Genomic DNA, 56548 nt, shown 5'->3' with positions numbered 1-56548 from the left:
GACTACCTGCTGCGGCTCGCCGCGCTCGGCGGCACGCGCCCGGTCTGGGTCGAGAAGATCCTCGAGGGCGACGAACGAATCCCGCAGTGGCCGATCGCGGGAACCACCGGATACGACGCACTCGGCATCGTCGACAGAGTCTTCGTCGACCCGGCCGGTGAAGAACCGCTGACAGCACTCGCCGAGGAGCACGATGGACGCGAAGAGAGCCGCGACTGGGCCGGGCTGGTGCACCGTCGCAAACGGGCCGTCGCCGATGGCATCCTGCGCTCGGAGGTGCAGCGGGTGGCTCGGGAGGTTCGGGCTTCGGCCGCGGGCGATGCGCGGGGCGACGCACTGAGCGACGACGACATCACGGACGCCATCGCGGAGCTCGCCGCGGCCTTCCCCGTCTATCGGAGCTACCTCCCGTTCGGCGGGGACCACCTCGCGGCAGCGCACGAGAGAGCGGCGACGGCCCGTCCCGACCTCGCCGAGACGCTCGCCCACCTCGTCGACGAGTTCGTCCCCGACGACGACGGGCGGTTGTCGGCGGCGTCCGCGCGCTTCCAGCAGACGAGCGGCGCGATCATGGCCAAAGGCGTCGAAGACAACGCCTTCTACCGGTACACGCGGCTGACCTCCCTCACCGAGGTCGGCGGGGACCCGTCCGAGTTCGCCCTTTCCGTGGCCGACTTCCACCGCCTCCAGCAGCAACGCTTCACCGACCTCCCGCGGTCGCTCACCGCGCTCAGCACCCACGACACCAAACGCAGCGAGGACACGCGGGCGAGGATCACCGTGCTGGCGGAGGTCCCCGACCGCTGGGCACAGTTCCTAGGCGCTGTGCGCGCACGGGTCGAGCTGGGCGACGGCACGCTTGAGAACCTGCTGTGGCAGTCGATCGTCGGAGCGTGGCCGGCGTCCCGAGACCGACTGCACAGCTACGCGCTCAAAGCCGCACGGGAGGCCGGGGCGAGTACCGGCTGGAGCGATCCCGACGCCGTGTTCGAGGGTGCCCTCGCCGACCTCGTCGACGCCGCGTTCGACGACCCGCGCGTCGCGGCGGAGGTGGCGGCGATCGCGGCCGTGGTGGAGGCGCCGGGAGCGAGCAACGGTCTCGGAGCAAAGCTCCTCCAGCTGCTGGCTCCGGGGGTTCCCGACGTCTACCAGGGCTCGGAGCGCTGGGAACGTTCGCTCGTCGACCCGGACAACCGCCGACCCGTCGAGTTCGACGCGGCCGCCGGCCTGCTCGCGCATCTCGACGAGGGCAGGCTGCCCGCGATCGACTCCTCCGGCGCAGCGAAGCTACTCGTCACCTCGCGTGCCCTGCGCCTGCGGCGCGACCGCCCCGAGCTGTTCTCCGGCTATCGACCTCTGCTCGCGGAGGGACCGAGCGCCGACCACCTGGTGGCGTTCGACCGGGGCGGGGCACTCGCCCTCGCGACGCGGCTGCCGGTCGCACTGGCACGCGCGGGAGGTTGGGGCGACACTGCCGTGGACGTCGGGGCTTCACCCTTGCGCGACGAGCTGACCGGGCGCACGGTGAGCGGACGGGTCCGGCTGGAGCAGCTCTTCGAGCGCTATCCCGTCGCGCTGCTGGCGGTGACGCGATGACGGCGGACGACGGCGGTATGGCGCGCACGTTCGCGGCGCGGACGTTCCCGGCGCGGACCTTCCCGGTCTGGGCTCCTGACGCCGAGTCCGTGTCCGTCGAGATCGGCGGGCGGGGGCGGCACGCGCTGCACCGCGTCGATGGCGGCTGGTGGCGCCTCCCGACCCCGGTCGAGGCCGGAGCGGATGCCCTCGACTACGGTTTCGTCGTCGACGGCGCCGGTCCGTACCCCGACCCGCGTTCACGTCGGCAGCCCGACGGGGTGCACTCCCTCAGCCGCGAGTGGAGCCCCACCGACTACGCGTGGCGCGACGACGGCTGGCGCTCCGACTCGCTCGTCGGACGGGTGATCTACGAACTGCACATCGGCACCTTCACACCGGAGGGGACGCTCGATTCCGCAAGAGAACGTCTCGACCATCTCGTCGACCTCGGAGTCGACGCTGTCGAGCTGCTTCCCGTCAACGCGTTCAACGGGACCCACGGCTGGGGTTACGACGGTGTGCTCTGGTTCGCCGTCCACGAGCCGTACGGCGGCCCGGCCGCGTACCAGCGGTTCGTCGATGCGTGCCATGCGCGCGGCATCGCCGTGATCCAAGACGTCGTGTACAACCATCTCGGCCCGAGCGGCAACTACCTTCCGGTGTACGGGCCGTACGTGAGCGACGGACGCACCACCTGGGGCGCATCCGTCAACCTCGACGGGCCCCGGTCGGACGAGGTGCGTCGGCTCATCCTCGACGACGCGGCGTTCTGGCTGGACGACATGCACGTCGACGGGCTGCGGCTCGACGCCGTGCACGCGCTGCACGACACCAGTGCAGAGCACATCCTGGAGGCGCTGGCCCGGCAATCGGCCGGCATCCGGGAACGCACCGGCCGGGCGGCGACCCTCATCGCCGAGAGCGACCTCAACGACCCGCGGCTGATCCGCGAACGTCGCAGGCACGGCTACGGCATCGACGCCCAGTGGGACGACGACGTGCACCACGCCGTGCACGTCAACCTCACCGGCGAGACCAGCGGCTACTACGCGGACTTCGCAGGGCCGGAGTCGCTCGTCGCGGTCTTCGAGCGCGGCTTCTTCCACGACGGCCGATACTCCAGCTTCCGGGAGCGTCACCACGGGCGGCCGCTCGATGCCGAGATGCCGTTCACGCGGCTGGTCGCGTTCAGCCAAGACCACGACCAGATCGGCAACCGGGCGAAGGGCGACCGCCTGACGGCGACGCTCGACGACGGCGCGCTCGCGGTGGCAGCGACCCTCGTCCTCCTCGGGCCGTTCACGCCGATGCTGTTCATGGGCGAAGAGTGGGGGGCGACCACGCCGTGGCCCTTCTTCAGCTCGCACCCGGAGCCCGAGCTCGCGGAAGCCACCAGAACCGGGCGGATCGCCGAGTTCGCGCGCATGGGCTGGGACCCGGCCGTGGTGCCGGACCCACAAGACCCCGCCACGTTCGAGAGCGCTCGGCTGCGGTGGGCCGAGCGCGACGAGCCCGGCCACGCACGGCTCCTCTCCTGGTACCGCCGCCTGATCGAGCTGCGCGGCGAGATCCCCGCCGAGGCCAGGGCGACCGCTGTGTCCTGCGTCGACGGGGTCTTCCGCTTCACGCGTGGCGGCCTGCGGGTGGAGGCTGCGCTGGGCAGTGACGGGCTGGCTGCGGCGGTGTCGAGCGGTTCCCGGACGGCGGCGAGCGCGCGTGCCGGGGCCGGGTCGGAGGCGGAGGCCGGGTCGGAGGCGGAGGCGCAGCCGCCCGGGGTCGTGGTCGCGGCGTTCGGGGATGCCGTCCGGGTCAGCCGATGACCGGTCGGCTCACACCCCGGCGGCCAGCCACACGAGTGCCCCGGCGCCGAGCCCCGCCAGCGCGCAGAGCGCCACCGCCACGATCTGGATCCGGCCGAACATCACCGCGACGGCGGCGAACTCCCGCAGCGTCGCCGACGGGACGAAGTAGCGCGCGGTCCTCGCGCCCGTCGCCGCAGCGGCCAGCCCGACGCGACGTGCGAGCATCGCGGCGCGCAGCACGTGGTAGTCGCTGGTCACGATCAGGACGCGCGAACCAGGGCGGTGGGCGTCCGCGATCGCCCGCGAGAACAGCAGATTCTGCTCGGTGTTCTCCGCCTCGGTCTCCGCCAGCACCCGGTCGGCCGGCACGCCGGCGTCGCGGAGGTACTCGGCCATGGCCTCGCCCTCCGAGCGCGGCTCATCGCTTCCGCGGCCTCCCGACGGGATCAGCACGCAGTCCGGGCCTCGCGAGACTCGAGCGGAGTACAGCGCGATTCCGCGGTCGAGCCGCGAGCCCAGCAGCGGCGGCACTCGGCCGTCGACGAGACCGGCGCCGAGCACGACGATCGCGTCGTAGTCACCGACGCGCGCACGCCGGTAGACCACCCCGTATCCCAGGAAGAGCACGAAGAAGGAGGCGGCATAGGTTGATACGAGACCGACCACGACGATGAACGCGACGAGGGCGGCGCGCAGCACGACCTGGTCATCGTGCGCCGAGAGCACCGCCGACAGCGCGAGGACCGCCACCACCGGGACCGCGAGGAGCGCGATCCCCGCGATCAGAGAGAGCCCGTTGGCGAGAGTCCTGCTCTCGGTGCGGAGCATCCGGACACCGTTGGCGATCAGGTAGCCCGCCAACACCAGGATCCCGAGCGGCAACAGCGTAAGCGGGATCGTGAAGACGAGGGCGAGCGGGAGGGCACCGTCCAGCGCGACCACCACGGAATCGATCGCGAAGTACCCTCCGGCCGCAGCGATCGCGCCGATGCTGAGGCCTCGGTTGTCCACCCGCCACATCCGCACGGCGACGGCGAGGAGGACGAGCGCCGCAGGCACGGTGAAGAGCAGGGCCATCAGTGCCCCCTAACGCAGCGACGTTTAGCGGTCCGCCTGCCGTCTGTCAACGGCTTCCCGGGGCCGCCGCCTCCCGAGTAGCCTGACGGTCTATCGATCGGAGGCACCGTGTCCGAACCCTGCCCCCAGCCCCACGAACCGCGCACGCGCCACAGCCAGCACCATCCGCGGACGCGCACGTGAGCGGCGACGGATCGCTCCCGTACCCGCTCGGCCTCACCCTCGTCGAGGGAGGCGCGAACGTCGCTGTCTACAGCGAGAACGCCGACGCCGTCTTCGTCTCGCTCTTCGACGCACGCGGACGCGAGACGCGCACCGAGCTGCGGCAGCGGACCGGGCACGTCTTCCACGGTTTCGTCGCCGGCCTCGTCCCCGGCACGCGCTACGGCCTCCGCGTCGCCGGCCCCTGGGATCCCGCGAACGGCCTCCGCTTCTCCGCGGCCAAGGTGCTGCTGCCCCCGCACACGCGCGCCGTCACCGGGTCGTGGGACAACTCGCAAGCCGTGTTCGGTCACCAGCTCGGCCGCCCTCGGCGACGCAGCGACACCAACGGCGCGCGTCACGTCGCCCTCGGCATCGCCGTCGACCGCCAGGAGTTCGACTGGGGCGACCACGCCCGGCCGCGCATCCCGCTCAGCGAGACCGTGATCTACGAGACGCACGTCAAGGGCTTCACCAAGCTCATCGAGTGGGTGCCGGAGGAGTTCCGCGGCACCTACGCGGGCCTGGCCCACCCCGCCGCCGTCGACTACCTCAAGAACCTCGGCGTGACCGCCGTCGAACTGCTGCCCGTACACCAGTTCGTGCAGGACGCGCACCTCCTCGAGAAGGGCCTCCGCAACTACTGGGGCTACAACTCCATCGGCTTCTTCGCCCCGCACAACGAGTACGCGGCGACGGGCGACACCGGCCACCAGGTCGACGAGTTCAAGGGCATGGTGAAAGCCCTTCACGCCGCCGGCCTGGAGGTCATCCTCGACGTGGTCTACAACCACACCGCGGAGGGCAACGACCTCGGCCCGACCTACAGCCTCAAAGGGATCGACAACCCCTCCTACTACCGGCTCGTCGAGGGCGACCGCGCCCACTACTTCGACACGACGGGAACCGGCAACAGCGTCAACGTCAGCCACCCGGCTGCCCTGCAGCTGATCATGGACTCCCTGCGGTACTGGGTCGAGGACTACCACATCGACGGTTTCCGGTTCGATCTGGCCACGACCCTCACCCGCCAGGGCGGCGACGCGAGTCTGCACAGCGCCTTCCTCACCCTCATCCAGCAGGACCCGACGCTCGCCGAGGTCAAGCTGATCGCCGAGCCCTGGGACGTCGCCGGCTACCAGCTCGGCGGCTTCCCCGCCGACTGGTCGGAGTGGAACGGCACGTTCCGCGACGACGTCCGCGACTACTGGCGCGGCACCCCGGGTGTGCTCGCGACGCTCTCGCAGCGCGTCCTCGGCAGTCCCGACATCTACGAGGACTCGCGCCGCGCGCCGCTCTCGAGCGTCAACTTCGTCACGGCCCACGACGGTTTCACGCTCGCCGACCTCACCAGCTACACCGAGAAGCACAACGAGGCGAACGGCGAGGACAACCGCGACGGCGAATCCGACAACCGCTCAGACAACTACGGCGTGGAGGGGCCGACCGACGACGAGGGCATCCTCGCGTTCCGTACCCGTCAGCGCAAGAACTTCCTGGCCACCGTGCTGCTGTCGGCCGGCGTCCCGATGATCCTCGGCGGCGATGAGATCGGCCGCACCCAGCAAGGCAACAACAACGCGTACTGCCAGGACAACGAGATCTCCTGGTACGACTGGCAGAACGCCGACTGGGAGTTGCACGAGTTCACGTCGGCTCTCATCCGGCTGCGCCGGGCGGAGCCGGCCCTGCGGCCGGAGTGGTACCGCCACGCTCCCGACGTCGGTGGACCCGACACCGTGCTCATCGTGCGTGCGGACGGTGAGCCCTTCGCCGACGCCGACTGGTCCGACATCGAGGCGCGCTCGATCGCGTTCGTGCTCATGCACGAGGGCGCCGACGCGTTCCTCCTGATGCTGAACGCCGCCAGGAACGGCGTCGAGTTCGTCCTCCCCGACCCGCCGGGAGCCCACTGGGCGCTCGAGTTGAGCAGCGATCCAGACCTCGCGCTGAACGACGGCGAGAGCGTGATCGTCGGCGAGTCCGCCTTCGCACTCTTCCGATCGGCGGTTGCTTCGTGAGCGAGCACGAGATCCCCGCGCTGCTGGGCCGTTACCGCCCGCAGACGCTCATCGGTCGCGGCGGCGAGGCGAGCATCTTCAAGGCGACGGACGAGATCCTCGACAGGGAGGTCGCGATCAAGCTCTACCGCTCCGGCGGGGAGGAGGAGATGGCGCAGTACCGCACGGAGCAGACGGCTCTCGCGCGGCTGAGCCACCACGGCATCGTGTCGCTCATCGACGCCGGCGTCGATTACTCGGCACCGAAGGATCCTCGGCCGTTCCTCGTCATGGAGCTGGTGTCGGGCAGCGACCTCGCCACGACCCTCGGCCAGCGCGCACTGACCGTCGAGGAGATCGCCGAGGTCGCCTACGACCTCGCCGAAGCGCTGGAATACGTGCACGCGAACGGGGTCGTGCACCGCGACATCAAGCCGTCCAACGTGATGCTGGTCACCTACGGCACCACCACGTTCCGGGCACGGGCGCGGCTGACCGACTTCGGCATCGCGGGCGGTGTCCTGGCCTCCGAGCACACCGAGGTGGAGGGCAAAACCACCACCGGAACGGCCGCCTACCTGAGCCCGGAGCAGGCATCGCTCAGGACGGCGACCCCCGCCAGCGACATCTACTCGCTCGGCCTGGTGCTGCTGGAGTGCTTCACTCACGAGGTCACCTTCCCGGGCGATGCCGTCGAGTCGGCGCTCGCCCGGCTGAGCGTCGACCCGCCCGTTCCCGATGACCTCCCCGGCGAGTGGACGAGGCTGCTGCGGGCGATGACCGCCCGCGACCCGGCCGATCGGCCGACCTCCGCTCAGCTCACCCCCGCCTTCCGCGAGGAGATCATGGCCGCCGCCTCCTCCTGACGACACACGGCTCAGAGTCGACGGAGGCGGAGGGCGGGGTCGCGGTCGCGGGCGGCGGTGGCCTCTGCAGGGTCGACGTCGGCGACCAGGACGGCGGGCGTGCCCGCGGCCTCGACGTGCACGTCGCCGTGCGGGTCGGCGAGCAGGCTGTGGCCCACGGAGATCGGCTCGGCCTGGGACACGGCCGCAGTGAAGCAGCCGTTCTCGATCGCCCGCGCCATCGCCAGGGTGCGCCACTGATCCACTTTGGACGGGCCGGGCACCCACGACGAGCAGACCGCGAGCAGGTCGGCGCCGGCATCGACGAGCGCGCGACCGAGCTCGGGGAACCGGAGGTCGTAGCAGGTCATCAGGCCGACGGTCATCCCAGCGGCCTCGAAAACCACGGGCACCGGCTCCGGCGCCGGCGCGATCCACTCCGATTCGCGGAATCCGAACGAGTCGAACAGGTGGATCTTGCGGTAGCGGGCGAGCAGCCCGCCGTCCGCCCCGAAGACCGCGAGCGTGTTGAACGGCCGCGGGTCGTCGGCGCGGTCCGAGCGCTCGACCATCCCCGCCACGACCGTCACACCGTGGGAGGCCGCCAGCTCGGATACCGCGCTTCCGAAGCGGCCGTCGAGCGGCTCTGCGACACCGGCGAAGCTGGCGTCGACCATCTTCTTCTCGTACATCGCGTACTCCGGCAGCAGCACCAGCTCCGCTCCCTGGTCCGCCGCGCGCGCGACGGCGTCGCCGACAGCCCGGAGGTTGCCTGCGACGTCGTCGTCGGACGCGAGTTGGGCGAGGGCGAGCCGCATCCCTACTCCGGAGCCGGGGCGGAGGCCGGAGTGGATGCCGCGGTCTGCCCGGCGGGCGCGGTCGCCCGGTCGACCGCCGGGGCCGGCGCGACCTCCCCGTCGGCCTCGTCGTAGGCGATCTCGGGTGGCAGCTGCCGGAAACCCTTCGTCACGATCGCCAGCACGATGATGCCGAGCACGAGCCAGCTGAGGCCCAGGACGATGGCGTTGATGTCGAGCCGGGTCAGCAGATAGCCGGTGATGATCGCCCCGACCGCCGGGAGCACCACGTACAGGACGACGTTGTGCCGGTGACCCGCCTTGCGCTGCCGGAAGTAGTACACGATCACCGAGACGTTCACCATCGTGAAGGCGACGAACGCGCCGAAGTTGATGAACGAGGTGGAGGTCGCGACGTCGAGGAACATCGCCACCAACCCGACCACGCCGATGATCACCAGGTTGAAGACGGGCGACCGGAACCGGCGGCTGAGCTCGCCGAAGACCTTGCGGGGAAGCGCCCCGTCGCGTCCCATCGCGAACATCAGGCGGGCGGCGGAGGCCTGCGCGGCCAGCCCGGAGGCGAACTGCGCGACGACGAGACCCGCGATGAAGATCGAGCCGAAGATGTTGCCGCCGATGGTGATGGCGATGTCGAACGCGGCAGACGACGCGTCGTGGAACTGGCCTCCCGGGTGCACGAGCTGGGTGGTGTACGAGACCAGGATGAAGATGACGCCGCCGATCAGTGCGATCAGGAGGATGGCGCGCGGGACCGTCTTGCGCGGCTCGATCGTCTCCTCGGTGAACGTGGTCACGGCGTCGAAGCCGAGGAACGAGTAGGCCGCGATAGCTGCGCCTGCCGTCACGCCCTGGAACGTCGCGGTCGAGTTCAGGAACGGCCCGGCCGAGAACAGCCCGCCGGCGCCCTGGTGGGCGACGACCGACCCGATCGACAGGCCGACGAACACGACGATGACCAGCACCTGGAACGCCATCAGGATGTAGTTCGTGCGATCGGCCACCTTGATCCCGAGGATGTTCAGCAGCGTGGTGACGATGATGAAGCCGAGGATCCACACCCAGCCGGGCACCGCAGGGAACTGCGCCTCCAGGTAGGCGGCGCCGATCAGCCAGATCACCATCGGCAGGAACAGGTAGTCGAGCAGCACCGCCCAGCCGACGAGGAAGCCGACGCGCGGGTCGATCGTGCGGCGCACGTAGGTGTAGGCCGAGCCCGCGACGGGGTAGGCGGCCGCCATCCGACCGTAGCTGGAGGCGGTGAACAGCATCGCGACCAGCGCGACGAGGTAGGCGGAGGCGCTCGCTCCACCGGTGGTCTCGGCCACCACGCCGAAGATGCCGAGGACGATCAGCGGCGTCATGTACGCCAGGCCGAAGAGGACGAGGGACGGGAGGCGGAGGGTGCGGGCCAGCGACGGCTGGCCGGGGGCGGGCGCGGAGGCGGGGGTGTGAGCAGTGGACATGCCGGGATCCTTCACAGGAGAGGCTGACGGGAGGGGGTGGTGCTCGTGGGGGTGGTGAGGGGCGTTCCTGTCGAGTCGGCCGGCAGGGTGGCCTGGACCCGCCAGGTCGCCGGGTCGATCGCGCCGCCGTAGAGCGGGAGCGGGATCACCGCGTCCCCCGGACGGAACTGGGACCACATCCGGTTGACGCCGGCGGTGCCGTGCTCGCGCACGCGGGCGACGTGGTCGAGGTCGAGCGGCAGGGCGAGGACGGTCTCTTCGTCCCCGGCCGACTCCGCGAGGACGGCGCCCTCGGGGTCGACGACGATGGAGCGTCCGCGGCCGACCGGGCCGGCCGTGTTGACGCTCACGGTGAAGACCTGGTTGGCGATGGAGTTCGCCCGAGCGAGCACGACCTCCTGTTCGCGGTCGGGCGTCGTCGTCTTCACGACGTTCACGATCACCTCGGCCCCGAGCCAGGCGAGCTGTCTGCTGACTTCGGGGAACCAGGCGTCGTAGCAGATGTCGAGCCCGACGGTGCTGCCGTCGAGGCCGAAGACCACGAACCGGTCGCCGGGCACGTATGGCTCGTAGGGGCGCCACGGGAAGATCTTGCGGTAGCTCGCGGCGAGCTCCCCGGTCGGCGCGAACGCCAACGCGGTGTTGAAGAGCTCGCCCTGCGGGCCGCGCTCGCAGATGCTCCCGGGCACCAGCCAGACGCCCGCGTCCGCGGCGATCGCGCCAAGCCGACGGACCAGCTCGCCGTCGAGCGGCACGGCCGACGCGTCGAGCGCGCGGTTGCGCTCGTGCTCGGGCAGGTGGTCGGCGCCGAACAGGTGGAGCTCGGGGTAGACGACGAGCTGTGCGCCGTCGGCGGCGTGCCGCGCGACGTCCGCCGCGAAGGGCGCGAGGTCGGCGCCGATCGTGCGGGGTGCGGCCTGGACGCCGGCGACGGTCAGATGACCCGGCATGTCGGACCTCCATTGGTCGGGGACGGGGGTGCGGAAGTACTGGGAAACAAAATAGATCAATATGATCGGATTTGTCCAGCCCCGGCCCGCGTCCCTATGCTGGAGGCCATGACCGGCGACGCCTCCGGCACGCTCAAGCACACGGCCGTGCCCGCACTGACGGGTCCCGCCGTGGCCGGGATCACGCGGCTGTCCGCGGTCGACACCGTGCGCGCGCGCATCGCGCTCGCGGTCGAACTGCGGCTGCTCGCTCCCGGGGAGCAGCTGCCGAGCGACGCCGATGTCGCCGCAGCCCTCGATGTCAGCGAGATCACCGCGCGCCGGGCGATCAAGAGCCTCGCCGAGGACGGCCTCCTGCGGCGGGTGCGCGGTCGCTCGGGAGGGACGTTCGTGGCGGAGGACGCTCCCACCGCGGTCCCGGGCGCCGGGTCAGCGGTGCAGGCGTACCGCGCGGACGCGAGCGAGGTGCACCGGCTCATCGACCAGCGCCTGCTCGACGAGACGAGCCTGACCCACCTGGCCGCGGTCTCGGCGACCGACGCCGACCTCGCCGAGCTGGATGCCGCGGTCGCCGCCGCGGCGTCCGCCCAGAACTGGACGGACTACCACGCAGCCGACGAGCGGTTCCACCTGGCGGTGGCGCGCGCTGCCGGCCGGCCTGCACTGGTGGAGGTGTACGAGGCGACGCTGCGTCGGCTGTACGCGTACTTCATCCCGTATCCGATCGCCTACCTCCACGAGGTCAACGAGGAGCACGCAGCGCTCGCGGCCGCCATCCGCCGCCGCGACCCCGTCGCGGCCGTTGCCCTGGCCGAACGCCACGTGGCCGTCCTCCACGACACCATGTTCGTCGGCCTCGAGCACTGAGCCCTCCCTCCTCCCACCACCGAGGGGCTCGTTGTTGTCCCTTTCGAGCGTCGAAAGGGACAACAACGTGCCCTTCGGCGGGGGTCAGCGTGGGTCGGCGGGGGTCGGCGGGGGTCAGCGGGGGTCGGCGGCGAGGGTGGCGGCGATGCGGTCGGGGACGGTGTCGTCCTGGAGGGACGTGGTGTCGCCCAGGGGGCGACGCTCGAAGAGGTCCACGAGCAGGCGGCGCATGATCTTGCCGGAGCGGGTTTTCGGGAGGTCGTCGACCACCACGAGATGGCGCGGCTTCGCGATCGCGCCGATGGCCGTGGCGACCTGGTCGCGCAGCTCTGCGACCTCCGGAGCAGCGCCGGCCGGGATCACGAACGCGGCGACCGCCTGCCCGGTCGTCGCGTCGCCGACGCCGACCACGGCGGCTTCCGCCACCGAGGGATGCGCGACCAGCGCCGACTCGATCTCGATGGTCGAGAGTCGGTGGCCCGACACGTTGATGACGTCGTCCAGCCTCCCCAGCAGCCAGAGGTAGCCGTCGTCGTCCACCGCGGCGCCGTCGCCGGCGAGGAAGTAGCCGCGGTCGGCGAACCGCCGCCAGTAGGAGTCGCGATAGCGCTCCGGATCGCCCCAGACTGTGCGCGACATGGCGGGCCAGGTGCCGTCGATGACGATGGAGCCGCCCGACCCGCGCGCGACGTCCTCGCCGCGATCGTCGACGACGCGCACGGTCACGCCCGGCACGGCCAGCGTCGCCGAGCCCGGCTTCAGCGCGGTCACGCCCGGCAGCGGGGCGACGATCGCCGCACCCGACTCCGACTGCCACCAGGTGTCGACGACCGGCGCTCTACCGGCGCCGAGCTGCTCGCGGAACCAGACCCACACCTCCGGGTTGATGGCCTCCCCCACCGTCCCGAGCAGCCGGATGCTGGAGAGGTCCCAGTCGCCGGCGGCGGCCAGGCCCTCGGGGAACCAGCTCATGAAGGTCCGGATAAGCGTGGGGGCGGTGTAGTAGGTGGTCACGCCGTAGCGCTCGATGATCTCGAAGTGCCGGCCGGTCGACGGTGTGTTCGGGGTGCCCTCGTAGAGGACGGAGGTCGTGCCGTTGGAGAGCGGGCCGTAGAGCACGTAGGTGTGCGCGGTCACCCAGGCGAGGTCGGCTGTGCACCAGTAGACGTCGTCCGGCTTGGCGTCGAACAGCGCCCAGTGGCTCCAGGAGGCCTGGGTGAGGTAGCCGCCCGTCGTGTGCACGACGCCCTTCGGCCGGCCGGTCGTGCCCGAGGTGTAGATGATGAAGAGCGGCGTCTCCGCGTCGAAGAACTCCGGATCGTGCGTGCTCGAGGCGGTGTCCACCGCGTCGTGCCACCAGACGTCGCGGCCCGGCCTCCACGGGATGTCGGGCGTCAGCTCCCCGGTGCGGCGCACCACGAGAACGTGTTCGATCGCGTTGTCGCCGGCGACCGCGGCGTCGGCCTGCGCCTTCACCGGCACCGCGACCCCGCGGCGGAACTGGCCGTCGGAGGTGACCAGCAGCTTCGCCCCGGTGTCCTCCACCCGGAAGCGCAGCGCCTCCGCCGAGAACCCCCCGAAGACGAGCGAGTGGATGGCGCCGATGCGGGCGATCGCGAGCGTGATGACGACCGTCTCCGGGATGACCGGGAGGTACACCACGACGCGGTCGCCCTTCCCCACGCCGAGCGCGGTGAGCGCGTTGGCGGCGCGGGCGACACGGCGCTGGAGGTCGGCGTACGTGATCGCCTCCCTGTCGCCCGGCTCGCCCTCGAAGTACAGGGCGATGCGGTCGCCGTTGCCGGCGTCGACGTGCCGGTCGACGCAGTTGACCGCGGCGTTCAACCGGCCGCCCGCGAACCACTCGGCGCGGGGGATGCTGAGCTCGCCGTCCTCCCCCGGCGTCGCCGGCTCCCAGGTGTGCGCGGTGTGCCACGGCTCCGCCCAGTCGAGGCGGGCCGCCTGCTGTTCCCAGAAGGCGACGGGATCGGCGGCCTGGTCGAACACCTCCCGGCCGACGTTCGCCTGCGCCGCGAACTCCGGGCTCGGCTCGTACAGGCGCGTCTCGCGGCCCAGGTTCTCGATCGCGCTGCTCACCTCACCGACGCTACCGGCGCCCGCCGCCGCGCCCGCCCCCTTGCGTAACCCCTCGTAACGCCATCGCTTCCTCACTTCCTCCCGCGACGCGCCGCTCCGAAGCGGGAGAAAGTGAGGAAGCGATGGTTGCGCGCGTGGTGGTGGTGGGAGCATGAGGGGCATGGATCCGGTCGCAGCCCTCAACGAGATCGCCTTCTGGCTCGAGCGCGAGCTCGCCCCCTCCTTCAAAGTGCAGGCGTTCCGCAAGGCCGCCGCCATCATCGCTCCACTCGGCGCGGACGAGGTCGCTGCGCGCGTCGCCGACGGGCGGCTGAAGCGCACCAAGGGGATCGGCGACCGCACGTTCCAGGTGATCTCGCAGGCCGTCGACGGCGAGGTCCCCGACTACCTCGCCGACCTGCGCGCGCGCAACGCCGAGCCGCTGGATGCGGAAGGCGCCGACCTGCGCGCGCAGCTGCGCGGCGACCTCCACAGCCACACCGAGTGGTCGGACGGCACCGTCCCGATCGAGGTGATGGCGGCCGCCGCGGCCACGCTGGGCCGCGAGTACCAGGCGATCACCGACCACTCCCCCACGCTCACCGTCGCGAGCGGGCTGAGCGCCGAGCGACTGACCGAGCAGCTCGACGTCATCGCCGGCCTCGACACGGGCAGCGTCACCCTCCTCACCGGCATCGAAGTCGACATCCTCGAAGACGGCACGCTCGACCAGACGCCGGAACTGCTCGACCGGCTCGACGTGGTCGTCGCGAGCGTGCACTCCAAACTGCGCGCCGACAGCCGCACGATGACCGCGCGGATGCTCGGCGGCATCCGCGCTCCGCACACGAACGTGCTCGGCCACGTCACCGGCCGGCTCGTGCAGGGCTCGCGCGGCACCCGTCCTCCGAGCGAGTTCGACGCCGACGCGGTGTTCGCCGCCTGCGCCGAGAACGGCGTGGCCGTCGAGATCAACTCGCGGCCCGAGCGGCAGGACCCGCCGGACGACCTCATCCAGCGCGCGCTCGACGCGGGCTGCCTGTTCTCGATCGACACCGACGCGCACGCGCCGGGGCAGCTCGACTTCCTCGCCTACGGGGCGGCTCGCGCGGCCGCGAACGGCGTGCCGGCCGAGCGGATCGTGACGACCTGGCCGCTGCCGAAGCTGCGGGAGTGGCTCGCGAAGGCCTGATCCAGCAAACTATCGATTTCGGCACTCGACGCGCCGAAACACCGCGCATTCCGCGGCGAATATCGCCGATCTGCTATGAGATCAGTCGTTCTCGATTCGGAATTCGTCGCGAGTCGGCCTACTATGGCGGGCGTCCCCGACTGCAGCGAAGGAGCTCGCGTGTCCTCCAACCCCGCCCCCACCGCACTGCGACGATCCCTCGGCCTCTGGGCGATCGTCGGCCTCGGCCTCGGCTACATGACCCCGATGACGGTGTTCGACACCTTCGGGATCGTCACAGGCCAGACCGACGGTGTCGTGCCGTCGGCGTACCTGTTCGCGCTCATCGCGATGGTGTTCACGGCGATCAGCTACGGGCGGATGACACGCGTGTTCCCGTCAGCCGGTTCGGCCTACACCTACGCGTCAGAGACCATCCACCCGAACGTCGGCTTCCTGGTCGGCTGGTCATCGCTGCTGGACTACCTGCTGCTGCCGCTGGTGAACGCGCTGATCGTGCGCCTGTACCTGGAGTCGTTCTTCCCGCAGGTGCCCGGCTGGATCTGGGTCGTCGCCTACGTCGCCGCGATCACGGCGATGAACCTGTTCAGCATGTCGTCCACCTCGCGGGTCAACGGCATCCTGGTGGCGTTCCAGATCGTCCTCATCGCGGTGTTCGTCGCGCTGACCTGGACGGCGCTCAACGCCGGCGAGGGCAACGGGACCGCTTTCAGCCTGGCCCCGCTGTTCCACTCGGGCGTGCACCTGGGCGCGGTGATCGGGGGCGCGACGGTCGTCTGCTTCTCGTTCATCGGGTTCGACGCGATCACGATGTACACCGAGGAGGCGAAGGACACCAAGACGGTGCCCAAGGCCATCGTCCTGGCGCTCATGATCGGCGGCGCGATCTTCTTCGTCGCCGCCTGGTTCGCGCAGTCGCGGTTCCCGACGCTCGCCGGGTTCAGCTTCACCGACGACACCCTGCCCGAGATCGCCCTCAAGACCGGTGGCCTGTTCTTCCAGATCCTGTTCATCTCGGCGGCGGTCGCAGCGGCGGTGGCCTCCAGCCTCGCCTCGCACGCCAGCGTCTCGCGCATGATCTACGTCATGGCCCGCAACGGCCGGGGGCGCATCTCGCGCTCGCTCTCGTATGTTCACCCGAAGTTCCGCACGCCGGCCACCGCCGTGCTGCTCGTCGGCGCGGTGTCGCTGCTCGCAGCGGCGTTCACGCTGGAGTTCGTGTCGTCGATGATCAACTTCGGTGCGCTGATCGCGTTCACGGTGGTCAATGCGACGGTCATCATCCACTTCGCAATCCGGCACAAGCAGTACCGCGGCGCCAAGCAGGTCGTGCGCAACATCGTGCTCCCGGCCATCGGGATGCTGCTGACCGGCGTGCTGTGGGCCAACCTCCACTTCGACGCGCTGACCTACGGCCTCATCTGGCTGACGATCGGGATCATCACGCTGCTCGTGCTGACGCGCGCGTTCCGCCGCCGTCTCGGCGTCACGCTCGACGACGACGGCGCGGGCGACCCGGCGGTCATCACCCGCGAGGGCGCGCCGGTCGACTCCACCCGCTGACCCGCTTCATCGAGAGGCACGTTGTTGTCCCCTTCGCGCGTCGAAGGGGACAACAACGTGCCCTTCGGCGTTCTTGGAGCGGCTCAGTAGCCCCAGGCGGAGGCGGGGGCCTGCACGATCTGCACCGGGGCGGTGCTCCAGTGGGCGCCGTTGGCGTAGTGGCTGGTCGCCCACGGGGAGGCCCAGATCGCCGAGGCAGTGGCGTCGGCGCTCGTTCCGGCGTTCAGGCCGGCGACGATGCCCGGGTACCCGCGCTGCAGGTTCTCCGCGCAGTACTTCGCGGCCGTCACGAGGTCGGGGTAGCTGCCGAGACCGGCGCCACCGCCCGAGCCGTAGCCATTGTTGAGAGGATTGTTACGATTCCACCAGTCCGGCGGACCGTTCTCCTGCCGCATCCAGCGCAACATCACGGTCACATTGGCGTCCGTCGTCTGCCAGCCGCCGAACATGAGCACGAGCTTGGCCCACGATTCGTTGGTGCCGATGCGTGCGAGGCCCTGGATGCTGTCCGTCGCACCGAGTGTGTCCCTGTCGACCACCGGCGCGCCGATCGTCGCATCCACATAGATGCGCTGGGCGGGCGGCGACGCGGGCGCGAGCTCGGCCTCCGGGACCCTGAAGACCGTGGCCGCCAGGGCGGCATCGGTCGGGACGATCGAGAACCCGCAGACCAGCGCGATCACCGCCAGGGAGACGCCCAGGCGGTGGTGCAGCGGCGGCCGTAGCACCGGCTTCGGCCGCGACGGCACGGCGGCGCGGCGGCCCGCCGAGCGGCGGCCGCGTGCGCGAGGGGGGACGGATGCGGACGGCATACCCGACCGAGAGTACCAGCGCCCCGGCCGAGCGGAAGCTGGAGATCTCGCGCCGAGGGGCTCGTCGTCGTGCCCATGGCGGCCCGAAAGGGACGACGACGTGCCCTTCGGCGAGCGCATCACGCGGCGGGCGAGCCCTCGGGAACGGAGGCGCGCGCGGGGTCTGCCGGGTCGCCGGGGCGGCGCGCGGTCATCACGATCACGCAGACCACGATCCCGGCGAACAGCGCCAGGCTGACCGGGCCGGGGCCGAGATCCAGGCCGCCGCGCGCGTGCGAGACCGCGAGCCAGTCGGAGATCGACGCGCCGAACGGGCGGGTCAGAACGTACGAGGTCCAGAAGGCGGCGGTCGCCCCCATCCCCCACCACCGGTACGCGGCCCCCGGGATCGCGAACAGCACCCCGAACAGGATGCCGGACGCCAGATAGCCGAGCCCGAACGTCGTCGCGGTGAGGTCGCCGACGGCGGTGCCCAGCGCGAAGGTCGCGAGCACGGCGCACCAGTAGAAGAACTCCCGCGCCCGCGTGTCGATGTGGTGCACGGAGAGCGTGCGCTGCGAGCGGTACCAGACGAGGAACACCGCGGCGAGGACGATCGCGAAGAACACCGTCGACACGTAGTACGGCACGCCGATGACGATGTGGATGACGTCCGCGACCATGGTCCCGAAGACGGCGACCATCAGCACGGTCAGCCAGTACACCCACGGGATGTACCGGCGAACGGCGAACTGCAGCGCGAGGGCGGCGGCGAAGACGACGAAGGCCGCGATCACGGCGATCACGGGATCGTAGTTCTTGACCAGGTAGTCGGAGGTCGTCTCCCCCATCGCCGTGGTGAGCAGCTTCGTGACCCAGAACAGGGCGGTGACCGCCGGGACCTTGTTGCGGAGCATCCCGACAGCATCGCGCGCCTCCTCTCAGAATCCTCTGAGAGGTCGGGGGCGAGAGGCGGTGACCGCGCGCATCCTTAGCGGCATCTGGGGAGGCGCGGCGCACTGTGGGAGGTCGAGGAGAGGACAGCCATGACCGCCACCCTGAACCGCCGGCCCGGAACGCCGGGCAGGCCCGGCACGCCCGGCGCCGCGAACGCGACAGCGCGCGCGATCGTCCTCCCGCTGTGCGCCATCCTCCTGCTGGTGCTGGCCGGTCTCGCGATCGCGGCGTCACCGGCCGTCACCGCTGGCGACCTCGCCGTCATCCAGGCGATCGAAACTGCCCGCACCCCGCTCCTCGACGCGGTCGCTCTCACCGACTCCGTCGTCTTCGCTCCCGTCGGTGCGCTCGTCATCGTGGCGGCCGTCTCGGCGTTCGCATGGTTCGGGCTGCGGAGGCCGGGCGCAGCCTTCGCGTTCGCCGCGCTCGCCCTGCTCCCCTGGCTCGGCAGCACAGTCGTCAAGGACATCGTGCGCCGCCCCCGCCCACTGTCGGCCGCCCTCCCGCATCACGTGCTCACCGACACCGGCTTCAGCTTTCCGAGCGGCCACACCAGCTTCGCCGTCGCCCTCGGGCTCGCGCTGCTGATCGTGTTCGGGCGCGGGCGGTTGCGACGACCGCTGCTCGCGTTCGCCGTCGTGGTGCCTCTGCTGACGGCGTTCTCGCGGGTGTACCTGGGTGTGCACAATCCGAGCGACGTGCTCGCCTCCCTGGTCTACGCCACCGCGGCCGTGCTGCTCGTGCTCGCGCTGCTGCGGCGGTTCGCGCCGGCGCCGGTCGCAGCGGCCGTCGCGGTGCGGGCGTCCCGAACGGGCGGGAGCTAGGGTGAGCGATATGGAGGCCACCCGACTGCGCGTACTGCTGGTCGAGGACGACCCGCGCCTCGGCCCGCTCATCGAGCAGGTGCTCTCGGAGACCTACGACGTGACGCTCGTCGCCGACGGCGAGAGCGGGCTGCTGCAGGGCCTCGACGGCCGCTTCGACGCGCTGATCGTCGACCGCCGTCTCCCCGGGATCGACGGCGCGACGCTCGTCGGCAAGCTGCGCGACGGCCGCGTCGTCGCCCCCATCATCATGCTGACCGCGCTCGGCGCCGTTCGCGACCGGGTCGAGGGGCTGGATGCCGGGGCCAACGACTACCTGGTCAAACCGTTCGAGTTCGACGAGCTGCTGGCGCGGTTGCGCGCGCTGACCCGCACCTTCAGCGGGGAGGGCAGGGAGCTGCCGGTCGGCGAATGGCGGTTCTACCCGGAGAGCCGCAGCATCTATTCGCCCTACGAGGGCCGCATCCAGCTGACCGCGCGGGAGTCGGACCTGCTGCGGCTGCTGGCCGAGAGCCCGCTGCGCACGTTCTCGCGCGCGCACATCCTGGAGGCCGTGTTCGAGGCGGACGAGCAGCCGGGCACGGTCGACACCTATGTGCACTACCTGCGCCGCAAGACCGACCCCGACCTCATCGCGACGGTGCGGGGCGAGGGCTACCGGCTGGGGCAGCTGTGAGCAGGGGTGCGGTCGTGAGCGGGGTGCGGTCGTGAGCAGGGAGCGCGACGTCGACTCGCTGGAGGTGCGCCGCGCCTCCCGCACGGTCGGCCTCCAGCTCACCATCGCCTCCGGCGCGCTCGTCGTCGCCGCGATCGGCGTCGCCTTCTTCTTCGTGCTCGATCAGCTGCAGCCCTCCGAGCTGCAGGAGGCGCCCCGCCCCGGCGAGCACAAGATCTACATCGACACCGTCGACGCGATGCTGGCCTTCGTCATCGTTGGAGTGCTGGCGGTCATCGTCGCCGGTGTGCTGTCCGTGATCGTCACCCGCCGAGCGGTCCGGCCGCTCGGCGAGGCGCTGCGCCGTCAGCGGGACTTCGTCGCGGACGCCAGCCACGAGCTGCGGACGCCGCTTGCCGTTCTGGACGCGCGGCTGCAGGTGCTGCAGCGCGGTCTCCCGCCCGGAGACCCATCGACGGCGACCGTCGCCGAGCTGCGGGACGACACCCGCACGCTCATCGACGTGGTCAACGATCTGCTGTTGGCGGCCGACCCCGAACGCGAGCGCGCCGCGGCCACCGAAGGGCCCGTCCCGTTCTCCGCACCGGTGCGGCGCGCGGTCGAGTCGCTGCAGGTTCTGGCTCAGGAGGCGGGAGTGGAGGTGCGGCTCGTGGAACGCGACGACGTCGCGAGCGACGTCCCGGCCACAACGCTGCAGCGCTGCGCGACGGCGCTGCTCGACAACGCGGTCGCGCACTCGCCGTCGGGCGGTGTCGTGACGGCGACGATCCGGCGGGACGGCCGCGCGGCCTCCCTGACCGTCGCCGACCAGGGGCCAGGCATCCAGGGCATCGACCCCGCGCGGATCTTCGACCGCTTCGCGCGAGCCGAGCCCGCCGCCGCCGGCCGCTCCCGCTCGGGATTCGGAATCGGCCTCGCGCTCGTGCGCGAGGTCGCCGTGCGGCACGGCGGCGAGGTCAGCGTCGCCTCCACCGGCCCCACCGGCACCGCCCTCGAACTGCGCCTCCCCGCCCGCTAGCAGCCATCGCTTCCTCACTTTCTCCCGCATCCACTCGGCGTGTTGCGGGAGAAAGTGAGGAAGCGGTTGCTGGGCTCGCGGGTCAGCGGGCGGAGGTGGGGGTGGTCTCGTTGAGGCGGGCGAGGAGTGAGGCGAGGCGCGCGACGTCGTCGGCCCCCCACTGGCGCAGGCTGCGGTAGAGCAGCACCTGGTCGGCGGCGCGGGCCTCGTTCACGCGCTCGATCGCTGCCGGCGTCGCGACCAGAAAGCTGGCGCGACGGTCGGCCGGGTCGGTCCTCCGCTCGACGAAGCCGAGCTCCTCGAGGATGCGCACCTGCCGGCTGACGACGCTCTTGTCGGTCGCCAGCTCACCGGCCAGCGCGCCCGCGTGCACCGGACCGGTGCGCACCAGCGTGTTGAGCAGCTTGAAGCCGACCGGCTGGAGGTCGGGATGCACGCGCGCGGACCGCTCGCGCATCCCGGCGCTCACCCGGTTGAAGAGGATCGTGAACTGCTCCTCCACGGCGGCGATGGCCACGTCGGTCCGGTCGAGCTCGGTCCGGTCGAGCTCGGTCCGGTCGAGGTCCGCCCGGTCCGTGTTGTCCATGGCCGCGATCATAACGCGTCCCCTCAGCGCCCTTCCTGAGTGCTCGACGGCCGCGCCTGCTGGGCGGCGATCGACCCCGTCGGGGCTCCGATCAACGCTTCAGCGACCTCCACGACCGTCTCCTCCGCCTGCTCGGCGGGGGTCTCGGTCGCGGCGTCGCCCGTCGCGTTCTCCTCGAGCTGCTGAATCGCCGTCTTGGTGCCGAGCTTGGAGTTCGGCAGCAGGAGGATCGCGATGATCGTGACGATCGCCAGCGGCACGGCCACCAGGAAGATGTCCGCGACCGCCTGGCCGTAGACCGCCTCGATGATCGTCCGGATACCGACCGGGAGCTTGCTCACCTCGGGGAGGGTGCCGCTCTGCAGCGACTGGGCGATCTCCGCGCCCTTCTGGCCGAGCTTGGCGATGGCGACCTGGAGGTCGTGCTGGCGGTCGGCCATCAGGTCGGTGACCTTCGTGCCGAGGATGCTGCCCATCACCGAGACGCCGATGGTGCCGCCGAGGCTGCGGAAGAACGCCACGTTGGAGCTGGCAGCGCCGAGCTGCTCGGGCCGCACCGTGTTCTGCACGATCAGCACAAGGTTCTGCATCACCATGCCGACGCCGGCGCCGAGGATCAGCATGTACAGCGAGACCAGCACGTAGTTCGTGTCGTACTCGATGGTGCTCATCAGGTAGAGGCCGACGGTCAGCAGCACGGAGCCGGCGACCATGAACGCCTTCCACTTGCCGAACCGGCTGATCAGGTTACCGACGATCGTGGAGGAGAGCAGCAGGCCGATGATCATCGGCAGCGTCAGCAGACCCGATTGGGTCGGCGTCGCGCCGCGGGCGAGCTGCATGTACTGGCCGAGGAACACCGACGTGCCGAACATCGCGACGCCGACCGAGATGGAGGCGATGACCGCGAGCGTGAACGTGCGGTTCTTGAACATCCCCAGCGGGATGATCGGCTCCTTCACCACGAGCTCGGTGATGACGGTGGCCACCAGCAGTGCGATCGAGCCGCCGACCATCCAGAACGTCTCAGGGCTCCACCAGTCGAAGTTGGTGCCGGCGAGCGAGACCCAGATGAGCAGCAGCGAGATGCCTGCGGCGAGGAAGACCGCGCCGAGGTAGTCGATGCGGACCTTGCGGGCCGGGCGCTTCGGGAGCTTGAGGGTGATCTGCAGCAGGATGATCGCGACGATCGCGACAGGAACGCCCACGAAGAAGTTCCAGCGCCAGCCGATCGAGTCGGTGAGGAGGCCGCCGATCAACGGGCCGCCGACCGTGCCGACCGCCATGATGCCGCCGAAGAGGCCCATGTAGCGACCGCGGTCACGCGGGCTGATGATGTCGGCCATGATGATCTGGCTGAGCGCGGTCAGACCACCGGCACCGAGGCCCTGCACGACGCGGAAGCCGATCAGCATGCTGGTGTCCTGCGAGAAGCCGGCGAGCGCCGAGCCGAGCACGAACAGCACGAGCGCGAGCTGGATGAGGATCTTGCGGTTCAGGAGGTCGGCGAGCTTGCCCCAGATCGGGGTGGAGACGGTGGTCGCGAGCAGCGTGCTGGTGACGACCCAGGTGAACGCCGTCTGGTCGCCGCCGAGCTCGGAGATGATGCGCGGCAGCGAGGTCGAGACGACCGTGCCGGCGAGGATCGAGACGAACATTCCGAGCAGGAGCCCGGACAGGGACTCGAGCACCTGCCGGTGCGACATCGCCGGGGCTGCCTCCCCCGTCGTGACAGTAGACATGTGATTCCTTCGCACTTGGTTGACAATGAGCAACCATATATAATTAGGTGACCAAAATCAACTAACAAACTGCATTCACGCAAAATTTCCGACTATGCATAATTTTCCGACGATCCCGGCCGCGGCCGCGCCTGAGCCCGGGCTCCGCGCCCGCAAGAAGGCCCAGACCCGAGCCGACCTCGAGCGCGCGGCCGTCGAACTCGTGCTCGACCACGACCTCGACGACGTGACCGTCGACGACATCTGCGCGCGCGTGCCCGTCTCGCACCGCACCTTCTTCAACTACTTCGACAGCAAGGAGGACGCCCTCTTCGGCGTCCGCCGCGCCTGGGGCGACAGCGACCTCGTCGCCGCGCGGCTGCGCGAGGTCTACGACGACAGCGTGGTCGCCGCCGTCATCGACACGCTCTTCCGCGCCCTCCCCGCCGAGACGGCCGACCCGACCCTCCAGGAGGCGCGCATGCTGATCGCCGCGCGCAACCCCGGACTGATCCGTCGCCGCATGCGCCGACTGGACGATCTACGCGTGGGGTTAGTGGCGGCGGTGGCCGAGCTGATCGCGTTCGCGTCGAGGCACGAGCCGTCCGGCTCGGACGCGGCCTCGACGACGCTCGTTCCGCTGGATGCGCAAGCCGAGTTGCTGGTGACGGCCTGCATCGGCGCGGTCCGCATCGCGGTGCGCGAGTGGGCGGAAGCCGGCGCAGTCGGCAGCCCCGACGACGTGTCCGCGCGCGCGGTCACGATCGTGCGCACGCTCGCCCCGCTCGTGGTGCGCTGACGCGTCGGGAACGGAGGAGATCGGCGGGCGCGGGTGGCCGGAACGCAGGTAACGGAGGAGATCCCGCCCTTGCGGGCCCGGAACACCTCCGTTCGCCGCCAATCCCGGGCGCGCCGCGGCGCACCTCCTCCGTTGCCGACATGCGTCGGGAACGGAGGAGATCGGCGGGCGCGGGTGGCCGGAACGCAGGTAACGGAGGAGATCCGGCGGTTTCGGGAGGGGAAGTCCTCCGTTGGCGACGGCGGGAAGGGGGATCGGGTCAGCGGGCGGGGCGGGTCAGCGGGCGGGGCGGAGCTCGGCGAGGAGGATGCGGTCGTCGCCGTGGGTCCACCATTCGTGGCGGACGACGTCCAGGCCGGGGGCCGCGGCCGCGAGCAGCTCCGGCGTGCGGAAGAGCTCGTGGTGGGTCGGATACGCGGCCGCGCCGTGGCCGTGCGGGACCGCAGCGCAGCCGCCGTGCTGGGAGAGGTCGACGTCGCCGAACGTCGCCGTGACCGCACGGCCGCCGAGGCGCAGCACGCGCGCCCACTCCGACATCGCGGCGCGCGCGTCGGGGAACAGATGGAGGCTGGTCGCGCAGGTGACGAGGTCGAACGAGGCGTCGCCGAACGGCAGCACGGTCGCATCGGCCTCCACGAAGGCGGCGTCGGGGAGCGCGGCTCGCGCGACCTCCAGCATCCCGGGCGAGAGGTCGATCCCGGTCAGCCGCAGGGTGGGCCGCTGCTCGTGCAGCGCCCGCAGCACGAGCCCGGTCCCCGTTCCGACATCGAGCACGTCGGCGGTGTCCTTCGCATCGGCGAGCGCGAACGCGGCGACCGCTGCGGCGAGCCCGCGGTGCATCGCGCTGTCGTCATACTCGCCCGCCCTGCCGTCGAAGCGGGCACGGACGGCGGACAGGAGGTCGTCGGTCATGGCGGGAGTGTACGCCGAATAGAATCCCTCCATGACCGCCCCCGCTCTGCTCGGATTCGCGGGACTGTGCGTGCTCCTCGCGGTGACGCCCGGACCCGACACGTTCCTCGTGCTGCGCTACAGCCTGGCGCGTCCCGGCGCCGGGCTCGCCGCGTCCGTCGGGTCCGCCGTCGGGTCCATCCTGTGGGCGCTCGCCGTCGCGCTCGGCCTCGCGGCCCTGCTCGAGCAGTCCGCCGAGATCTACCGGGTGGTGAAGATCGCCGGCGGCCTGTACCTCATCTACCTCGGCGTCTCGGCCTTCATCGCCAGCCGTCGGGCGGCGGCGCACGGCGCCGACCTGCGGGTGCGCACGACCTCCCTGCGGTCGGGCTTCATCGCCGGGATGCTGTCCACCGTGATGAACCCCAAAGTCGGCCTGTTCTTCCTCGCGATCGCGCCCCAGTTCGTGCCGCGCGACGGCAACGCGATCGGCAACACCCTCCTCCTGGGCGCGATCGACGCGGTCGTGGCCGCCGGCTACCTCGCCGTCGTGGCGGTTCTGGCCTCGCGCGCGGTCGCCTGGCTCAAGAGACCCGCGGTGACGAAGGTGCTGGAACGCGTGTCGGCCGCGATCCTCGCGGCGCTGGGCGTCGGCACCATCGTGCTGAGCGTCGAGGAGTAGCGCGGGACACTCTCGCGACGTCGATCGGGGGCGCCGTCTCCGGCCGGACATGTTCCACCTGGTGTACGGTTGTACTGACATAATCACCAAGTTGTGGAGGACAGGGATGCAACCCGAGTACCCGCTTCCCGTTGACCTGTTCGACAACCTGGACAAGGCGAGCCCGATCCCGCTGTACTACCAGCTCGCGACCGCGCTGGAGCAGGCGATCCGCGACGAACGCGTGCCTCCCGGTTCTCGACTCGAGAACGAGATCTCGCTCGGCAACCGGCTGGGGCTGTCCCGGCCGACCATCCGGCGCGCGCTGCAGGAGCTCGTCGACAAGGGCCTCCTCGTTCGCCGCCGCGGCATCGGCACCCAGGTCGTGCACGGCCGGGTGACGCGCAACGTCGAGCTCACCAGCCTCTATGAAGACCTCGGCCAGTCCGGCCAGACGCCGACGACCCGGGTGATCGCGTACGAGCTCAGGACCGCCGACGAGACGGCCGCCACCGAGCTCGGCGTCGCGGTCGGTGCGCCGGTGCTGCACCTGACGCGACTGCGCTGCGCCGACGGAGTCCCCCTCGCGGTGCTCGAGAACACGCTCCCGGAGGACTTCACCGACATCACTCGCGAGGACCTGGAGGCCCGCGGGCTCTACCAGCTGATGAAGGCGCGCGGCGTCTCGATCCGGGTCGCCAACCAGCGCATCGGCGCGCGTGCCGCGAGCGCGGTGGAGGGCGAGCTGCTCGAGATCCGCAAGGGCTCCCCGCTGCTCACGATGTCGCGCACCGCGTTCGACAATTCCGGGCGCGCTGTGGAGTACGGACAGCACGTGTACCGGCCCGATCTCTACTCGTTCGAGCTCACCCTCGTCGACCGCTGAGCGCCACCGGCCGCTGAGCGCCCCAGGCGGACGGGCGCGTCAGCCGGCGTAGAAGGCGGGACGTGTCGCGGGTGCGACGGCCACGGGGCCCGACGTTTCGAGCGCCTGAACTCCGGCCTCGCAGGCGAGGGCGACCAGGTAGCCGTCCCAGGCGTTCGGGCCGGCGACGAGCGAGCCGTCGCGCACCGCGTCGACCCACGCCTGCACCTGCGCGTCGTAGGCGCGGGCGAACCGGGTCTTGAACGTGGTGTGCTCTGCGACCGAGAACGCGGCGTCCGACCAGCGCTGCAGGCCGGACGGTTCACCGATGCGCGCGACGCCGGACTGGAACACGGCCTCCGTGCGCACCTGGTAGCCGAACCGAACGCTGACGTTCATCTCGACGTCGACGAGCACCCCGTTCTCGAGCTCGATCAGCACCAGGATGGGCTCACGGAGGCGTTCGGGGGCCAGGTCGTTGCGGCGCGGGTACTTCACCTCCACGCTGCGGACCGGCGAGCCGGCGAGCCACGGCATGACGTCGAACTCGTGCACCACCGAATCGGTGATGAGCATGGACTGGGTATAGCTGTCGGGGACCGACGGGTTGCGGTGCACGCCGTGCAGCAGGAGCAGCTCCCCCGCGTCGCCGCCCGTGATCAGCTCGCGGAGGGCGCGGTACTCCTCGTCGAAGCGACGCATGAACCCGAGCTGGATGTGCGGGCGGTCGAGCTTCTGCTCGAGCTCCAGGATGCGCAGCGACGATGCACTGTCGGGCGTCAGCGGCTTCTCGCACAGGGTCGGCAGGCCGGCCTCCAGGGCGGGCACCAGCACCGGCTCGTGGAACTGCCCGGGAGTGGCGATGATCACGGCGTCGAGGGCGTCGGCGGCGAGCGCGTCGTCGAGGCTCGCGAAGGGCCGTGCGCCGGGTGCGGCCGCAGCTGCCGCCTCGGCGCGCCCGGCATCGGGCTCGACGATGGCGGACACGGTCGCCCCGCTGATCGCGCGCGTGATGCGCTGGATGTGGTCGGCGCCCATCTGGCCGGCGCCGACGACGCCGACCCGCAGGTCCTGGGCGGGGGCGCTTCTCATCGGGTGCTGCGTGCTGCTCATGCGGTGTGGCTCGTTTCTGTGCGTGAGGGGAGGTCGGCCGGGCGCCGGGCGGCGCGTCCGGTTCAGGGGCGTCAGGGTCGGCGGGTCCGGTCTGCGATCCAGGTCAGCGGGCCGGGTCAGCGGGTCCGCGTCAGCGGACTGCAGCCGAGGATGTGTTGTCGCGTGCGGGTGGCGATGCCGAGCGGCACCCCGATGTCGATGCCGGGCATGTCCTGCTCGACGATCGCGAAGATCTCGGGGTCGATCGCCGCGACCGCCTCGATGATCGGGGCGAAGTCGGGGACGCCGGCCGGCGGCTCGACCATCACGTCGATGGCGGCGTCGGCGAACGCCACATCGTTCTTCAGGATCTCGAAGCGCAGCTCCGGGTCGATCTGCTTGAGGTGCAGGTAGCCGATGCGCTCGGGGTGATCGTGGATGAGAGCGACGCTGTCTCCGCCGTAGTAGGCGAAGTGACCGGTGTCGAGGCAGAGGTTCACGTAGCGCGGGTCGGTCTCGGCGAGCAGTCGCTCCACCTCCCGGTGCGTGCCGATGTGCGAGTCGGCGTGCGAGTGGAACTGCTGGCGGAGGCCGTATTCCTCCAGCAGCATACGACCGAGTCGATCGTGCCCCTCGGCGAGCGACGCCCACTGCTCGTCGGTCAGTGTGCGCGGCTCGAGGGTCTCGCCGGTGACGTCGGACCGCCACAGGTCGGGGATGACGACGATGTTCTCACCGCCCACCGCGCGGGTGAGGGCTGCGACCTTCTCGACCTGCTCGATCGCGCGGTCCCACTGGTCGGCGCCCTTGTGGAAGCCGGTGAAGACGGTGCCGCCGCTGATCTCGAGGTCCCGTTTCGCCAGCTCGTCGAGCAACTGCGCCGGGTCGGTGGGAAGGTAGCCGTACGGCCCGAGTTCGATCCAGTGGTAGCCGGCGGCCTGAACTTCGTCGAGGAAGCGGTCCCATGGCGTCTGTCGCGGATCGTCGGCGAACCAGACGCCCCACGAGTCAGGCGCGGTGCCGATGCGCAGGCCGGAAGCGCGCGCACCGGTAGCCGGGTCGGTGCTCGTCACGCGCTCGGTGGAGGATGCGCGGGCGGTGGAGGGTGCGGTGTCGGTCATCGTCGTCCTTCGTCGTGGTTCGGCCGTCGTGATGGTCGCCGCTCGGCTCAGCCGAGCAGAGGTCGCTGGCTCTTCCGCTGCTCGGCGTACTCGGCGCGGGCGGCCCTGGTGCTCTCCAGTTCGGAGACCTCCGCGACCGGCACATCCCACCAGCCCCCGCCGTCCGGCGCGTAGACGAACGGATCGGAGTCGATGTGGATGAGGGTGGAGGTGCTGCTCGCCTTGGCCGCTCTCACGGCCTCCTCGAGGCGCGCCGCGGCGTGCGGCCCCGGTGCGAGCTCGATCACGTCGATGCCGAAGCTGCGCGCGTTCGCGGCCAGGTCGACGGGGAGGAAGTCGCCACGCTCGAAGTTGAGCTCCGCGTCGTCGCGGAAGCGGAAACGCGTGCCGTAGCGCTGCGAGCCGACCGTCTCGGACAGGTGGCCGATGGACGCGTAGCCGTGGTTCTGGATGAGCACGACGACGATCTTGATGCCTTCGGCGACAGCGGTCGCAAGCTCGGTGTGCAGCATCAGGTACGAACCGTCGCCGACCAGGACGATCACATCGCGGTCGTCGTTCATCGCCTCCAGCCCACGCTTGACGCCCATGCCGCCGGCGATCTCGTAGCCCATGCACGAGAAGGCATATTCGACGTGATACCCCAGCGGATCGCGCACACGCCAGAGCTTGTGGAGGTCGCCGGGAAGCGACCCGGCCGCCTGCACGACCACGTCGCGCGGATCGGAGGCACGCTGAACGGCCCCGATCAGCGCCGGCTGGCCGATGAGGGCCGGACCCTCCGACGGCCGTGGCTCGGTCGGGGCCAACGCGGCGTCGGCCACGGCGTCCCACGCCGCCTTCTCGTCGGCGATCCGTGTCGCATAGCCGGCCTCCACCCGGTGCCCGGCCAGGGCGTCCGAGAGCGCGGTCAGCGTCTCGCGGGCGTCGGCGATCACCGCGAGCTGCGAGCCGTGCTTGTAGGCGTCGAACGATGCGACGTTGATGTTGAGGAACCGGACGTCGGGGTTCTGGAACACGGACCGGCTGGCAGTCGTGAAGTCGCTGTACCGGGTGCCCAGGCCGATCACGAGGTCGGCCTCCCCGGTGAGGCGGTTGGCAGCGGTGGTTCCGGTGGCCCCGACACCGCCGAGGTTCTGCGGGTGGTCCCAGGCGAGCGAGCCGCCACCGGCCTGCGTGGTGCCGACCGGGATGCCGGTGGCCTCCACGAATGCACGGAGCGCGTCCTCCGCGCCCGAGTAGATCACCCCGCCGCCGGCCACGATCACCGGACGCCGTGCCGCGCGGATGGCGTCGACCGCCGCCGTGAGCGCCCAGCCCTCCGGAGCCGGCCGGCGCACGTGCCACTCGCGCGGCGCCAGGAACTCTTCCGGCACGTCGAGCGCTTCGGCCTGCACGTCCTCCGGCAGCGCGATCGTGACGGCGCCGGTCTCCGCCGGATCGGTCAGGACGCGCATCGCCGCCAGAGCGATGGAGAACAGCTGCTCGGGGCGCTGGACCCGATCGAAGAACCGCGAGACCGGCCGGAAGGCATCGGTGACCTGGATGCCGAGGTCGTGCGGGTGCTCCAGCTGCTGCAGAACAGGGTCGGCCACGCGGGTCGCGAACGTGTCCGACGGCAGCAGCAGGGCCGGCAGCCGGTTCGCGGTCGCCAGTGCGGCGCCGGTGATGAGGTTGGCGGCTCCCGGGCCGACGGAGGCGGTCGACGCGAACGTGGCCCTGCGGCGGTGGATGCGTGCGAACCCGACGGCCTGGTGCACCATCGCCTGCTCGTTGCGGGCCTGGTGATACGGCATCATCGACGGGTCCTGCACGTTGGCCTGTTTCAGCGCCTGGCCGAGGCCCGCCACGTTGCCGTGGCCGAAGATGCCGAACATCCCCGGGATGGTGCGCTCGCGCACCTCCCCGTCGACGGTCCACTGGTTGGCGAGGAACTCGACGAGCGCCTGGGCCACGGTCATCCTGCGGGTGGTCATCGAGCTGCTCCTTCGGCGGTCGGAACGTACGGAAGGCGAGGGTCGGGCTGCTGAGACGTCCAGGTGTCGCGCAACCACGCCTGGCGTGGGTCGTCGCTGATGAGCCACGCCCGCTCCTGCCCCGGCCCCGCCATGACGTTCAGGTAGTAGAGGTCGTACTCGGGCGCGGCGACCGCCGGTCCGTGGTAGCCGAACGGGACCAGCGCGATGTCTCCGGTGCGCACCAGCGCGTTCGTCTCGATATCGCCGGCGGCCGAGCGGTAGGTGGCGAAGCTGCCGAAGGCGTCCGCCGATCGCGGAGCGTTCGAGCCGCGCACGGGCGCCGACTCGAAGTAGTAGATCTCCTCGAGCTGCGACTCGTGACCCGGCACGTCCTCGTCGTGCTTGTGGGCCGGGTGCGACGACCAGTTGCCCGCGGGCGTGATGACCTCGCAGACGATGAGGGAGGCCGCATCGAGAGAACCGGGAGTGCCGAAGTTGTGCACCTGCCGGCTGTCTCGGCCGGCGCCGCGCAGCTCGACCGGCACCCGCTCCGCGGGCAGGTACGCCGACGGCTTCTGCACGCGCGTCGGGGCCTCGGCGACAGCGACGCGACCGTGACCGGAGATCGTCAGGCCGTTGCCCGCACCGACGTAGACGATATCGGTCGGCCCGTCGAACACGCTCGACCGGCCGGCGAGCCGGGTCGTGGCGCCCTCGTGCTCGACTGCGAAAGCGCCGGCGAGCGGCACGACGATCCGCTCCACGTCGCCCGCCGGCAGCTCGACCGTGTTGCCGGTGAGCTCGGCCACGCGCAGCCCGGTGTGCTGCCAGCCGTCGATGCGGTCGTCGACGATGGACTCCCACCCGCGGTCGCTGAGCGCGCCGCGCGGGAAGAACCATTCGTTGTGCTCGGCCATGGTGGTGATCCTCAAGTGTTCTGCGGGAAGCCGAGGTTGATGCCGCCGTGCGTCGCCGGGTCGAGCCAGCGGCTGGTGATCGCCTTCTCACGCGTGAAGAAGTCGAAGCCGTGCACGCCGTAGGCCTTGGCGTCGCCGAACAGCGAGGCCTTCCAACCGCCGAACGAGTGGTAGGCGACCGGGACAGGGATCGGAACGTTGATGCCGATCATCCCGACCTGCACCTCGTTCTGGAACCGGCGGGCGGCGCCGCCGTCGTTGGTGAAGATCGCCGTGCCGTTGCCGAACTGACCGGAGTTGATGAGGTCGAGACCCTCCTGGAACGTCTGCACGCGCACCACCGAGAGCACCGGGCCGAAGATCTCCTCGCGATAAGCGGCGGACGTGATGGGGATGTTGTCGATCAGCGTCGGGCCGAAAAAGAAGCCGTCTTCGTGACCGTCGACGGTGAAGCCTCGCCCGTCGACCACGATGTCCGCGCCATCCCGCTCGGCGATGTCGACGTAGCCGGAGACCTTGTCGTGGTGCACCGCGGTGATCAGCGGGCCCATGTCGGGCTCGCCCTGCGCGTCTCCCACTCCGTTGCCGATCCGCAGCCTGCCGATGCGCTCGGTGATCTTCGCGATCAGGTCGTCCGCCACGGGCTCAACCGCGAGCACGACCGAGACGGCCATGCAGCGCTCGCCCGCGGCGCCGTAGCCCGCGTTGACCGCCTGGTCGGCGACCAGGTCGAGGTCGGCGTCGGGGAGCACCAGCATGTGGTTCTTCGCACCGCCGAGCGCCTGGACGCGCTTGCCGTTCTTCGAGGCCGTCTCGTAGATGTACTGGGCGATCGGCGTCGATCCGACGAACGAGATCGACTGGACCACCGGGCTGTTCAGCAGACCGTCGACGGCGAGCTTGTCGCCCTGCAGCACGGTGAAGACGCCGTCGGGGAGGCCCGCCTCCTTCCACAGGCGGGCCAGCCAGAGCGCGGCCGACGGGTCCTTCTCCGACGGCTTCAGCACCACCGCGTTGCCGGCGGCGATGGCGATGGGGAAGAACCACATCGGCACCATCGCCGGGAAGTTGAACGGCGAGATGATCCCCACGACGCCGAGCGGCTGCTTCAGGGAGTAGACGTCGATGCCGGTCGAGGCGTTCTCGGAGTAGGCGCCCTTGATCAGGTGCGGGAAGCCGGTCGCCAGCTCCACGACCTCCTGGCCGCGCAGGATCTCGCCCATCGCGTCGGAGAGCACCTTGCCGTGCTCGGCCGTGATGATCGCGGCGAGCTCGCCCTTGCGCGCGTTCAGCAACTCGCGGAACGCGAACAGCACCGACTGGCGCTTGGCGATCGAGTACTGGCCCCACACCGCGAACCCGCGCTGCGCCGATGCGATCGCCGCGTCGATCTCGCTCTGATCGGCGAGGGCCACGTTCGACGTCGCGACGCCGAGTGCCGGGTTGAAGACCGGTGCGGTGCGGCCGCTGCGCGACGGGTGCTCTGCACCGTCGATCCAGTGCGGGATGGTCGGGAGGTCGTGCGCGGCCTCGGCGGAGGGGATGGTCTCTGTGCTGGTCATGAGGTTCCTTAGCGGTGCGGCGGGCCGGGTCAGCGGCCGTGGACGAGGGAGGCGGCGATGTCGACGGCCTGGCCGACGTCCCCGTCTTTCGGATACAGGAGTGTGCGCCCGACGACGAGGCCGTGGACGCCGGGCAGCGCGAGCGCGGACTCCCACGATGCGAACGTCTCTTCCGGTGCCGCTTCGGAGTCGCCGCCGAGCAGCAGCGTCGGCAGTGTGGTCGCCGCCATCACGCGTTCCATCTCGGGAACGACCGGCAGCTTGAGCCAGGTGTAGGCCGACGAGGCGCCGAGACCCGAGGCGATCGCCACCGACTGGATGACGGCCTCGGTCGTCAGATCGTTGACGATCCTGCCGTCGTTCCAGCGGCTGAGGAACGGCTCGAGCAGGATCGGGAGGCGCTCCCGCGCAGCGGCGGTGACGGCGCAGGCCGTGGCCTCCAGCGTGCGGGCGGTGCCGACGTCCTCGAGGTTGACGCGCACGAGCAGCTTGGCGGCGTCGACGCCGTCGCGCACCATCGCGTCGACGTCGTAGCCCGTGAAGCGGTCGTCCATCTCGAAGACCGCGCCGCGCAGACCGCCGCGATTCATCGAGCCGACCGCGATCTTGTCGTCGAGCACACCCAGCAGCGCCAGGTCGTCGATGATGTCGGGGGTGCCGAGCACGCCGTCGACGCCCGGGCGCGAGAGCGCGAGCGCGAGGCGCTGCAGGAGGTCGTAGCGGTCGGCCATCGCCATCGGATCGCCGCCGACGCCCAGGGCGCCGCGCGCCGGGTGGTCGGCGGCCACGATGAACAGGCGGCCGTCGTCGCGCACGAGCGGGCGGCGGACGCGTGCGGCCAGCGCCGTCTGGACGTCGCCCGGGCTCGAGTGCCGCCGGGCGCGGAGCCGGGCGAAGGCCGCGTCGTCGATGAGCGGTGCGGAGCTTGCGATGAGGTCAGCTGCGGACATTCTGGAGCTCCTTCAGCACGGATTCGACCTCGGCGGTGGTCGGCATGGCGGTGGAGCACTCGCGGCGCGTCGCCACGATCGCTCCCGCGATGTTGGCGAACCGGATGACCCGCTCGAGCGACCAGTCTTGCAGCAGGCCGTAGCAGAGCGCTCCGCCGAAACCGTCGCCGGCACCGAGACCGTTGACGACCTCCACGAAGTAGGGCGGCACCTCCACCGTCTCGTCCCTGGTCTTCGCGAGCACACCGCGCGGACCCTGCTTGACGATCGCGAGCTCGACGCCGCGCTCGAGCAGAGCGTCGGCGGCGCGCAGCGGCTCGGTCTCGCCCACGGCGATCTCGCACTCCTCGCGGTTGCCGACCGCCACGGTGACCTGGCCGAGCGCTTTCTCGACCTCTGCGGTGGCGGCGGCGCCGCTCGGCCAGAACATCGGGCGGTAGTCGAGGTCGAGGATGGTCAGCGGTTGTCGGCCCCTGGCCTCCCACGCGACATGGTGGGCGGTGCGGCTGGGGTCGCGCGAGAGCCCGGTGACCGTCGACCAGTAGATGCGCGCCCGTCGGATCGCGTCGAGGTCGAGATCGTCGGGCGTGAGCGCGAGGTCGGGCGCGATCGGATCGCGGTAGAAGTAGAGCGGGAAGTCGTCCGGCGGAAAGATCTCGCAGAACGTCACGGGGGTCTTGAGCGTGCCGACGGTGCCCACGAAGCGGTCGTCGACGCCCAGGCGGCGCAGCTCGCGGTGGGCGTACCGACCGAAGGGATCGTCACCGGTCGCGGTGATCACGGCCGATCGGAGGCCGTGCCGGGCTGCGGCGATCGACACGTTGGTCGCGCTGCCGCCGAGGTACTTGCCGAAGGTCTCGACGTCTTCGAGGCCCACCCCGTCTTGCAGGGGGTAGAGGTCGACGCCGATCCGCCCGATGGTGATCAGGTCGAACGGCGCCCCCTGCTCGAAAGGCAGGCCAGGCTCGGAAGACGGACCTGGGCTGTCGCTCGTCATCTCGTGGAACTCCTTCGTCGCGGTCGTTCTGGTCGCTGGTCAAGCCTACACCTTATGTTCTATCAAACTGACATCAGTGGCAAGGCTGGGGCATAGGAGGTCGGCCATCATGGAGGCCGGCGCCGCGCCGGCGCCGGGTTCAGCGCCGGGCGACCAGCCACTCGGCGAAGGTGAGCACCCGCGGATCGAGGGCCGCCGTCGCGGCGAAGTCGGCCTGGTACGCCGGCAGGGTGGAGAACCAGCGGAACATCGACGCGCGGTCGTCGTCGAGCCCATCGACGGGCAGCTGCTCGAAACGCGTCGGCACCCCGGTCGCCGCGCTGATCTGCGCGACGATCTGCTCGAGCGTGAGCTCGTCGCCCGCGATCTCGACGGCGATCCCCGCCGCGCCCGCCGGATCGGTCGCGAGGGCGGCGACCACGCGGCCGACGTCGACGACGGCGATCAGCTGCAGAGGCACGTCCCCCGGCATCGGCAGGCGCACGACCGCCTCCTGGGCGTCCGGCGGCGGGAGCTGGTACACGAGGTTCTCCATGAAGAACACCGGTCGTACGATCGCGTGCGGCACTCCTGTCGCCTCCAGCGCCTCCTCGACTCGGCGTTTGCTCTCGAAGTGCGGGATGCCGGTCTCGCGTTCCGCACCGCCGACCGAGGAGTGCACGACGAACGGCACACCGGCGTCGCGGGCCGCCTCCACCAGGACGATGCCGCGCCGGGTCTCGCCGCGCGGGCCGTCCTCCCCCGAGAACGTCGTCATCAGCGAAAGCGCGGAGACCCCGTCTAGGGCGGCGCGGGTGGCGGCCCGGTCCTCCGCGTCGACGACCACGACCTCCACACCGCGCGCGGCGAGCGCACGCGCCCGGTCGGAACCGTCATCGCGGGTCAGCGCCCGCACGGTCGTACCCCGCTCGAGCAGCGCGTCGACGACCGCGCCGCCCTGCTTGCCGGTCGCGCCGACCACGGCGATCAGGTCTGACATCGTGGAGGACTCTGGAAATCGAACCAGACAGGTCGCCCCGATAGGCGAGTCCCCCTCGGACGCCCTTCAGCATACGCTGCTGCGGTGCCGTACGCCCGATAGGGCACGACACACGACGGTCAGCGAGCCTCGTGCGGCAGCCCGGCCTCCGGCGTCGTGCCGGTCGTCGCCCGCCCCGTCGGCTCGGTGGCGGAGAGCGACGCCAGGAGCCCCATCCGCTCCGCGTCCTCCGCCGTCGCCGCGTGGTAGAGCACCAGCACGATGCCGTCGGTGCCGGTGATCTGGAGCTTCTCGCGGTGAACGGTCAGCGCACCGACCTGCGGATGCTCGAACGTCAGGGTGCCTCCCTGGCGCTCGCGCACGTCGTGGCGGCTCCACAGCCGGCGGAAGAGAGGGCTGGCGATCGACAGTTCGCCGACCAGTTCGACGACCCTCGGATCGTCGGCGTCCGCGCCGACCGAGCGACGGAAGCCGGCGATCAACACCGCGGACGCGGCCTCCCAGTCGGGGAAGAGCGCTTGCTCCTCCGCCTCGAGGAAGACGTCGCGCAGGCGGTTGCGGCCGGCCACCAGCCGGGGCGACAGCGCGGTGGCGAGCGTGTTCGCCGCGAGGACGTCGAGAGACCGCCCTTCCACGAACGCCGGGAAAGGCAGCTGCGGCAGCAGCGCCGCCATGCTCGCGGGCACCGTCTCCGTTCGCGCACGCCTCGGCCGCCGCGGCGACCGGTCGGCGTTCACGAGGCCGAGCAGGTGGTTCGTCGCCTCCTCGTCGAGTTGCAGCACGCGCGCGATCGACCGGAGCACCTGGCCGGACGGGTTGCGGTCGCGACCCTGCTCCAGGCGCAGGTAGTACTCGGCGCTGATGCCGGCCAGCATCGCGACCTCCTCGCGTCGCAGCCCGGCGACGCGACGGGTGCCGAGCACCGGGATACCGAGGGTCTCCGGCGCGACCAGCTCGCGCCGGGCGCGCAGGAACTCCCCCAGCCGGTTCTGATCGTCGGTCATGTCGCCAACGGTACCCATGCCCGCGACGATGTGACTGTCCCTGCCGCTACCAGTGTGGACGGGGCCTGGCTGATGCACGCCTGTGGAGGAACGATCGAGGAGTCAGCATTTCGACCTCCCGAAAGGACGGACCATGTCCGGTCAACGCCTCCTCGTCACCGGCGGCTCCGGCTTCATCGCCGGACACATCATCCTGCAACTCCTCGACGGCGGACACGAGGTGCGCGCTACCCTCCGGTCGCTCGACCGGGAAGAGGCCGCGCGTTCGGGTCTGCGAGCGGCCGGTATGACGCACGAGGAGGCGCTGTCGTTCGTGGCGGCCGACCTCCTCGACGGCGCCGGCTGGGCCGATGCCGTCGGCGGAGTGGACGGCGTGCTGCACGTCGCCTCGCCCGTGCATCCTGGTCCGGTCGACGACGAGGACGACGTGATCGTCCCGGCGCGGGAGGGCACGATACGGGTGGTGCGGGCGGCGCGCGACGCCGGGGTTCCCCGCGTGGTGCTGACGTCGGCGTTCCACGCGGTCGGCTTCGGTCATCCGCCACTCGACCGCGCGTTCACCGAGGACGACTGGTCGCCGCTCGACGGCCCCGGCATGGACGCGTACGGCCGCAGCAAGGTGCTGGCCGAGCGGGCGGGTTGGGAGGCCGTGGCCGGTCAGGACCGCACCGAGCTCGTCACCATGCTGCCGGTCGCAGTGGTCGGCCCAGTGGTCGGAGGCGGCATCTCCGGGGCGACCCACCTCGTGCGGCGCGTGCTCACCGGCGAGCTGCCGGCCTATCCCGATTTCGCCGTGCCGTTCGTCGACGTTCGCGATGTCGCCGCGGCGCACATCGCGGCACTGACCGCGGACGGAGCGGGCGGCGAGCGGTTCCTGCTGGCAGCCCAGGAGGACGCCGTCCCGCTTGCGGAGGTGGGCGCTGTGCTGCGCGAGAGGCTCGGCGATCGCGCCGACCGGGTTCCGCCGCCCACTGCGCTGCTCCCGGACGCCGCCGTGCGCGCTGCCGCGGAGGGCAACCCGGGCATGCGGCCGATGGCGGCCGAGCTCGGCTACCGCAAGAAGGTCTCCACCGATAAGGCGCGCCGGCTGCTCGGCTTCTCGCCGCGGCCGTGGCAGGACGCGGTCACCGCAGCCGCCGAGAGCCTGCTCGCCGCAGGCGCCTAGCGCCCCTCCCCTCCCCTCCCCTCCCCTGCGTCGAAGGGCACGTTGTTGTCCCTTTCGAGCCCCGAAAGGGACAACAACGTGCCCCTCGGCGTCAGGAGCATGCGGATGGCAGGGCAAGAGGACGCGTCAGCGGCCGTCTTTGCGGATCCAGCGGAAGGTGAGGCGGCACGCGATCAGACCGGCGACCAACCAGATGAGCAGCACCACCGCGATCCAGCCGAGCTGCCAGCTGCCGCTCGGCTCCGCCGCTTCGAAGCTCGCGGGCAGGAACACGCTGCGCATGCCCTGCGCGATCCACTTGAGCGGGAAGAGGCTCGCGATGTTCTGCAGCCAGGTCGGCAGCAGGTTGAACGCCAGGTACACGCCGGAGATGAACTGCAGCACGAGCACGATCGGGATGATGACCGCGGTGGCGCTCTTGCCTGTACGCGGCACCGCCGAAAGCGCGATTCCGAGCACCGCCGAGGTCACGATCCCGAGTGCGTAGATCCAGGCGAACCGCAGCCAAAGCGCCGGATCGGTCGGCAGCGCCACGCCGAAGGCGACGCGGGCCATCAGCAGGAGCAGACCGATCTGGAGGATGCTCGTCGCGATGACCTGGCCCATCTTGCCGAGGAAGTACGACACGACCGGCAGCGGCGTCCCGCCCAGTCGCTTGAGCGTCCCGTCGCTCTTCTCCACGGCGATGTCGACGGCGAGGTTCTGCACACCGCTGAGCAGGATGCCCGCGGCGATCATCCCCGGCAGGTAGTACGCGGCCTGGGTGATGCCGCCACTGCCGTCGGGCGCCGCGCCGACCTTGCCGAGCCCCTGGAAGGCGACGGAGAAGATCCCGAGCATCACCACGGGGAACAGGAACGTGAAGAAGATCGTGTCCGACTGCCGGAAGTACACGAGCACTTCGTAGCGGATGCGCGACCAGCCCAGGGCGACGGAGGTCATGCCGCGACCCCCTCTGCGCCGGCACCTGCAGCGGCGCCCGCCCGCTCGTCGGCCTCCCGCACCAGCGCGAGGTAGATGTCTTCGAGGCTCGGCCGGATGACCTCCAGGTCGCGCGGCTCGCCCCCGAGCTCGGCCGTCAGCCGGGCGACCAGCGCACCCGGCGCGTCGGTGCGCTCCTCGTGCGGCGCTCCGGCCGCGTCGCGCCAGCGGACGATCGGGACGCGCGCAGTCGAACCGCCGATCTCGTCGACGGCGCCGATGTCGAGCAATGAGCCGTGGGCGATGACCGCCGCCCTGTCGCTCAGCTGGGCCGCCTCGTCGAGGTAATGGGTGGTGAGCAGGATGGTCGTCCCCTCCCGCTTCAGCGAGCGCACCAGCTCCCAGAACTGGCGCCGCGCCTCCGGGTCGAAGCCGGTGGTCGGCTCGTCGAGGAAGAGCAGCTCGGGCCGGCCGATCACGCCGAGCGCGACGTCCAGCCGGCGGCGCTGGCCACCCGAGAGGTTGCGGATGCGCGTCTTCGCCTTCTCCTCCAGCCCGACGGAGACGATGACCTCCTCGACGTCCCGGCTGTGCGGGTAGTAGCGGGCGAACTGGGCGAGCTGTTCGCGAACCGTCACGTTCGCGGCCTCCGAACCGGACTGCAGCACGATGCCGAGCCGGGCCTTCCAGGCGGTTCCCGCCTTGCCGGGGTCCTCACCGAGCACGCTGGCCTCACCGCCGTCACGATCGCGGTACCCCTCGAGGATCTCGATCGTCGTGCTCTTGCCCGCGCCGTTCGGCCCGAGCAGCGCGAACGTCTCGCCGTCGGCGATCTCGAAGTCGACGCCGCGCACGGCCTCGAACGAGCCGTACGACTTGCGCAGACCGCGGACGACCACGGCGGGAGGGCGAAGAGTCATGCGCTCATCATCCCGCGCGTCCCCGCTCGGCCGCAGCACCGGGAGCACGCGGTGAGCGCCGACGGAGAACCTTCCCGGCCTATGGCATCGATAACATCGGTCAGCGAGCCGGCGCGGGTCCCGTCGACGCCCGCACCACGAGCACCGGCTCGACCGAGGCCGGCGCCAGCGTGGTCTGCGGATCGGCGATGTAGCGCAGCAGGTGCTCGACGGCGAGGCGGCCCATGTCGCCGAAGGGCTGCGCGACGGTCGTGAGCGACGGCGAGCAGTACTCGGCGAGGGTGATGTCGTCGACGCCGACCACCGAGATGTCCTCCGGGACGCGCCTTCCCAGCTCATGGAACGCGCGGATGACGCCGAATGCCATCTCGTCGCTCGAGACGAACACCGCGGTGACCTCGGGGATCCGCGCCAGGATCAGCCCGTTGTGATAGCCGGAGGCCGGCGACCAGTCGCCCTTCAGCTCCGGAGGAGGAGTGACCCCCGCCGCCTCGAGCGTGCTGCGCCAGCCTTCGCTGCGGCTCACCGCGTCCAGCCACTCGGCCGGCCCCGAGAGGTGCCAGACCGTCGTGTGGCCGAGGTCGAGCAGGTGCTGCGTGGCCAGGCGCGCTGCCTGGGACTGGTCGACGGCGACGATCTCGGTCGTCGAGGTTCGCGAGCCGTCGATGGTGATGGTGGGGATGGCCGTCGTGAGCTCTTCGATGCGCCTGGTCACCTGGATGAGCGGCAGGGCGAGGACGATGCCGTCGACGCCCTGGTCGGCCAGCCGCGACATCGCCTCCTCCACCGCGGCGGGCTCCAGCGACGGGCTGGTGGCGGAGCTGACCGCGTAGCCGGCGTCGCGGGCGGCCTCCTCGACGCCGAGGGTCACGGCCGTGCGCGAATAGAAGCCGGTCTGCAGCAGCACGATGCCGATCGTCCTGCTGTGCCCGGAGGACAGCATCCGCGCGGCATTGTTCATGCGGTAGCCGAGCTGTTCGACCGCGGCGAGCACCTTCGCGCGGGTCTTCTCCTGCACGTTGGGATGGCCGCTGAGCGCACGGGAGACCGTCTGCGCTGACACGCCGGCGACCCGCGCGACGTCGGCCATGCCGGGCGGTTTCGCCGGCGCGTCTCGTTCTTGGGTGCTCGACATGGAGCCATGCTAGCGCGCGCATCGCCGAACAGGCGCGGATTCGCGACGATCGTGCCCGCCTCCGTCCCAAGCAATTGTTATCGGTATCAATTTGTGCGAGACTCTCCTCCTGACCCCAGTGAGGGTGTCTGCGATCAAAGGAGAGGCAGTGAAGAAGTCAGCAGCAATCCGCCTGGCGGGTGCGGCGGGGGCGATCGCCCTCGGCATCATGGGCTTGACCGGCTGTTCCGGAGGGTCCGGCACCTCGTCAGCGCCAGCGGCCGTCACCTTCTGGGGCTGGGCGCCCGGATACGCCGACGCGGTGAAGGCGTTCAACGCCTCGCACAAGGACGTGAAGGTCACCTACCAGGAAGTGCAGCCGGGCTCCAAGGGCGGCTACCAGAAGATGCTCAACGCGGTCACCGCCGGCAACGCGCCGTGCCTCGCGCAGGTCGGCTACGAGACCCTCCCGAGCTTCGCCGCCCAGGGAGCGCTCGAAGACGTCGCGTCCACCGCGAAGGCCGACGAGAAGGACTTCCAGCCCGCCGCCTGGAAATCGGTCACCATCGGCGACGCCGTCTACGGAGCGCCCGTCGACACCGGCCCCATGGGGCTGTTCTACAACAAGCAGCTGTTCGACTCCCTCGGGCTGAGCGCACCGACCACCTGGGCGGAGTACAAGGCCGACGCCGAGAAGATCCACGCCTCCGACCCGACGAAGTTCATCTCCTCCCCCTACCTCGACTACGACTACGCCGGACTCGCCTGGCAGACCGGGGCCGCCTGGTTCGGTGTCGACAGTGACGCCTGGAAGGTCAGCCTGGCCTCCGACGCCAACCTGAAGATCGCGGACTACTGGCAGGGCCTCGTCTCGGAGGGCCTGATCAGCAGCGCTCCGATGTACGACCAGGCCTGGTACACGGGTCTCGGCAACGGGAGCATCGCGACGGTCGTCGGCGCGGTCTGGCAGGCGGGTGTCATCAAGGGCGGCGCGGCCGATGGCTCCGGCAAGTGGGCCGTCGCCCCGATGCCGCAGTGGTCGGCGGGCGACGACCAGGTCGGCAATGCCGGAGGTTCGGCGACCGCCGTGCTCAAGGGCTGCTCCGACACCAAGGCCGCGTGGGAGTTCGCGCACTGGCTGAGCACCGACAAGACCACCTTCGACACGCTGGTGAAGAAGGCCGGACTCTACCCGGCAGCGACCGGGCTCGCCGACCTCCCGGCGCTCACCGAGGGCGACGCGTACTTCGGCGGCCAGAAGATCTTCGACGTGTTCGCGAAGGCGGCACCGAAGGTCAACCCCGACTGGACCTGGGGACCGGTCATGACGAAGACCGCGGCCGACCTCGACGACGGACTGGGCAAGGCCTGGTCGGGTCAGGGAACGATCGCCGACGCGCTGAAGACTGCGCAGGACAAGACGATCGCCGAACTGAAGAAGCAGGGTCTGAAGGTCAGCCAGTAGCGACCTCCCGGACCGGGATGCGGCGGTCGACCCCGAGTGGACCGCCGCATCCCGCCGCACAACGCACCACGAACGCCCGCAGGAGAGAAGGAACCCGTGACCGACCTGGCCGTCGCCGAACCCCCGGCGACCTCAGCGGCGAGACCCGCCGGCCCCCGCGCCCCGCGAAAGCCGCGCCGCGGGATCGGCTGGCGGGCGCCGCTGCTCTTCCTCGGGCCATTCGTCGTGCTGTTCGCGGCGATGAACGTCGCCCCGATCGTCTATGCGTTCGTGAGCAGCCTGTTCACGGTGAAACGGTCGGGGCTCGGCCTCGCCGCGCCGGAGCAGATCTTCGATCCGATCGCGAACTACATGCACGCCTTCGGCGACGCCGACTTCGTCGCGTCGCTCGGCCGGGTCCTCCTGTTCGGCGTGGTGCAGGTTCCCGTCATGCTGGGGCTCGCCCTGGCGCTCGCGCTGCTCATCGACTCGAAGTCGGCACGCGGCAAGGGCTTCTTCCGCCTGTCGAGCTTCCTTCCGTACGCGATCCCCGGCGTGAGCGCGGCTCTGGTCTGGTCGTTCATGTACTCGACCACGTCGAGCCCGATCAACCATCTCCTGCAGCCGCTCGGCATCCAGCTGCCGTTCTTCGACGACGGCACGGTGCTCTGGTCGGTGGCGAACATCGTCACCTGGAGCTGGACCGGCTACAACATGATCATCATCTACGCCGCTCTGCAGTCCATCCCTGCCGAGGTGCTGGAGGCCGCCAGACTCGACGGCGCGTCCGCCTTCCGCACGGCCTGGAGCGTCAAGATCCCGATGGTGCGCAGCGCGATCGTGCTCACCGCCGTCTTCTCCATCATCGGGTCGGCGCAGCTCTACAACGAGCCGACGGTGCTCCAACCGATCTCTGGCGGCTCCATCTCGTCGACCTTCACCCCCATCATGTCGGCCCAGGCCGCCGTCGGCGCGGGCAACTACCCCTACGCCGCCGCCCAGTCGGTCATCCTCGCGGTGCTCGTCGGCGTGATCTCGTTCGTCTTCTTCCGACTCACCAGCAAAGGGGACGCGGCGTGACCCTCCTCAGCCCGCGACGTGACACCACGCCGCTCAGCCGGACGATCGTGACGGTGCTGCTCGCCGTCTCGACCGTCTACTTCCTCTTCCCGCTCTGGTGGCTGCTGGTGTCGGCGACCAAGCCGTTTGGCGAGCAGTTCTCGGGCAACGGGCTCTGGTTCGACGGGTTCGGCCTGTTCGACAACCTCGCCAGGCTCACCGCGCAGAACGACGGCATCTTCTGGCAGTGGATGCTCAACAGCCTGATCTACTGCGGCGTCGGCGCCGCGATCGGCACCCTCCTGTCGGCGATGGGCGGCTACGCACTGGCCAAGTACGACTTCCCGGGACGTGGAGCCCTCTTCGGGGTGATCCTCGCCGCCGTGCTGGTGCCGAAGATCCTGTTCACCCTGCCGCTCTACCTGATGTTCTCCGGTGTCCACCTGATCAACAACCCACTCGCCGTCCTTCTGCCGAGCGTCGTCAGCCCGTTCGGCGTGTACCTGGCGCGGGTCTTCGCCGCCCAGTCGGTGCCGGACGAGGTGATCGAGGCCGGTCGGCTCGACGGCGCGGGCGAGTTCCGCATCTTCCGTGCGATCTCGACCCGGATGATGCTCCCGGCGCTCGTGACGATCTTCCTGTTCCAGTTCGTCGAGATCTGGAACAACTACCTCCTGCCCGCGATGGTGCTGGGCGACGACCACCTGCAGCCGGTGACCGTGGGCCTCGTCGGCTGGAACGCCAGCCATGTCGCGGTTCCTCCGCCCCTGGTGGTCATCGGTTCGCTCGTCTCGATCGTGCCGCTGGTCATCGCGTTCCTCGCCCTGCAGCGGTTCTGGCGTGCCGGGATGACGGCGGGAGCCGTGAAGTGACGCTGACGGCGACCTCCGCTCTGCTGACGTTCGACGACGGGAGGCTGCTCCGCGACGGCGTGCCGCACCAGGTGCTATCGGGCTCGCTGCACTACTTCCGGGTGCATCCCGCGCAGTGGCGCGACCGGCTGGAGCGACTCGCGGCCCTCGGGCTCAACACGGTCGACACCTACGTCGCGTGGAACTTCCACCAGGGCCGCCCGGACCGTGCGGCCTCCTTCGAGGGCTGGCGCGATCTCGAGGCCTTCGTCACGATCGCGGGCGAGCTCGGGCTGGATGTCATCGTGCGTCCGGGGCCGTACATCTGCGCCGAGTGGGACAACGGCGGGCTCCCCGCGTGGCTCACGGCGACAGTGGGAACGCGAGCCCGCACCTCCGACCCGGCGTACCTCGCCGCCGTCGCCGCCTGGTTCGACGACCTCATCCCGCGGCTGGCCGCCCTGCAAGCCTCCAACGGCGGACCGATCGTCGCCTTCCAGGTCGAGAACGAGTACGGCAGCTACGGCGACGACGCCTCGTACCTGGCCTGGCTGCGGCAGGCCCTGGTCGACCGCGGTGCGTCCGAGCTGCTCTACACGGCGGACGGCCCCACCGACCTGATGCTCGACGGCGGCTCCCTCCCCGGCACGCTCGCGACCGCGACGTTCGGCTCCCGGGCGGCGGAGGCGTTCGGGCTGCTGCGCTCCCGGCGCGAGGGCGAGCCGCTCCTGTGCGCGGAGTTCTGGAACGGCTGGTTCGATCACTGGGGTGAGCGGCACCACGTGCGGTCTGTGCCGAGCGCCGATGCGACGCTGGGCGACATCCTCGACGCCGGGGGGTCGGTCAGCCTCTACATGGCGCACGGGGGAACGAACTTCGGGCTGTGGGCGGGCGCCAACCACGACGGGAGGTTGCAGCCGACGATCACGAGCTACGACTCCGACGCCCCTATCGCCGAGCACGGGTCCGTCACGGCCAAGTTCCACGCGTTCCGGTCGCGGTTCGTGGCGGCGGGAGGTCGGGAGCTCCCCGTTCCCGCCGATCCGGTGATCCTCCCGGCGCGCAGCGTCCCGGTCGTCCGGGGCGCCGGTCTGCTCCCGGCGCTGGGTTCGATCGCGCCGCGCGGCGCGCAGCCGACGCCGCCGAGCTTCGAGGAGCTGGGGATCGCCTCGGGGCTGGTGCTCTACACCGCGACGCCGCGGGCGCCGCTGGGCGACATCGAGCTCAGCGTGCGAGGGCTCCACGACCGGGCCCAGGTCTTCATCGACGGGGAGCCGGTCGGCGTGCTCGACGGCGACGGCTCCCTGCCCGTGCGCGGGACCGGCGCTCTGGTCGACCTGCGGATCCTGGTGGAGAACCAGGGGCGCATCAACTACGGGCCGCTGCTCGGACAGGGCAAGGGGATCCTCGGCGGGGTGCAGCTCGGGCGCCGACTCGTCCACGGCTGGACGGCGACGCCGCTGCCCCTCGATGAGTGGACGGCGGTGGAGCTGGCGGCGCTGGCGGGTGCGGACGCCGGCGCGGCCTTGGACGCGTCGGCGGCGGGCTTCTCGACGGCGCACTTCGTGCTCGGCGGCGACGAGCCGGCGGACGCCTTCCTCGCCCTGCCCGGCTTCGGCAAGGGGTTCGTCTGGGTGAACGGGTTCCTGCTCGGCCGCTACTGGGAGGTGGGGCCGCAGACGACACTGTACGTACCGGCTCCCGTGCTCGAGGTCGGCGTCAACACCATCACGGTGCTGGAGCTGCTGCACTCGGGCACGCACCTCGAGTTCCGTGACCGCCCGGAGCTCGGCCCTCCCGAGGAGTACGTCGAGACCTTCTGACCGCTCACCGAGGGGCACGTTGTTGTCCCTTTCGGCGCGCGAAAGGGACAACAACGTGCCCTTCGGCGATCCGGTTGACAGTTTGAGTTCTAACTATTAGAGTTCAAACTATGACATCGAGGATCGACCGGTTGACCGAGCTCGTCCGCAGCGTCGCCTTCGCGGGACGCGCGGCGGCCGAGGAGTGGGTGCGCGACAGCGGACTCACCCGGCAGCAGGCGTTCACGCTCGGCTACCTCGAGCAGAACCAGGATCGCGACGTGATCGCCCGCGAACTGGCCGAGATGTCCGGCACCACCGCCGCCAGCGTCACCAGCCTCCTGCAGGGGCTGGAGGAACGCGGCTACGTCACGCGCACCTCGTCGCCGAACGACGCCCGCATCAAGATCGTCCGCGTCACCGCGGAAGGAGCGCGGGTCGTCGCCGGCTTCGACGAGTCGATGGCGGCCGAGCAGCGCAAGCTGTTCGACGCCCTCGACGAGAACGAGCAGGATCAGCTGATCGCGCTGCTCGAGCGCGTGGTCGGCTCCGACCCATCCGCCGCCGCTCCATCTGGAGGCGGCCCGTCCCGCACAGCGCCACCCTCCGGCCGCCGCTAGTCGGCCGCCACCGGCGCACTCCGCACCCCTCACTTCCTCTCATCGAAAGCCGTTCACGGAACGGAGGCCCCGTCATGTCCTCGAACCGCCACTATCTCTCATCCGCGCCGATCTGGCGCTCGCTGGTGCACCTGTGCGTGCCCATGATCGCCGGCTTCTCGGTCGGCAGCGTCTACAACATCATCAACGCCGGCTTCGTCGGCTCGCTGCACTCCACCCCGCTGCTCGCAGCGCTCACCTTCTCCCTGCCGGTGTTCGCCCTCCTCATGGCGATCGGCGGCGTCTTCGGCGTCGGCGGCGGCACGTACGTGTCGCGCCTGCTCGGCTCGCAGGAGCAGGAGGGCGCCGACACCGCGGCGTCTGCCGAGCGCATCAAGCAGGTCGCGTCGTTCACCCTGTGGGGTTCCCTCATCGCCGGTGCCGTGATCGGAGTCGTCGGACTGGTCTTCGCCACTCCGCTGGCCGTCGCCGTCGGCGCCACCGGCGCGTCCGTCGCCCCGACCGCGCTCTACATCGGCGCGATGTTCGCCTTCACGCCGGTGTACGTCGCGGCTTTCGCGCTGGAGCAGCTGGTCAGGGCGGAGGGCGCGGCCGTGGCCTCGATGACCGGGCTGATCGCCTCCACCATCGCGAACCTCCTGTTCGACGTGCTGTTCATCCTGGTGCTCGGCTGGGGCGTGCTCGGCGCGGGCATCGCCCTCGGACTCTCCAACCTGGTCACCGTCGGCTACTACGTCTGGTGGCTGACGACCCGAAGCGAGACGATCTCGCTGGCGCCGCGACACTTCCGCGCCGACCGGGAGCTGCTGACCTCGGTGTTCGGGGTCGGCGTCTCCGAGCTGCTGATGTCGTCGTTCCTGATCGTCACCACGCTCGTCATGAACTGGATCGCGATCGGCTACGGCGCCTCCCTGCTGGCCGCGATGGGCGTGGCCCTGCGGATCTCGCAGCTGCCGGAGATGATCTGCATGGGCGTCTTCATGGGCGCGATCCCGCTGTTCGCCTACGCCTTCGGAGCGCGGGACCACGGAAGGCTGAAGAAGGCGATCACCGGCAGCGCGATCGCCATCGCGGGGATCACCGCGGTCTTCTCGACCATCGTGTTCCTGTTCCGCGACCAGGTGTTCGCACTGTTCAGCGCCGACCCGTCGGTGGTCGCCGACGGCACGCTCATCCTGACGGCCATGCTCGTCTCGACGCTGTTCAACGGATTCACCGGGCTGATCATCGCGGTCTTCCAGGCCACGGAGCAGATGCGCAACGCCACCATCATGTCGGTCGCGCAGGGCGTGCTGTTCATCCCGATCGTTCTGCTGGGCAACGCGGTCTTCGGGATGGCCGGCGTGATCTGGTCGATGACCGTCACCGAGGCGCTGTGCTTCGCCGCGGGCGCGCTGCTCTTCGCCCGCTCCCGCCGCGCGCTGAACGCACCCTCCGCCGAGGCCGCGCAGCAGGCCCAGGAGGCCCTCGCCGCGGCCTGACGCCCGCCGCCGAGATGTGAGTAATCGCGGGATTCCGGGCGCGGATTCCCGCGATTACTCACGTTTCACGGTGCGTGAGGGCCGATCGCACGTCGTCACGGTCGAGGCGGTTGCGGTCCAGCCAGCGTTCGAAGCCGGCGACGGTCGCGACCGGCGGCGCCGTCTCGAAGCGGATGCCGGCATCCGCCAGGCGGGTTCGGAGCTGCTCCCGGATCCGGGAGCGCTGGAGTAGGGCGAGCGGGCTCGCGTACGCCACGGCGAGGGCGAGCAGCGGCAGCGCCCAGCCGAACCCGGACGTCAGGTCCAGCGGGAGGCCGAGGATCGCGATCGTGACCGCCGACACGGCCGTCATCGCGGTCACGACCGCGAGAGCTCGCGCCAGGACGGACGCGGCCGCGATGCGCGAGCCCAACACCTCGCCGACGAGAGGCGCCCGCGCCGACGCACCGCGTCGCGGCGTGCGCTGCTGCCTCATCACGGCACGAATCTAGTCGAGAGGTGACATGTCGTCGCCCCTCGCGGGCGGGGCTCAGCGGTCGGGGTCGACGACCAGCTCCACTTCGACCTCGTCGCCCGCGGCGCGGCCGGTCTTCTTGCGGGTCTCCGCGTTGAACGAGACCAGGTAGCGGCCTCCCATCACACCGACCGTCGTCGTGTAACTGTAACCACCATCGATGGTTACGCGGACAGGGACGCGCTTGCCGCGGTCGAAGGCGAGCACGACCTCCTCTGGCACGACGATGCCGACGTTGTTTCCGCCGGTGGACTCGAGCACGGTGCGGAAGACGGTCATCGGACCTCCAGCGTCGGGATGGTGCGCGGGTGGGATGCGGTGAGCCTACTCCCGCGCCGCCCTGAGAGTCCGTACAGGCCGGGCGGCAGGCGCCCGGCGGGCGTTCACCTTCGCTTTCCGCCCACCATCAGGGGTACCGCTCGCCGACACGCCGCGCGGGCGCCGCGACCGTAACCGCCCATTCATGAACCGTTTGGTTGACCCCCTCACGGGGGTCACACCAGGGTCGTCTCTGTGACCTCCCTATGAGGTCCCTCAACCGGTCGGCACGCCCTCGCAACGCGCCACCGGCCTGCCTTCTCACCACAACTTCGGGAAAGGTCTCGGCAGATGCACGGCAACACCCCCCGACCATCCAAACTCACCACACGACAGCGCGTCATCGCGGTCACCGCGACCACCTGCGCGCTCGCACTCCTCGGCGGCGGAATCGCCGCAGCCTCCACGATCGGGTTCGGCAACCAGCAGGTCGGCCAGAACTACCCGAACGGTGAGCAGGTCTCCGCCAACCAGGTCATCCAACCCGTCGGCACCCGCCTGATGACGCCGTTCGGAAAGCTCATGGGGTCGACCGTCAGCCCCGACGGCCACTACCTCGTCGGCACCAGCGCCGACCGCTCGGTCGACCTGCAGGTCTTCGACCTCGACTCCTACAAGCCCGTCGCCGCAGCGGGTACGCTCGCGGCGGCGTCGTTCGCGACCGCGGCCGCCAATGCGGGGTACGGCGACATGAAGTACCTCAAGATCTCGGACGGCACGGTCGGCCAGGAGGGCCCGGCCTTCTCCCCCGACGGGAAGTTCCTCTTCGAGCCGGTCGCGACCGGGATCATCCGCTACCCCTTCAACAGCGACGGGTCGCTCGGCGCCGGCACGAAGATCGCCATCCCGAACTCGGCAGCCGGCCAGGAGGCCCTGACCGCAGGGATGACGTTCTCGCCCGACGGCTCCACGCTCTACGCCGCGGTCAACGGCCAGAACACCGTCGTGGCCATCGACCCCGTCGCCGGAACCATCACGCAGACCTTCGCGGTCGGCATCGCGCCCCGCCAGCTGACCTTCGTCGGCTCGCGCCTCTACGTGTCGAACGAGGGAGGCCGCCAAGCCGTTGCGGGAGACGCCACCCTCGGCTCGTACGGCACCGCCGTCCCGGCCGACACGAACCTCGCCACCACCACGACGGGCACCGTCAGCGTCATCGACACCGCGAACCCGGCGACCGCCGTCTCGACGATCCCGGTGCAGCTTCACCCGACCGCGATGCACCTGGACGGCACGACGCTCTACGTGGCCAACACGAACAGTGACACCGTCTCCGTCGTCGACACCCGCACCAACACCGTCGTCCAGACCTTCGCCACGCAGCCGTGGGCCTCCTCGAAGACCGGCTACGAGCCGACCGCGATCACCCAGCAGGGCGACCACCTGCTCGTGTCCCTCGGCCGCGCCAACGCCATCGCGGTCTACAAGATCGACCGCAAGGACCCGCGCGACCCGGCCAGCTTCATCGGCCTCCTGCCGACGGACTACTTCCCGGAGAACGTCACCGCTGTGAAGGGAAGCATCGTCGTCACCAACACGCGCGGCGTCGACGCGCGAGGCCCGCTGCTGACCTTCAACAAGGGCCAGGGCACCACCCCGGCGACGGGTCACGGCACCCACTCGACCACGGCCTCCCTCACCACGTTCGCCCTGCCGAGCGACAAGGAGATCCAGAAGTACACGGCGACCGTGTTCGCCCAGAACGGCTGGGGCTCCTCCTCGCGGAAGGAGGCGCAGGGCGACCAGGGCGAGAACCAGGACGGTCAGGGTCAGGACGAGGCGGCCAACGCCATCCCGAAGCGGATCGGTGACCCATCGCCGATCAAGCACGTGTTCCTCCTGGTCAAGGAGAACCGCAGCTACGACCAGCTGTACGGCGACCTGAAGCAGGGCAACGGCGACCCGACGCTGACGCAGTTCGGCGCCAAGGTCACACCGAACCAGCACGCGCTCGCCACCCAGTTCGGCCTGTACGACAACACCTACGACATCGGCACGAACTCCGCGGAAGGCCACAACTGGCTGATGCAGGGCGACAACCCGGCGTACACCGAGACCAGCGCCGGCGAGTACACGCGCTCGTACGACACCGAAGAGGACGTGCTGGGCCACCAGCGCTCCGGCTTCCTGTGGACCTCGGTCCAGTCCGCGGGCAAGACGGCCAAGAACTTCGGCGAGTTCGAGTACGGAGAGGGCAAGCCGGCCGGGGCGACCTGGCAGCAGTACTACTGCACGGCGCAAGGCGTGATGGCGGGAGGGGACCCGTCGACGCTGTTCGACCCGTCGATCCAGCTGCACGCGAGCTCGGCCATCCCGTCGCTCAACGCGATCACCGACCCGAACGCCGCGCCGTTCGACCTCGCGGTGCCCGACATCTACCGGTACGAGACCTGGAAGCAGGACTTCGAGAAGAACGGTCCGTCGAACCTCAACATGGTCTGGCTCTCCAGCGATCACACCGGCGGCACGGCCGACCCGGAGGCGCAGGTCGCCGACAACGACCTCGCCGTCGGGAAGATCGTCGACGAGATCTCGCACTCGCGGTACTGGAAGGACTCGGCCATCTTCGTGGCGGAGGACGACACCCAGGACGGCGCCGACCACGTCGACGGCCACCGCGCGCCCATCCAGGTGATCAGCCCCTACGCCGCCCACGGCAAGACCGTGAGCACGTTCTACTCGCAGATCAACCTGGTCCGCACCATCGAGCAGATCCTCGGCGCCCAGCCGATGAACCAGAAGCTCGCCGCGGCGACGCCGATGACGGACGCGTTCACGAACAAGCCCGACCTCACCCCCTACAACGCGGTGCTCAACCAGGTGCCGCTGACGGAGGGCGTCGTCACCGCACCCGCGTGCGGCTACGACACGATGGGCGCGACCGGTGAGGCCGCGAAGGCGATCAACGCGGCAGCGGCCCAGGCCGCAGCTGTGCCGGCGGCCGAGCAGGCGACGGCAGCGAAGTGGCAGAAGTGGGCGGACAAGCAGCACTTCACAGGAACGGCAGGGCACCCGGCCATCCCGGACTACGACAACCCGCTGCTCATGAACCGGTGGACCTGGTACCAGACGCACCACTGGACCTCGCCCTACCCGGGCGACGCGAAGATCTACAGCCCGGACGACGTGCCGGGGATCGCGCCGGGGTCGACGGACCACGACGACCAGTGATCACCGCGTGCTGAGCCCCTGATCTCGAGGGGCACGCAGAGCGCCCTCATCCCGCGCGGATGAGGGCGTTCGCGTGCCCCTCGGTCCCGCTCAGGGGTTCTCGTACGTGCCGTTGAGGCGCGCCCGGGCGATGACGTGGCCGTGCATCGCACGGGCGACGTCCTCCAGGCCGAACTGCGCGGGGAGGTCGAGCCGGCGATCCACGGCGAAGAGCTGGAAGACGTAGGTGTGCGGCCCGTGCGACGGCACCGGCATCGGGCCGTGCCAGCCGCGGGAGCCGAGCGAGCCGCGGCCGTACGTGACGCCTTCCGGCGGGGTGTGGCGGGCGAGCGCACCCTCGGGGAGGCCGCCGAGCGCCGGATCGATGCCCCGCGCGATGGTGTGAACGGCAGGCTCCCTGCGCGGGGCGTCGGGATCCTCGACGATCAGCACCAACTCCTCGGTCGCGACCGGCGGGGTCGTCCACGTGAGCGCCGGAGACAGATCCTGCCCGAACAGCCTCCCCTTGTACTGGTCGGGGATGGCAGCGCCGCCGTCGAAGGCAGGACTCGTCAGGGTGAACGACTCGGGTGCCCGCAGGCCGTCGCGCTCCCAGACGACCTTCTCGTGACCGGCTCGGCGGTCGCGCAGCGCGCGTCCGATGGGGTTCGGCATGGGGTGCGGCCTCTCGGTCGGGAGTGGCGGAGTGCTGGACCTACCGAATATACGTCGCGCTAGCCGATGTAGGAGGAATCCGGCCCGGTCTCCCCGGTGTTCTCACGGGGGAGATCGCGCAGCTCGCTGAGCTCGGCGACCGCGCTCTCGATCGCGTCGAGCGCGAGCCGCATCGGCTCGACCCACGCGTCGGCCGCGGCGGCGGTGGCACCCGCTGCTGCGGCGAGCTTCGCACGTGCGACGCGGATGGCCTCTTCCGCGGTCTCGAGATTGTCCATGTCCGTATTCTCGTCCGGCCGCTGCCGAGCGTCGAGGGGCACGCGAACGCCCCTATTCCTGGGTTTTGAGGGCGTTTGCGTGCCCTTCGGCGGACTCGGGCAGCGCGGGCGCGGGCGCGGCGCGCCGGTGGCGCGCGAGCCAGACGGTGTCCCGGGTGAAGGACTCGAGGAGGAGCGCGAGCGCCAGGGCGACCAGCAGGCTGTCGAGACCGGGCAGGAGGCCGCTCGCGGCGACGGCCAGCGCGATCCCCGCGTACGCGGTCACCACCTTGCGCCAGTACCGGTACGGCAGTCTCGCCCGCATCCACGGCAGCAGCCCGCCGGCCACGACGAACGCGTAGCGCAGCGCACCGATCGCGATCACCCAGAGCCCGAGCGCCGGCGCGACGTACACGCCGAGCACCAGCAGGAGGAACGCGTCGACCTCCATGTCGAAGCGGGCGCCGAGCTCGCTCGTCGACCCGGTGCGGCGCGCGACCCAGCCGTCCACCGCGTCCAGTGCCAGTGCGGGGATCACCAGGCCCACCAGCAGTGCCACCGGGATCGGGTCGGTGAACGACGCGACGACCAGCCCGGTGATCAGCCCGACCAGGCAGGAGCGCAGGGAGGTCACCACGTTCGCCGGCCCGAAGCGCTCCGATCCGCGGCGCCGGAGGCCGCGCACCAGCAGTGCGTTCGAGACCGCCAGGTAGGCGACGACGGCGATCCAACCCGAGGCCGGAAGCGGTATCCCCCACCAGGCAGGCGCGAGGACGCCGACGAGCAGCACCACCAGCGCACCCGACCCTGCCCAGCCGATCGCGGCGAGTTGAACCCTTTTCACGTGTGCCTCGTGTCTCGTCTGTGACGCGCCGCGCTGTCAACCCTTGTGTCGACCGGCCTTGTCTTAACACGCTGCACGTGGACGGATGGTTCAGGAAGGGGTGATGACGTGCTCGAAGCCACTGCGTTCTGGGTCGAGGAACCCGGGGTCGGCGCCTTGCGCCGCATCCCCCTCGCCGCGCCCGCTGACGGGGAGGTGCTCGTCCGCACCCGCTTCACGGGCGTCAGCCGGGGCACGGAGTCGACGGTCTTCGCCGGCCGCGTTCCCGCGAGCCAGCGCGCACTGATGAGGGCTCCGTTCCAGGAGGGCGACTTCCCCGGCCCGGTGAAGTACGGATACCTCAACGTCGGCGTCGTCGAGCAGGGACCTCCCGAGCTCAGCGGCCGGACGGTGTTCACGCTGTTCCCGCACCAGTCGGCGTTCGTGGTCCCATCCTCCGCCGTCGTCCCGGTGCCGGAGGGGGTGCCGCCGCGGCGCGCGGTGCTCGCGGGGGCGGTCGAGACGGCGGTGAACATCCTCTGGGACGCGGCGCCGCTCGTCGGCGACCGGATCACCGTCGTCGGCGCCGGGATGATCGGCTGCTGCGTCGCGCGGCTCGCCCGCGGCCTCCCCGGCGCCGACGTGACCCTGGTCGACGTCAAGCCCTCGCGGCGGAGGATCGCCGAAGCACTCGGCGTGCGCTTCAGCACGCCGGAGGCCGCGCCGCACGAACGCGACCTCGTCGTCGACACCAGCGGGTCGGAGGCCGGGCTGCGGCTCGCACTGCACACGGTCGTGACCGATGGCCAGGTCATCGAGGCGAGCTGGTACGGCGACCGCGACGTGAGCCTGCCGCTGGGCGAGGACTTCCACTCCCGCCGGCTCACCATCCGCTCCAGCCAGGTCGGCGTCGTGGCGCCGGCCCGGCGCGATCGCCGCAGCACGACGGACCGGCTCGCGCTGGCGCTCGACCTGCTGCGGGATCCGGCGTTCGACGAACTGCTGACCGGGGAGGCGCCGTGGCGGACGCTGCCCGACGTGCTCGCGCGGCTGTCCGCCGACCCGGGGGACGAGCTCTGCCACACGATCGACTGGAGGGATGCCTGATGCCGTACACGGTCACCGTGCGGGACCACCTGATGGTGGCGCACAGCTTCACCGGGGAGGTCTTCGGCCCCGCCCAGCGCCTGCACGGTGCGACGTTCGTCGTGGACGCGACCTTCGGCGCCGACGAGCTCGACGCGGACGGGCTGGTCGTCGACATCGGCCGGGCGACCGCCGCGCTCGCGGAGATCACCGGCGCGCTGACCTACCGCAACCTCGACGACGAACCGGAGTTCGCCGGCACGAACACGACGACGGAGGTGCTCTGCCGGGTGATCGCCGACCGGCTGGCGGCGCGCGCGGCGGCCGGCGAGCTCGGCCGCGCCACCGGGCTGACCTCCGTCTCCGTCACCCTGCACGAGTCGCACATCGCGTGGGCGAGCTACTCGAGGCCGCTGTGAACGGCGGGCAGGCGGTCTTCTTCGTCGTCCCCGACGCGATCGACGATCCCGACCGGGTCAGCGGCGGCAACCGCTACGACCAGCGCGTGCGCGACGGCCTCCGCGCCGACGGCCGGGACGTGCGGATGGTGCTCATCGGCGACCGTGGCGCGAGCAGCACCGCGGAGGCGCTCGCGCAGCTGCCCGATGACGCGCTCGTGCTGCTCGACGGGCTGCTCGCGGCAGGCGAACCGGAGGCCCTGACGGCGCACGGCGCGCGCCTGCGCCTCGTCGTCCTCGTGCACATGGTCGCCGACGCGCCCACCGACGGCCAGACGGCGGCCCTGCGTACAGCGCGCCGCATCATCGCCACCAGCAACTGGACCCGCTCCGAACTGCTGGAGCAGGACGCCGCCGATCCGCACCGCATCGTCGTCGCCCACCCGGGCACCGACCCGGCGCCCGCGACACTGCCCTCCCCCTCGGGAGGCCGGCTGCTGTGCGTCGCGACGGTCGCGCCGCACAAGGGCCAGGACCTCCTCGTGCGCGCCGTGATCGGCTTCGCCGACCGCGACGACTGGACGTGCACCATCGTCGGCTCACTGCACGTCGACCCCGACTTCGTGGCTGCGTTGCGAACAGAGCTCGACGCCGTCGGCCTGACCGACCGGGTGCGGTTCACGGGTGTGCTCACGGGTCCCGCACTGGAGGCGGCGTATGCCGACGCCGACCTGATGGTGCTGCCCTCCCGCACCGAGAGCTACGGGATGGCGGTCGCGGAGGCGCTCGCGCACGGCATCCCCGTTCTCGCGGCAGCGGTCGGCGGTCTCCCGGAGGCGATCGCCGTGCCGGCCGCCGCGGTGCTCGTGCCGCCCGACGACGCCTGGGCGCTGCGCGTCGTGCTGCAGCAGTGGTGGGCCGATCCCGCGCTGCGGAGCGCCAGGGCGGCCGCCGCGCTCGAGGCGCGCGCGGCCGGGCGGTCGTGGCGGACGACGACGTCGATCGTCGCCGCGACCCTCGACGCGGCGCTCGCGGAGGTCGGGCGGACCGGCGCGGGCGCCGGGCACTCGGACGCGGGCCGAACAGAGGCTGTGTCGTCATGAGCGAACTCCTGGAGGTCAGCGTCGACTGGCTCGCGCTGCGCGA

The 56548-nt window shown here is 70.7% G+C and carries 52 protein-coding genes (2 of these 52 running past the window's edge); 25 read left to right on the top strand and 27 right to left on the bottom strand.

Annotated features, from left to right (window positions below; genetic code table 11):
• Both treY and treZ read left to right on the top strand, forming a co-directional pair.
• Window positions 1-1596, top strand: partial view of a malto-oligosyltrehalose synthase gene (gene treY / locus JNB50_RS12985; protein WP_208040554.1) — the 3' portion only. The gene continues 741 nt to the left of window position 1, outside the view; the window shows 1596 of its 2337 coding nt (coding positions 742-2337); its start codon lies beyond the left edge, outside the window; the stop codon is at window positions 1594-1596.
• A gap of 17 nt (window positions 1597-1613) precedes the next feature.
• The gene (gene treZ, locus JNB50_RS12980) at window positions 1614-3398 is read left to right on the top strand and encodes a malto-oligosyltrehalose trehalohydrolase (protein ID WP_208040742.1); all 1785 of its coding nucleotides are present in this window, start codon (window positions 1614-1616) and stop codon (window positions 3396-3398) included.
• Between the two features lie 9 nt (window positions 3399-3407).
• Here treZ and JNB50_RS12975 read toward each other — a convergent pair whose 3' ends face one another.
• A complete protein-coding gene (locus JNB50_RS12975) occupies window positions 3408-4457 on the bottom strand; it encodes a YdcF family protein (protein WP_208040553.1) in 1050 nt (349 codons plus the stop codon).
• Between the two features lie 179 nt (window positions 4458-4636).
• Here JNB50_RS12975 and glgX point away from each other — a divergent pair, with 179 nt between their 5' ends.
• Both glgX and JNB50_RS12965 read left to right on the top strand, forming a co-directional pair.
• Complete coding sequence (gene glgX / locus JNB50_RS12970) at window positions 4637-6679, top strand: glycogen debranching protein GlgX (protein ID WP_208040552.1); 2043 nt, start codon at window positions 4637-4639, stop codon at window positions 6677-6679.
• Complete coding sequence (locus JNB50_RS12965) at window positions 6676-7524, top strand: serine/threonine-protein kinase (RefSeq protein ID WP_208040551.1); 849 nt, start codon at window positions 6676-6678, stop codon at window positions 7522-7524. The genes glgX and JNB50_RS12965 overlap by 4 nt, the downstream gene beginning before the upstream one ends.
• Before the next feature lie 11 nt (window positions 7525-7535).
• Here JNB50_RS12965 and JNB50_RS12960 read toward each other — a convergent pair whose 3' ends face one another.
• Genes JNB50_RS12960 through JNB50_RS12950 form a run of 3 tightly spaced genes read right to left on the bottom strand, consistent with a single transcriptional unit; the run spans window position 7536 to window position 10737 of the window.
• Entirely contained in the window at window positions 7536-8321 is a 786-nt protein-coding gene (locus JNB50_RS12960; protein WP_208040550.1) for a carbon-nitrogen hydrolase family protein, read from the bottom strand.
• Window positions 8322-8323: 2 nt separating this feature from the next.
• Window positions 8324-9787 (bottom strand): APC family permease, encoded by a 1464-nt coding sequence (locus JNB50_RS12955; protein ID WP_208040549.1) that lies wholly within the window; start codon window positions 9785-9787, stop codon window positions 8324-8326.
• An 11-nt stretch (window positions 9788-9798) separates the two neighbouring features.
• Window positions 9799-10737 carry a carbon-nitrogen hydrolase family protein gene (locus JNB50_RS12950; RefSeq protein ID WP_208040548.1) on the bottom strand — a complete coding sequence of 313 codons (939 nt, stop codon included), beginning with the start codon at window positions 10735-10737 and terminating at the stop codon, window positions 9799-9801.
• Window positions 10738-10845: 108 nt separating this feature from the next.
• Here JNB50_RS12950 and JNB50_RS12945 point away from each other — a divergent pair, with 108 nt between their 5' ends.
• Window positions 10846-11604: a FadR/GntR family transcriptional regulator gene (locus tag JNB50_RS12945; RefSeq protein WP_208040547.1), complete on the top strand. Its 759-nt coding sequence runs from the start codon at window positions 10846-10848 to the stop codon at window positions 11602-11604.
• Window positions 11605-11718: 114 nt separating this feature from the next.
• Here JNB50_RS12945 and acs read toward each other — a convergent pair whose 3' ends face one another.
• A complete protein-coding gene (gene acs / locus JNB50_RS12940) occupies window positions 11719-13701 on the bottom strand; it encodes an acetate--CoA ligase (RefSeq protein WP_208040546.1) in 1983 nt (660 codons plus the stop codon).
• Between the two features lie 160 nt (window positions 13702-13861).
• Here acs and JNB50_RS12935 point away from each other — a divergent pair, with 160 nt between their 5' ends.
• Both JNB50_RS12935 and JNB50_RS12930 read left to right on the top strand, forming a co-directional pair.
• Window positions 13862-14872: a PHP domain-containing protein gene (locus JNB50_RS12935; RefSeq protein WP_208040545.1), complete on the top strand. Its 1011-nt coding sequence runs from the start codon at window positions 13862-13864 to the stop codon at window positions 14870-14872.
• A 159-nt stretch (window positions 14873-15031) separates the two neighbouring features.
• Window positions 15032-16435: an APC family permease gene (locus tag JNB50_RS12930; protein ID WP_307794713.1), complete on the top strand. Its 1404-nt coding sequence runs from the start codon at window positions 15032-15034 to the stop codon at window positions 16433-16435.
• Between the two features lie 83 nt (window positions 16436-16518).
• Here the strand turns inward: JNB50_RS12930 and JNB50_RS12925 are convergent, their stop codons facing one another.
• Both JNB50_RS12925 and JNB50_RS12920 read right to left on the bottom strand, forming a co-directional pair.
• On the bottom strand, window positions 16519-17247 hold the full coding sequence (locus JNB50_RS12925; protein ID WP_243768431.1) for a hypothetical protein: 729 nt from the start codon (window positions 17245-17247) through the stop codon (window positions 16519-16521).
• Window positions 17248-17366: 119 nt separating this feature from the next.
• Window positions 17367-18143, bottom strand: coding sequence for a hypothetical protein (locus tag JNB50_RS12920; RefSeq protein ID WP_208040543.1), 777 nt, complete (start codon window positions 18141-18143; stop codon window positions 17367-17369).
• Between the two features lie 129 nt (window positions 18144-18272).
• Here JNB50_RS12920 and JNB50_RS12915 point away from each other — a divergent pair, with 129 nt between their 5' ends.
• Genes JNB50_RS12915 through JNB50_RS12905 form a run of 3 tightly spaced genes read left to right on the top strand, consistent with a single transcriptional unit; the run spans window position 18273 to window position 20701 of the window.
• On the top strand, window positions 18273-19007 hold the full coding sequence (locus JNB50_RS12915) for a phosphatase PAP2 family protein (protein ID WP_208040542.1): 735 nt from the start codon (window positions 18273-18275) through the stop codon (window positions 19005-19007).
• A gap of 10 nt (window positions 19008-19017) precedes the next feature.
• Window positions 19018-19683 carry a response regulator transcription factor gene (locus tag JNB50_RS12910; RefSeq protein WP_208040541.1) on the top strand — a complete coding sequence of 222 codons (666 nt, stop codon included), beginning with the start codon at window positions 19018-19020 and terminating at the stop codon, window positions 19681-19683.
• Window positions 19684-19714: 31 nt separating this feature from the next.
• The gene (locus tag JNB50_RS12905; RefSeq protein WP_208040540.1) at window positions 19715-20701 is read left to right on the top strand and encodes a sensor histidine kinase KdpD; all 987 of its coding nucleotides are present in this window, start codon (window positions 19715-19717) and stop codon (window positions 20699-20701) included.
• An 82-nt stretch (window positions 20702-20783) separates the two neighbouring features.
• Here JNB50_RS12905 and JNB50_RS12900 read toward each other — a convergent pair whose 3' ends face one another.
• Together JNB50_RS12900 and JNB50_RS12895 are read right to left on the bottom strand one after the other, a co-directional pair.
• Window positions 20784-21287 (bottom strand): MarR family winged helix-turn-helix transcriptional regulator, encoded by a 504-nt coding sequence (locus tag JNB50_RS12900; protein WP_243768430.1) that lies wholly within the window; start codon window positions 21285-21287, stop codon window positions 20784-20786.
• 23 nt (window positions 21288-21310) lie between these two features.
• Window positions 21311-22993, bottom strand: coding sequence for an MDR family MFS transporter (locus tag JNB50_RS12895; RefSeq protein WP_208040740.1), 1683 nt, complete (start codon window positions 22991-22993; stop codon window positions 21311-21313).
• Between the two features lie 130 nt (window positions 22994-23123).
• On the opposite strand from JNB50_RS12895, the gene JNB50_RS12890 reads away from it, so the two are divergent.
• Window positions 23124-23807, top strand: coding sequence for a TetR/AcrR family transcriptional regulator (locus tag JNB50_RS12890; RefSeq protein ID WP_208040538.1), 684 nt, complete (start codon window positions 23124-23126; stop codon window positions 23805-23807).
• Between the two features lie 276 nt (window positions 23808-24083).
• Here JNB50_RS12890 and JNB50_RS12885 read toward each other — a convergent pair whose 3' ends face one another.
• Window positions 24084-24719 (bottom strand): class I SAM-dependent methyltransferase, encoded by a 636-nt coding sequence (locus JNB50_RS12885; RefSeq protein WP_208040537.1) that lies wholly within the window; start codon window positions 24717-24719, stop codon window positions 24084-24086.
• A 31-nt stretch (window positions 24720-24750) separates the two neighbouring features.
• Between JNB50_RS12885 and JNB50_RS12880 the strand changes: the two genes are divergently transcribed.
• Together JNB50_RS12880 and JNB50_RS12875 are read left to right on the top strand one after the other, a co-directional pair.
• Complete coding sequence (locus JNB50_RS12880; RefSeq protein ID WP_208040536.1) at window positions 24751-25380, top strand: LysE family translocator; 630 nt, start codon at window positions 24751-24753, stop codon at window positions 25378-25380.
• Window positions 25381-25486: 106 nt separating this feature from the next.
• Entirely contained in the window at window positions 25487-26245 is a 759-nt protein-coding gene (locus JNB50_RS12875) for a GntR family transcriptional regulator (RefSeq protein ID WP_208040535.1), read from the top strand.
• A 39-nt stretch (window positions 26246-26284) separates the two neighbouring features.
• Here the strand turns inward: JNB50_RS12875 and JNB50_RS12870 are convergent, their stop codons facing one another.
• From JNB50_RS12870 to JNB50_RS12830, 9 genes are all read right to left on the bottom strand, one after another.
• Window positions 26285-27337 (bottom strand): Gfo/Idh/MocA family protein, encoded by a 1053-nt coding sequence (locus JNB50_RS12870; protein WP_243768429.1) that lies wholly within the window; start codon window positions 27335-27337, stop codon window positions 26285-26287.
• Window positions 27338-27453: 116 nt separating this feature from the next.
• Entirely contained in the window at window positions 27454-28437 is a 984-nt protein-coding gene (locus JNB50_RS12865) for a sugar phosphate isomerase/epimerase (protein ID WP_208040534.1), read from the bottom strand.
• Window positions 28438-28484: 47 nt separating this feature from the next.
• Complete coding sequence (iolD, locus tag JNB50_RS12860; RefSeq protein WP_208040533.1) at window positions 28485-30413, bottom strand: 3D-(3,5/4)-trihydroxycyclohexane-1,2-dione acylhydrolase (decyclizing); 1929 nt, start codon at window positions 30411-30413, stop codon at window positions 28485-28487.
• The gene (iolB, locus tag JNB50_RS12855) at window positions 30410-31312 is read right to left on the bottom strand and encodes a 5-deoxy-glucuronate isomerase (RefSeq protein ID WP_208040532.1); all 903 of its coding nucleotides are present in this window, start codon (window positions 31310-31312) and stop codon (window positions 30410-30412) included. Before iolB ends, iolD begins: the two co-directional genes overlap by 4 nt.
• Window positions 31313-31323: 11 nt before the next feature.
• Entirely contained in the window at window positions 31324-32874 is a 1551-nt protein-coding gene (locus tag JNB50_RS12850; protein WP_208040531.1) for a CoA-acylating methylmalonate-semialdehyde dehydrogenase, read from the bottom strand.
• 29 nt (window positions 32875-32903) lie between these two features.
• The gene (locus tag JNB50_RS12845) at window positions 32904-33824 is read right to left on the bottom strand and encodes a class I fructose-bisphosphate aldolase (RefSeq protein WP_243768428.1); all 921 of its coding nucleotides are present in this window, start codon (window positions 33822-33824) and stop codon (window positions 32904-32906) included.
• Window positions 33811-34821, bottom strand: coding sequence for a 5-dehydro-2-deoxygluconokinase (gene iolC, locus JNB50_RS12840; RefSeq protein ID WP_208040530.1), 1011 nt, complete (start codon window positions 34819-34821; stop codon window positions 33811-33813). Before iolC ends, JNB50_RS12845 begins: the two co-directional genes overlap by 14 nt.
• Before the next feature lie 139 nt (window positions 34822-34960).
• The gene (locus JNB50_RS12835) at window positions 34961-35800 is read right to left on the bottom strand and encodes an NmrA/HSCARG family protein (protein ID WP_208040529.1); all 840 of its coding nucleotides are present in this window, start codon (window positions 35798-35800) and stop codon (window positions 34961-34963) included.
• Window positions 35801-35919: 119 nt separating this feature from the next.
• Entirely contained in the window at window positions 35920-36804 is an 885-nt protein-coding gene (locus JNB50_RS12830; protein WP_208040528.1) for a helix-turn-helix domain-containing protein, read from the bottom strand.
• Between the two features lie 133 nt (window positions 36805-36937).
• On the opposite strand from JNB50_RS12830, the gene JNB50_RS12825 reads away from it, so the two are divergent.
• On the top strand, window positions 36938-37969 hold the full coding sequence (locus tag JNB50_RS12825) for an NAD-dependent epimerase/dehydratase family protein (RefSeq protein WP_208040527.1): 1032 nt from the start codon (window positions 36938-36940) through the stop codon (window positions 37967-37969).
• Between the two features lie 126 nt (window positions 37970-38095).
• Here JNB50_RS12825 and JNB50_RS12820 read toward each other — a convergent pair whose 3' ends face one another.
• The 3 genes from JNB50_RS12820 to JNB50_RS12810 all read right to left on the bottom strand — a co-directional run bounded on the left by JNB50_RS12820 (window position 38096) and on the right by JNB50_RS12810 (window position 40945).
• Window positions 38096-38911: an ABC transporter permease gene (locus JNB50_RS12820; RefSeq protein WP_208040526.1), complete on the bottom strand. Its 816-nt coding sequence runs from the start codon at window positions 38909-38911 to the stop codon at window positions 38096-38098.
• Window positions 38908-39810: an ABC transporter ATP-binding protein gene (locus JNB50_RS12815; protein ID WP_208040525.1), complete on the bottom strand. Its 903-nt coding sequence runs from the start codon at window positions 39808-39810 to the stop codon at window positions 38908-38910. Before JNB50_RS12815 ends, JNB50_RS12820 begins: the two co-directional genes overlap by 4 nt.
• 100 nt (window positions 39811-39910) lie before the next feature.
• Window positions 39911-40945 (bottom strand): LacI family DNA-binding transcriptional regulator, encoded by a 1035-nt coding sequence (locus tag JNB50_RS12810; protein ID WP_243768427.1) that lies wholly within the window; start codon window positions 40943-40945, stop codon window positions 39911-39913.
• A 148-nt stretch (window positions 40946-41093) separates the two neighbouring features.
• Between JNB50_RS12810 and JNB50_RS12805 the strand changes: the two genes are divergently transcribed.
• From JNB50_RS12805 to JNB50_RS12780, 6 genes are all read left to right on the top strand, one after another.
• Entirely contained in the window at window positions 41094-42389 is a 1296-nt protein-coding gene (locus tag JNB50_RS12805) for an extracellular solute-binding protein (protein ID WP_208040524.1), read from the top strand.
• Window positions 42390-42485: 96 nt separating this feature from the next.
• Window positions 42486-43448 (top strand): sugar ABC transporter permease, encoded by a 963-nt coding sequence (locus tag JNB50_RS12800; RefSeq protein ID WP_307794712.1) that lies wholly within the window; start codon window positions 42486-42488, stop codon window positions 43446-43448.
• Window positions 43445-44299, top strand: a complete 855-nt coding sequence (locus tag JNB50_RS12795; RefSeq protein WP_208040523.1) for a carbohydrate ABC transporter permease — start codon at window positions 43445-43447, stop codon at window positions 44297-44299. Before JNB50_RS12800 ends, JNB50_RS12795 begins: the two co-directional genes overlap by 4 nt.
• Entirely contained in the window at window positions 44296-46101 is a 1806-nt protein-coding gene (locus JNB50_RS12790; protein ID WP_307794711.1) for a beta-galactosidase, read from the top strand. The genes JNB50_RS12795 and JNB50_RS12790 overlap by 4 nt, the downstream gene beginning before the upstream one ends.
• A gap of 110 nt (window positions 46102-46211) precedes the next feature.
• Window positions 46212-46700 carry a MarR family winged helix-turn-helix transcriptional regulator gene (locus JNB50_RS12785; RefSeq protein ID WP_208040522.1) on the top strand — a complete coding sequence of 163 codons (489 nt, stop codon included), beginning with the start codon at window positions 46212-46214 and terminating at the stop codon, window positions 46698-46700.
• 74 nt (window positions 46701-46774) lie between these two features.
• Window positions 46775-48181, top strand: a complete 1407-nt coding sequence (locus tag JNB50_RS12780) for an MATE family efflux transporter (RefSeq protein ID WP_208040521.1) — start codon at window positions 46775-46777, stop codon at window positions 48179-48181.
• 58 nt (window positions 48182-48239) lie between these two features.
• Here the strand turns inward: JNB50_RS12780 and JNB50_RS12775 are convergent, their stop codons facing one another.
• Together JNB50_RS12775 and JNB50_RS12770 are read right to left on the bottom strand one after the other, a co-directional pair.
• Window positions 48240-48659, bottom strand: a complete 420-nt coding sequence (locus JNB50_RS12775) for a hypothetical protein (RefSeq protein ID WP_208040520.1) — start codon at window positions 48657-48659, stop codon at window positions 48240-48242.
• A gap of 51 nt (window positions 48660-48710) precedes the next feature.
• Complete coding sequence (locus JNB50_RS12770; protein ID WP_208040519.1) at window positions 48711-48974, bottom strand: DUF1905 domain-containing protein; 264 nt, start codon at window positions 48972-48974, stop codon at window positions 48711-48713.
• Window positions 48975-49304: 330 nt separating this feature from the next.
• On the opposite strand from JNB50_RS12770, the gene JNB50_RS12765 reads away from it, so the two are divergent.
• On the top strand, window positions 49305-52184 hold the full coding sequence (locus JNB50_RS12765; protein ID WP_208040518.1) for an alkaline phosphatase family protein: 2880 nt from the start codon (window positions 49305-49307) through the stop codon (window positions 52182-52184).
• A gap of 90 nt (window positions 52185-52274) precedes the next feature.
• Here JNB50_RS12765 and JNB50_RS12760 read toward each other — a convergent pair whose 3' ends face one another.
• From JNB50_RS12760 to JNB50_RS12750, 3 genes are read right to left on the bottom strand one after another with little or no spacing between them, the layout of a single operon-like run.
• Window positions 52275-52838 carry a YbhB/YbcL family Raf kinase inhibitor-like protein gene (locus JNB50_RS12760; RefSeq protein WP_208040517.1) on the bottom strand — a complete coding sequence of 188 codons (564 nt, stop codon included), beginning with the start codon at window positions 52836-52838 and terminating at the stop codon, window positions 52275-52277.
• A 59-nt stretch (window positions 52839-52897) separates the two neighbouring features.
• Window positions 52898-53116 carry a hypothetical protein gene (locus JNB50_RS12755; protein WP_208040516.1) on the bottom strand — a complete coding sequence of 73 codons (219 nt, stop codon included), beginning with the start codon at window positions 53114-53116 and terminating at the stop codon, window positions 52898-52900.
• A gap of 52 nt (window positions 53117-53168) precedes the next feature.
• On the bottom strand, window positions 53169-53939 hold the full coding sequence (locus tag JNB50_RS12750; protein WP_307794710.1) for a CDP-alcohol phosphatidyltransferase family protein: 771 nt from the start codon (window positions 53937-53939) through the stop codon (window positions 53169-53171).
• A 108-nt stretch (window positions 53940-54047) separates the two neighbouring features.
• Here JNB50_RS12750 and JNB50_RS12745 point away from each other — a divergent pair, with 108 nt between their 5' ends.
• The 4 genes in view from JNB50_RS12745 to JNB50_RS12730 are tightly spaced (each overlapping or abutting the next) and all read left to right on the top strand, a layout consistent with a single transcriptional unit that may run on beyond the window.
• On the top strand, window positions 54048-55025 hold the full coding sequence (locus JNB50_RS12745) for a zinc-binding alcohol dehydrogenase (RefSeq protein ID WP_208040515.1): 978 nt from the start codon (window positions 54048-54050) through the stop codon (window positions 55023-55025).
• Window positions 55025-55423: a 6-carboxytetrahydropterin synthase gene (locus JNB50_RS12740; RefSeq protein WP_208040514.1), complete on the top strand. Its 399-nt coding sequence runs from the start codon at window positions 55025-55027 to the stop codon at window positions 55421-55423. The genes JNB50_RS12745 and JNB50_RS12740 overlap by 1 nt, the downstream gene beginning before the upstream one ends.
• Complete coding sequence (locus JNB50_RS12735) at window positions 55396-56505, top strand: glycosyltransferase family 4 protein (protein ID WP_208040513.1); 1110 nt, start codon at window positions 55396-55398, stop codon at window positions 56503-56505. The genes JNB50_RS12740 and JNB50_RS12735 overlap by 28 nt, the downstream gene beginning before the upstream one ends.
• On the top strand, window positions 56502-56548 hold the start of the coding sequence (locus JNB50_RS12730; RefSeq protein ID WP_208040512.1) for an SAM-dependent methyltransferase. The gene runs 772 nt beyond the window's last position; the window shows 47 of its 819 coding nt (coding positions 1-47); it begins with the start codon at window positions 56502-56504; the stop codon falls past the right edge of the window. Before JNB50_RS12735 ends, JNB50_RS12730 begins: the two co-directional genes overlap by 4 nt.

The sequence above is a fragment of the Leifsonia sp. TF02-11 genome (assembly GCF_017565305.1).
Lineage (GTDB): Bacteria > Actinomycetota > Actinomycetes > Actinomycetales > Microbacteriaceae > Leifsonia.
The sequence above is the reverse complement of the archived record's forward strand: the minus strand, read 5'-3'. Positions and strand labels throughout refer to the sequence as shown.

Bases quoted from the DNA above. Each gene is read 5' to 3' on its own strand.
- treZ (WP_208040742.1), top strand. From the start codon at position 1,614: ATGGCGCGCACGTTCGCGGCGCGGACGTTCCCGGCGCGGACCTTCCCG.
- JNB50_RS12975 (WP_208040553.1), bottom strand. From the start codon at position 4,457: ATGGCCCTGCTCTTCACCGTGCCTGCGGCGCTCGTCCTCCTCGCCGTC.
- JNB50_RS12960 (WP_208040550.1), bottom strand. From the start codon at position 8,321: ATGCGGCTCGCCCTCGCCCAACTCGCGTCCGACGACGACGTCGCAGGC.
- JNB50_RS12955 (WP_208040549.1), bottom strand. From the start codon at position 9,787: ATGTCCACTGCTCACACCCCCGCCTCCGCGCCCGCCCCCGGCCAGCCG.
- JNB50_RS12950 (WP_208040548.1), bottom strand. From the start codon at position 10,737: ATGCCGGGTCATCTGACCGTCGCCGGCGTCCAGGCCGCACCCCGCACG.
- JNB50_RS12945 (WP_208040547.1), top strand. From the start codon at position 10,846: ATGACCGGCGACGCCTCCGGCACGCTCAAGCACACGGCCGTGCCCGCA.
- JNB50_RS12935 (WP_208040545.1), top strand. From the start codon at position 13,862: ATGGATCCGGTCGCAGCCCTCAACGAGATCGCCTTCTGGCTCGAGCGC.
- JNB50_RS12925 (WP_243768431.1), bottom strand. From the start codon at position 17,247: ATGCCGTCCGCATCCGTCCCCCCTCGCGCACGCGGCCGCCGCTCGGCG.
- JNB50_RS12920 (WP_208040543.1), bottom strand. From the start codon at position 18,143: ATGCTCCGCAACAAGGTCCCGGCGGTCACCGCCCTGTTCTGGGTCACG.
- JNB50_RS12915 (WP_208040542.1), top strand. From the start codon at position 18,273: ATGACCGCCACCCTGAACCGCCGGCCCGGAACGCCGGGCAGGCCCGGC.
- JNB50_RS12910 (WP_208040541.1), top strand. From the start codon at position 19,018: ATGGAGGCCACCCGACTGCGCGTACTGCTGGTCGAGGACGACCCGCGC.
- JNB50_RS12900 (WP_243768430.1), bottom strand. From the start codon at position 21,287: ATGGACAACACGGACCGGGCGGACCTCGACCGGACCGAGCTCGACCGG.
- JNB50_RS12895 (WP_208040740.1), bottom strand. From the start codon at position 22,993: ATGTCGCACCGGCAGGTGCTCGAGTCCCTGTCCGGGCTCCTGCTCGGA.
- JNB50_RS12890 (WP_208040538.1), top strand. From the start codon at position 23,124: ATGCATAATTTTCCGACGATCCCGGCCGCGGCCGCGCCTGAGCCCGGG.
- JNB50_RS12885 (WP_208040537.1), bottom strand. From the start codon at position 24,719: ATGACCGACGACCTCCTGTCCGCCGTCCGTGCCCGCTTCGACGGCAGG.
- JNB50_RS12880 (WP_208040536.1), top strand. From the start codon at position 24,751: ATGACCGCCCCCGCTCTGCTCGGATTCGCGGGACTGTGCGTGCTCCTC.
- JNB50_RS12875 (WP_208040535.1), top strand. From the start codon at position 25,487: ATGCAACCCGAGTACCCGCTTCCCGTTGACCTGTTCGACAACCTGGAC.
- JNB50_RS12870 (WP_243768429.1), bottom strand. From the start codon at position 27,337: ATGAGCAGCACGCAGCACCCGATGAGAAGCGCCCCCGCCCAGGACCTG.
- JNB50_RS12865 (WP_208040534.1), bottom strand. From the start codon at position 28,437: ATGACCGACACCGCACCCTCCACCGCCCGCGCATCCTCCACCGAGCGC.
- iolD (WP_208040533.1), bottom strand. From the start codon at position 30,413: ATGACCACCCGCAGGATGACCGTGGCCCAGGCGCTCGTCGAGTTCCTC.
- iolB (WP_208040532.1), bottom strand. From the start codon at position 31,312: ATGGCCGAGCACAACGAATGGTTCTTCCCGCGCGGCGCGCTCAGCGAC.
- JNB50_RS12850 (WP_208040531.1), bottom strand. From the start codon at position 32,874: ATGACCAGCACAGAGACCATCCCCTCCGCCGAGGCCGCGCACGACCTC.
- JNB50_RS12845 (WP_243768428.1), bottom strand. From the start codon at position 33,824: ATGTCCGCAGCTGACCTCATCGCAAGCTCCGCACCGCTCATCGACGAC.
- iolC (WP_208040530.1), bottom strand. From the start codon at position 34,821: ATGACGAGCGACAGCCCAGGTCCGTCTTCCGAGCCTGGCCTGCCTTTC.
- JNB50_RS12835 (WP_208040529.1), bottom strand. From the start codon at position 35,800: ATGTCAGACCTGATCGCCGTGGTCGGCGCGACCGGCAAGCAGGGCGGC.
- JNB50_RS12830 (WP_208040528.1), bottom strand. From the start codon at position 36,804: ATGACCGACGATCAGAACCGGCTGGGGGAGTTCCTGCGCGCCCGGCGC.
- JNB50_RS12825 (WP_208040527.1), top strand. From the start codon at position 36,938: ATGTCCGGTCAACGCCTCCTCGTCACCGGCGGCTCCGGCTTCATCGCC.
- JNB50_RS12820 (WP_208040526.1), bottom strand. From the start codon at position 38,911: ATGACCTCCGTCGCCCTGGGCTGGTCGCGCATCCGCTACGAAGTGCTC.
- JNB50_RS12815 (WP_208040525.1), bottom strand. From the start codon at position 39,810: ATGACTCTTCGCCCTCCCGCCGTGGTCGTCCGCGGTCTGCGCAAGTCG.
- JNB50_RS12810 (WP_243768427.1), bottom strand. From the start codon at position 40,945: ATGTCGAGCACCCAAGAACGAGACGCGCCGGCGAAACCGCCCGGCATG.
- JNB50_RS12785 (WP_208040522.1), top strand. From the start codon at position 46,212: ATGACATCGAGGATCGACCGGTTGACCGAGCTCGTCCGCAGCGTCGCC.
- JNB50_RS12780 (WP_208040521.1), top strand. From the start codon at position 46,775: ATGTCCTCGAACCGCCACTATCTCTCATCCGCGCCGATCTGGCGCTCG.
- JNB50_RS12770 (WP_208040519.1), bottom strand. From the start codon at position 48,974: ATGACCGTCTTCCGCACCGTGCTCGAGTCCACCGGCGGAAACAACGTC.
- JNB50_RS12765 (WP_208040518.1), top strand. From the start codon at position 49,305: ATGCACGGCAACACCCCCCGACCATCCAAACTCACCACACGACAGCGC.
- JNB50_RS12760 (WP_208040517.1), bottom strand. From the start codon at position 52,838: ATGCCGAACCCCATCGGACGCGCGCTGCGCGACCGCCGAGCCGGTCAC.
- JNB50_RS12755 (WP_208040516.1), bottom strand. From the start codon at position 53,116: ATGGACAATCTCGAGACCGCGGAAGAGGCCATCCGCGTCGCACGTGCG.
- JNB50_RS12740 (WP_208040514.1), top strand. From the start codon at position 55,025: ATGCCGTACACGGTCACCGTGCGGGACCACCTGATGGTGGCGCACAGC.